The sequence below is a fragment of the Lysobacter silvisoli genome (genome assembly GCF_003382365.1).
In the GTDB taxonomy this organism is placed as follows: Bacteria; Pseudomonadota; Gammaproteobacteria; order Xanthomonadales; family Xanthomonadaceae; genus Lysobacter; species Lysobacter silvisoli.
The window spans coordinates 1588076-1645746 of the sequence record NZ_QTSU01000001.1; the positions used below are offsets into that span (position 1 = coordinate 1588076).

42 protein-coding genes, 3 tRNA genes and 2 pseudogenes (2 of these 47 running past the window's edge) are annotated in these 57671 nt (G+C 67.8%); 22 read left to right on the forward strand and 25 right to left on the reverse strand.

The genetic code is table 11. The features are described 5' to 3' along the window. The 3 genes from apbC to DX914_RS06995 all read right to left on the reverse strand — a co-directional run. Positions 1 to 345: the 5' portion of an iron-sulfur cluster carrier protein ApbC gene (gene apbC, locus DX914_RS06985; RefSeq protein ID WP_269204239.1), read on the reverse strand. The gene continues 723 nt to the left of window position 1, outside the view; 345 of the gene's 1068 nt are visible here — the first part of the coding sequence; the start codon lies at positions 343 to 345; its stop codon lies off the left edge, out of view. 554 nt (positions 346 to 899) lie between these two features. Continuing rightward, entirely contained in the window at positions 900 to 4376 is a 3477-nt protein-coding gene (locus DX914_RS06990) for an Ig-like domain-containing protein (RefSeq protein WP_158549204.1), read from the reverse strand. Next, on the reverse strand, positions 4373 to 7336 hold the full coding sequence (locus tag DX914_RS06995; RefSeq protein ID WP_115858286.1) for an RHS repeat protein: 2964 nt from the start codon (positions 7334 to 7336) through the stop codon (positions 4373 to 4375). The genes DX914_RS06990 and DX914_RS06995 overlap by 4 nt, the downstream gene beginning before the upstream one ends. Before the next feature lie 612 nt (positions 7337 to 7948). On the opposite strand from DX914_RS06995, the gene DX914_RS07000 reads away from it, so the two are divergent. From DX914_RS07000 to rnfB, 5 genes are all read left to right on the forward strand, one after another. Beyond that, positions 7949 to 10786 carry a TonB-dependent receptor plug domain-containing protein gene (locus DX914_RS07000; protein WP_115858287.1) on the forward strand — a complete coding sequence of 946 codons (2838 nt, stop codon included), beginning with the start codon at positions 7949 to 7951 and terminating at the stop codon, positions 10784 to 10786. A 356-nt stretch (positions 10787 to 11142) separates the two neighbouring features. Continuing rightward, positions 11143 to 14061, forward strand: coding sequence for a TonB-dependent receptor plug domain-containing protein (locus DX914_RS07005; RefSeq protein WP_115858288.1), 2919 nt, complete (start codon positions 11143 to 11145; stop codon positions 14059 to 14061). A 175-nt stretch (positions 14062 to 14236) separates the two neighbouring features. Further along, positions 14237 to 14674, forward strand: a complete 438-nt coding sequence (locus tag DX914_RS07010) for a DUF2147 domain-containing protein (protein ID WP_115858289.1) — start codon at positions 14237 to 14239, stop codon at positions 14672 to 14674. Positions 14675 to 14867: 193 nt separating this feature from the next. Beyond that, entirely contained in the window at positions 14868 to 16934 is a 2067-nt protein-coding gene (gene metG, locus DX914_RS07015; RefSeq protein WP_115858290.1) for a methionine--tRNA ligase, read from the forward strand. A gap of 31 nt (positions 16935 to 16965) precedes the next feature. Beyond that, on the forward strand, positions 16966 to 17406 hold the full coding sequence (gene rnfB, locus DX914_RS07020; protein ID WP_115858291.1) for an Rnf electron transport complex subunit RnfB: 441 nt from the start codon (positions 16966 to 16968) through the stop codon (positions 17404 to 17406). 162 nt (positions 17407 to 17568) lie between these two features. Here rnfB and DX914_RS07025 read toward each other — a convergent pair whose 3' ends face one another. The 6 genes from DX914_RS07025 to DX914_RS07050 all read right to left on the reverse strand — a co-directional run bounded on the left by DX914_RS07025 (position 17569) and on the right by DX914_RS07050 (position 25363). Next, complete coding sequence (locus tag DX914_RS07025; RefSeq protein WP_158549205.1) at positions 17569 to 18618, reverse strand: TraB/GumN family protein; 1050 nt, start codon at positions 18616 to 18618, stop codon at positions 17569 to 17571. Between the two features lie 66 nt (positions 18619 to 18684). Further along, the gene (locus tag DX914_RS07030; protein WP_115858293.1) at positions 18685 to 19689 is read right to left on the reverse strand and encodes a DUF1684 domain-containing protein; all 1005 of its coding nucleotides are present in this window, start codon (positions 19687 to 19689) and stop codon (positions 18685 to 18687) included. Positions 19690 to 19691: 2 nt separating this feature from the next. Beyond that, positions 19692 to 21536, reverse strand: coding sequence for a DNA mismatch repair endonuclease MutL (mutL, locus tag DX914_RS07035; protein WP_115858294.1), 1845 nt, complete (start codon positions 21534 to 21536; stop codon positions 19692 to 19694). 138 nt (positions 21537 to 21674) lie between these two features. Next, positions 21675 to 23288 carry an N-acetylmuramoyl-L-alanine amidase gene (locus tag DX914_RS07040; protein WP_115858295.1) on the reverse strand — a complete coding sequence of 538 codons (1614 nt, stop codon included), beginning with the start codon at positions 23286 to 23288 and terminating at the stop codon, positions 21675 to 21677. Positions 23289 to 23375: 87 nt separating this feature from the next. Further along, a complete protein-coding gene (gene tsaE / locus DX914_RS07045) occupies positions 23376 to 23864 on the reverse strand; it encodes a tRNA (adenosine(37)-N6)-threonylcarbamoyltransferase complex ATPase subunit type 1 TsaE (protein ID WP_115858296.1) in 489 nt (162 codons plus the stop codon). Next, on the reverse strand, positions 23861 to 25363 hold the full coding sequence (locus tag DX914_RS07050; protein WP_115858297.1) for an NAD(P)H-hydrate dehydratase: 1503 nt from the start codon (positions 25361 to 25363) through the stop codon (positions 23861 to 23863). Before DX914_RS07050 ends, tsaE begins: the two co-directional genes overlap by 4 nt. A gap of 25 nt (positions 25364 to 25388) precedes the next feature. Here DX914_RS07050 and queG point away from each other — a divergent pair, with 25 nt between their 5' ends. Continuing rightward, positions 25389 to 26477: a tRNA epoxyqueuosine(34) reductase QueG gene (queG, locus tag DX914_RS07055; RefSeq protein WP_425480657.1), complete on the forward strand. Its 1089-nt coding sequence runs from the start codon at positions 25389 to 25391 to the stop codon at positions 26475 to 26477. A 601-nt stretch (positions 26478 to 27078) separates the two neighbouring features. Here the strand turns inward: queG and pgi are convergent. From pgi to pcnB, 6 genes are all read right to left on the reverse strand, one after another. Further along, positions 27079 to 28596, reverse strand: coding sequence for a glucose-6-phosphate isomerase (pgi, locus tag DX914_RS07060; RefSeq protein WP_115858298.1), 1518 nt, complete (start codon positions 28594 to 28596; stop codon positions 27079 to 27081). A gap of 12 nt (positions 28597 to 28608) precedes the next feature. After that, the gene (gene panD / locus DX914_RS07065; protein ID WP_115858299.1) at positions 28609 to 28989 is read right to left on the reverse strand and encodes an aspartate 1-decarboxylase; all 381 of its coding nucleotides are present in this window, start codon (positions 28987 to 28989) and stop codon (positions 28609 to 28611) included. A gap of 165 nt (positions 28990 to 29154) precedes the next feature. Then, positions 29155 to 30003 carry a pantoate--beta-alanine ligase gene (gene panC / locus DX914_RS07070; protein WP_115858300.1) on the reverse strand — a complete coding sequence of 283 codons (849 nt, stop codon included), beginning with the start codon at positions 30001 to 30003 and terminating at the stop codon, positions 29155 to 29157. 72 nt (positions 30004 to 30075) lie between these two features. Further along, positions 30076 to 30909 (reverse strand): 3-methyl-2-oxobutanoate hydroxymethyltransferase, encoded by an 834-nt coding sequence (gene panB, locus DX914_RS07075; RefSeq protein ID WP_115858301.1) that lies wholly within the window; start codon positions 30907 to 30909, stop codon positions 30076 to 30078. 62 nt (positions 30910 to 30971) lie between these two features. After that, complete coding sequence (gene folK / locus DX914_RS07080) at positions 30972 to 31472, reverse strand: 2-amino-4-hydroxy-6-hydroxymethyldihydropteridine diphosphokinase (protein ID WP_115858302.1); 501 nt, start codon at positions 31470 to 31472, stop codon at positions 30972 to 30974. Further along, entirely contained in the window at positions 31469 to 32803 is a 1335-nt protein-coding gene (gene pcnB, locus DX914_RS07085) for a polynucleotide adenylyltransferase PcnB (RefSeq protein WP_331250646.1), read from the reverse strand. Before pcnB ends, folK begins: the two co-directional genes overlap by 4 nt. 245 nt (positions 32804 to 33048) lie before the next feature. On the opposite strand from pcnB, the gene DX914_RS07090 reads away from it, so the two are divergent. Both DX914_RS07090 and fdxA read left to right on the forward strand, forming a co-directional pair. Continuing rightward, a tRNA-Glu gene (locus tag DX914_RS07090) sits at positions 33049 to 33124 on the forward strand. 211 nt (positions 33125 to 33335) lie between these two features. Further along, positions 33336 to 33659, forward strand: a complete 324-nt coding sequence (gene fdxA, locus DX914_RS07095; protein WP_115858304.1) for a ferredoxin FdxA — start codon at positions 33336 to 33338, stop codon at positions 33657 to 33659. 316 nt (positions 33660 to 33975) lie between these two features. Here the strand turns inward: fdxA and DX914_RS07100 are convergent, their stop codons facing one another. Both DX914_RS07100 and dapA read right to left on the reverse strand, forming a co-directional pair. Continuing rightward, on the reverse strand, positions 33976 to 34494 hold the full coding sequence (locus DX914_RS07100) for a hypothetical protein (protein WP_115858305.1): 519 nt from the start codon (positions 34492 to 34494) through the stop codon (positions 33976 to 33978). 20 nt (positions 34495 to 34514) lie between these two features. Further along, positions 34515 to 35420 carry a 4-hydroxy-tetrahydrodipicolinate synthase gene (dapA, locus tag DX914_RS07105; protein WP_115858306.1) on the reverse strand — a complete coding sequence of 302 codons (906 nt, stop codon included), beginning with the start codon at positions 35418 to 35420 and terminating at the stop codon, positions 34515 to 34517. A 184-nt stretch (positions 35421 to 35604) separates the two neighbouring features. Between dapA and DX914_RS07110 the strand changes: the two genes are divergently transcribed. The 3 genes from DX914_RS07110 to DX914_RS07120 all read left to right on the forward strand — a co-directional run bounded on the left by DX914_RS07110 (position 35605) and on the right by DX914_RS07120 (position 38301). Continuing rightward, the gene (locus tag DX914_RS07110; RefSeq protein WP_055899931.1) at positions 35605 to 36165 is read left to right on the forward strand and encodes a glycine cleavage system transcriptional repressor; all 561 of its coding nucleotides are present in this window, start codon (positions 35605 to 35607) and stop codon (positions 36163 to 36165) included. 17 nt (positions 36166 to 36182) lie between these two features. Beyond that, complete coding sequence (locus DX914_RS07115) at positions 36183 to 36665, forward strand: peroxiredoxin (RefSeq protein WP_115858307.1); 483 nt, start codon at positions 36183 to 36185, stop codon at positions 36663 to 36665. Between the two features lie 238 nt (positions 36666 to 36903). Next, positions 36904 to 38301: a PhoH family protein gene (locus DX914_RS07120; RefSeq protein WP_115858308.1), complete on the forward strand. Its 1398-nt coding sequence runs from the start codon at positions 36904 to 36906 to the stop codon at positions 38299 to 38301. A gap of 133 nt (positions 38302 to 38434) precedes the next feature. On the opposite strand, the gene DX914_RS07125 is transcribed toward DX914_RS07120, so the two are convergent. Then, positions 38435 to 39466 (reverse strand): hypothetical protein, encoded by a 1032-nt coding sequence (locus tag DX914_RS07125; RefSeq protein ID WP_115858309.1) that lies wholly within the window; start codon positions 39464 to 39466, stop codon positions 38435 to 38437. 308 nt (positions 39467 to 39774) lie between these two features. On the opposite strand from DX914_RS07125, the gene DX914_RS07130 reads away from it, so the two are divergent. The 11 genes and pseudogenes from DX914_RS07130 to DX914_RS07175 all read left to right on the forward strand — a co-directional run bounded on the left by DX914_RS07130 (position 39775) and on the right by DX914_RS07175 (position 51215). Then, positions 39775 to 40140, forward strand: coding sequence for a helix-turn-helix domain-containing protein (locus tag DX914_RS07130; RefSeq protein ID WP_115858310.1), 366 nt, complete (start codon positions 39775 to 39777; stop codon positions 40138 to 40140). A 196-nt stretch (positions 40141 to 40336) separates the two neighbouring features. Then, entirely contained in the window at positions 40337 to 41158 is an 822-nt protein-coding gene (gene thiD, locus DX914_RS07135) for a bifunctional hydroxymethylpyrimidine kinase/phosphomethylpyrimidine kinase (RefSeq protein WP_115858311.1), read from the forward strand. Then, positions 41151 to 42011 carry an alpha/beta hydrolase family protein gene (locus DX914_RS07140; protein WP_115858312.1) on the forward strand — a complete coding sequence of 287 codons (861 nt, stop codon included), beginning with the start codon at positions 41151 to 41153 and terminating at the stop codon, positions 42009 to 42011. The genes thiD and DX914_RS07140 overlap by 8 nt, the downstream gene beginning before the upstream one ends. A 134-nt stretch (positions 42012 to 42145) precedes the next feature. Continuing rightward, positions 42146 to 42883 (forward strand): TorF family putative porin, encoded by a 738-nt coding sequence (locus DX914_RS07145; protein WP_231118170.1) that lies wholly within the window; start codon positions 42146 to 42148, stop codon positions 42881 to 42883. An 11-nt stretch (positions 42884 to 42894) separates the two neighbouring features. Then, a complete protein-coding gene (locus DX914_RS07150; RefSeq protein WP_115858313.1) occupies positions 42895 to 42987 on the forward strand; it encodes a potassium-transporting ATPase subunit F in 93 nt (30 codons plus the stop codon). 121 nt (positions 42988 to 43108) lie between these two features. Then, on the forward strand, positions 43109 to 44827 hold the full coding sequence (gene kdpA / locus DX914_RS07155; RefSeq protein ID WP_115858314.1) for a potassium-transporting ATPase subunit KdpA: 1719 nt from the start codon (positions 43109 to 43111) through the stop codon (positions 44825 to 44827). Between the two features lie 10 nt (positions 44828 to 44837). Next, a complete protein-coding gene (gene kdpB / locus DX914_RS07160) occupies positions 44838 to 46913 on the forward strand; it encodes a potassium-transporting ATPase subunit KdpB (protein ID WP_115858315.1) in 2076 nt (691 codons plus the stop codon). 80 nt (positions 46914 to 46993) lie between these two features. Beyond that, positions 46994 to 47617, forward strand: coding sequence for a potassium-transporting ATPase subunit KdpC (gene kdpC / locus DX914_RS07165; RefSeq protein ID WP_115858316.1), 624 nt, complete (start codon positions 46994 to 46996; stop codon positions 47615 to 47617). 194 nt (positions 47618 to 47811) lie between these two features. Continuing rightward, positions 47812 to 49432 (forward strand): annotated as a pseudogene (locus DX914_RS20770) (sensor histidine kinase); the annotation flags it as partial. Positions 49433 to 49503: 71 nt separating this feature from the next. Next, positions 49504 to 50490, forward strand: a pseudogene (locus tag DX914_RS20775) (sensor histidine kinase); the annotation flags it as partial. Beyond that, a complete protein-coding gene (locus DX914_RS07175; protein ID WP_115858318.1) occupies positions 50487 to 51215 on the forward strand; it encodes a response regulator in 729 nt (242 codons plus the stop codon). The pseudogene DX914_RS20775 and the gene DX914_RS07175, both read left to right, overlap by 4 nt. 563 nt (positions 51216 to 51778) lie before the next feature. Here DX914_RS07175 and DX914_RS07180 read toward each other — a convergent pair. The 7 genes from DX914_RS07180 to lexA form a co-directional block, all read right to left on the reverse strand. Continuing rightward, a tRNA-Arg gene (locus tag DX914_RS07180) sits at positions 51779 to 51855 on the reverse strand. Positions 51856 to 51991: 136 nt separating this feature from the next. Next, positions 51992 to 52084: transfer RNA gene (locus DX914_RS07185), tRNA-Ser, on the reverse strand. A 71-nt stretch (positions 52085 to 52155) separates the two neighbouring features. After that, complete coding sequence (csrA, locus tag DX914_RS07190; protein ID WP_115858319.1) at positions 52156 to 52359, reverse strand: carbon storage regulator CsrA; 204 nt, start codon at positions 52357 to 52359, stop codon at positions 52156 to 52158. A gap of 156 nt (positions 52360 to 52515) precedes the next feature. Further along, positions 52516 to 55149, reverse strand: a complete 2634-nt coding sequence (gene alaS / locus DX914_RS07195; protein WP_115858320.1) for an alanine--tRNA ligase — start codon at positions 55147 to 55149, stop codon at positions 52516 to 52518. A 168-nt stretch (positions 55150 to 55317) separates the two neighbouring features. Continuing rightward, on the reverse strand, positions 55318 to 55932 hold the full coding sequence (gene recX / locus DX914_RS07200; RefSeq protein ID WP_115858321.1) for a recombination regulator RecX: 615 nt from the start codon (positions 55930 to 55932) through the stop codon (positions 55318 to 55320). 54 nt (positions 55933 to 55986) lie between these two features. Further along, positions 55987 to 57024 (reverse strand): recombinase RecA, encoded by a 1038-nt coding sequence (recA, locus tag DX914_RS07205; RefSeq protein WP_115858322.1) that lies wholly within the window; start codon positions 57022 to 57024, stop codon positions 55987 to 55989. Between the two features lie 181 nt (positions 57025 to 57205). Beyond that, positions 57206 to 57671: the 3' portion of a transcriptional repressor LexA gene (gene lexA, locus DX914_RS07210; RefSeq protein WP_115858323.1), read on the reverse strand. Its footprint extends 179 nt past the window's final position; only the last 466 of its 645 coding nucleotides appear in the window; its start codon lies off the right edge, out of view; the stop codon is at positions 57206 to 57208.

The following is a 57671-nucleotide window of genomic DNA, read 5'->3' on the forward strand; positions in this document are numbered from 1 at the left end:
CAGATTCACCGCCGTGGTCGACTTGCCCACCCCGCCCTTGCCCGAGCCCACCGCGATCAGATTGCGCACGTTCTCCAACGGCGCCAGATTCGGCTGCACCGCATGCGCGGCGATGCGCTGGACCAGTTCCAGCGTGGCCAGGGTCTTGCCCTCGGCGGCCAGGCGCTCGGCGATGGCCGCCTGCAGCCAGGGGCGCAGGCCTTCGACCGGCAAGCCGGCCGAGAGCGAGACCGCCACGGCACCGTTGGCGTCGACGGCGCGGATGCGGGCGCCGGCATCGGCCAGGGTGAAGTCGGTGTCGGGGAGTCGGAGTTGACCCAGGACGGCTTGGAGGTGATCGGACAAAGGGTACCTACGGATTGACGAGTCAGAGCCGCATATTATCCCTGATAGATCACAAGATCGCGCGCCGCCAGAGTGCCAGCCCTAGGCGATGCTCATTATCAATACTCCGCAGACCCAATCTCAGACCCAGCGCTCACTTCAAAATATGGACAAAGCACTACACCAAACTTGCAGCTCATCTTCCATTATCAACAGAGCTTATAAACAACCGCACAAGCTCATCATCAACGAAAAAGGGAGACAACAAATCGCGGCATGCGCTCTGCTTCTCCTCCAAAACCAAACGCTGCCACCATGCCGAGTTCATCGCCCTTCGCAAAGCGACACCCCACTCACGTCTCTTGACATCAATATTTAGCCAAGCCCTCCACTGCGCCACGCTCCCACCCACTGGATGGTCCAATGCCAAAATGGCCCCTATCAATTCACGATGAATTTTCGCCAGGATAGGGCTTCCGGACACATCTAGATCGTTGGGGACCTCGCAGAAGCGAGCCTCCATTAGCCCTCTGTGCAAGGCGAGCAACTCAACCTTATCGCAACCCGAGAACAATTTAGAACTCATTCTTCCTCACTCGCAAATCAGCTTGACGGCCGTCTCTAATTGCACCCTGGTGGATGAGCTCATTTGCCTGCTCACCCGCTCTCAACTCCACACCCTGACGAACATCAACCTCTACCACGTGAGTACCCTTGTTACCGCCGCGCCCCATAAACAAGACATTACTGGCGTCTGCCGGCGCTATCTGATCAGTAGTCAAATAAACTCGACCGTTGGCATCAGGTAGGATTTTTCCAGACTCTAGTATCCCTCTGGCGCCCGCCTCATCTGTGTAATGAAACAAAGTTCCAGCTATCTCACCAATATCATCTGACTTTTTTATTACTTTCCCAAGACCATCGCCTATAGGACCAGCAAGTCCCACAGCCGCTGCAAATATTCTTGGACCGGAAGGATTCCTTATCGCTGCATGGATGGCAATCCGATCCCCCACCCACGGCACAAAATCAACTAGCTCACCAGCAACCCTACCCAGCCACGTTGGCTCACCACGATACCTAGATGCATCTTGTGCCCGAACAACCTCCAACGACTTACCGCAGAGGTCACTCGCCGGAATAGGACAGCCAAACCTTCCGTCAGGATCATAGAAATTATAAGGACTATTATTGGCGTATTGATATCTATTGAAATTCGACCCACTACCGGCACCTACCGCAACTGGATCTACACTTAGGAACCTCCCTAAAGAGGCGTCATAATATCTCTGCTGCATATACGTCAGTGCGGTCGCTCCATCCACCACATGACCGGTATAGCCGATACCGTCGACCGTCTTATTTATCGCGCTACCGTAAGGCTCATAGTTGGTACGCTCGATCAGCGCACCGCTGGTATCCGTCGTAGCCACCGGCGACCCCAGCGCATCGGTGTGCTGATACTTGGTCGCGATGATCGCGTTGCTGGGCCAGTTGTGATCGATCGTCGCGATCACGCTGCCCGCTAGGTACACGTTCTCATGGGTCGTCTGCCCGCCACCAGCCGGCAACTTGGAGCTGAACAGGTACTGGCCGGACTGGCTGTATTGGAAAACTTCCGCGCTGCCGTTGTCGCGAGTGACGTCGGCACGGCGGCCATAGCCGTCGTAGCGGTAGGTCTCCTTGCCCACGACCCGGCGCAGTCGGTTGCCGTAGTCGAAGCGATACTCCTGCCCGTTCTTGTGGTTGATATTTCCCTGGACGTCATAGTCCAGGCCCACCACCGAAGCACCAGCCGGGTTCTGGACGTTGGTCAGCTGATTCCTGGCGTCATACCAATAGGTGTGCTCGCGCACCCCGGGATGGTTGACCGAGCGGATGTTGTCGACGGCGTCGTACGTGTAGTTGATATAATGCGTGGAGCCGCCAAACATCGCCGAACCAGCCGCTTTCAGGCGATCCAAACCGTCGTAGCTCAGGTAGCGCTTGAAATTCTGCCCCTGCACCAGATCGTCGATCAGGGTGGTATTGCCGTTGGCGTCGTAAAGATGGGTAAAGCCTGTGATGCTGCCATCCTGCGTGGTCTGCGGCAGCTGGCGGGCGTTCTGCACCATCGTGTGGACGATGCCGTTGCCGTAGGTGAATTGCTTGATCGCGCCGTTGGGGTAGTAACTGACCCCCGAGGCATAGGTGCCGGTGGTGGTGCTCGACGGCGCCGTGACCACCTGGGTCGCCTGGCCTAGCGCGTTAGGCGCGTAGCGCACCCGCAGCCCCGTGGGATAGGCCTGCTCAGCCAGGCTGCCGTTCTGGTCGTACACGTAGTCCAGCGGCCAGGTATAGGAACCCGGCTGCTCCACGGATTCGTCTTCCAGCAGACGCCGCTTGTTGTAGTAGTAGCGGTTGACGACGGTGGTGGTGCCCTCGTTATTCCAGGTGCGGATCAGGCTGGGTAGGCCGTCCTTGGTGTAGTCGAAATGCTGGTTGCCGTTGCCGTCAGGGAACACCATGTCGACCATGCGGCTGCGCGCATCGTAGGTACGGTCGATGCGGCGCCCTGAGGCATGAGCCGCGGCGAAATCGCAGCTACTGGTGCTGGGCAAATTCAGGCCAGAAGCCGACCACATCAAGTTGCCGGCCGTGTCGTAGCGCATCACCGTCGCGCCCGTTTCGGGCTCGATGACCTTGCACAGGCGCTGATCGGCGCCATAGGCCGACTCGTTGTTGTACACGTAAATACGCGCCACGCCGCCGGTCGCCACCGGAGGAGGCGAACTCACCGAAATAGCGACCGCGCTGGACGTGGCCTGCGCATTGAGCGGGTCGATCGCACGTGCAGTGACGGAATGCGCACCAGCCGTCGAAGTCCAGCTGACCGCATACGGCGCGCTCGCATCTTCGCCCACCTTGGCGCCGTCCACATAAAACTCGACCCGCTGGACGCCGTTGTCGGGATCCGAGGCCGTCGCTTTGAGCACAACCGAACTGGCGGCCGGGAAGACCTGGCCACCCACCGGTGCCGTCAAGCTGACGGAGGGCGGCACATTGGCGGCCAGTTGACCGGACACGTCGATCGTATCCAACGTCAAGGTGCCACTCTTGAGATGGAAGCGAGCACCTCCTGCGGTGATCCAGCCGGCCACTTGCGAGCCGTTCTTGGCGGCGGCGAACAGCTGCGGATTCGAGTTATCCAGCCCGGTGACCCAGACCTGCGCATTGCTGGCACTGGACACCCAACCGACGGAGCTGCTGCAGATCGAAGCGCCGCTGGGGATCGAGCAAGGATTGGGGGTTGCGGACAGCGCGCCGGACGTCACTGCAACCGCCACGTTCTGGGTCGTTTCGCCGAACAGCCCGACGCCATCTTGGACCATGCCCCACTGGAAGTTATAGGAGCCGGCGTTAGACGGGGCCTGCACATTGAAACTGAAGGTCGCGACCTGGCCGGGGGCGATATCGGAAGGCAGCGCGATGCGGTTACTGCCCCAGGTCGTGTTATCGACGGCATTGCGCGATCCCAGCCGATACGAACCCGCCGTCGTCCAGGTGGACGTGCCGGTATTCTTCATCTGCACGCTGATCGCATAGCTCTGCCCTGCCGCCATCGCGGCCGGCACCGATTGCGATATGAACTGCGCGTTGCGCGCCGGCGTGGCCGTGACCACGAACTGCCCGGTGACTTCGATCGGATCCAGTAAGGCTTCGCCCCCTTCGTAGACATACGCATAGGCGTAGATGTCGTACGTGCCTGCCGGCAGGTTCTGCAGGGTGGTTCCGTTTTGAATCAGGTCTTCGCCTACGTTCAAGAACACTTCGCCGATCGTCTGATTCGGATCGGTGCTGCCGGTCTCGATGAGCACCTGGACGCTAGCGGGCGCCGGGAAGCTGGCGTTGGCGGCTGGGGTAGCGATGCGAATCCAAGGGCCGTTGGTCGCATGTGCCGACCCCAGCCCCAACAGCATCACCGCCACCAACAGCAGCGTGCGCACGGAAGACGCAGCGGCCTTCGCCATCCATTGGGGCTGGCTACCAGCCCATTGTGCGAAGCGGCTCACGGCGCCACCTCCGTGCGGCGGGTTTGGATGGGCCGCAACAACGAATCCCGCAATATCTGGGTGAAGGCATCCTCGGGATGGAAGATTTCGATCGGGTAATCGGTGGTCGGCTGATCCCAGGCGGCGTAGCGCGTACGCGTGATCTCGCCGCGGGGGTTGGTCACCTTGATGTCGCCGCCGCTGAGATACTCCGTGTTCGTGATGGACTGACTGCCCAACTCGGTGTCCTGCCGGACTTGAAGCACCCGGCCCAGAGCGTCATAGCTGGTGTGAACGCCCGTCCAGGGACCCCACTGTCCTTCTTGATAAGGATTTCTCGGATAGGCGGCCAAAATCTGCCTGCCTTCCGCGTCGTATCCATTCACAGTGAACCGGAAGGTAGCATCGTTGTTCGAGATGTCGCGCTCGTATTGCATCACCGGCTGCCATAGCGCGTCGAAGAAGGTGATCTTCTCGTGGTTCCCTTGCTGAACTACCTGGCGCCAGTGGCCGGCCGGCAAGCCCATCTCTTCCTGATTCACTTGCACGAACGATCGAACGGTATTGTTCCACTGCACCGTATCGTCGATGGGATAAGCGATCGAAGACACGCGCCCCATGGCGTCGTAGCCATAGGTGGTGGTGTGCCCGTTTTCGTCCGTGGCGGAGGTCACCCAGCCATTATCGTTGACGACCGCGCTCTCGGAACTGCCGCTCGGCGCCTCGGCAGTTGCGGGGTAGCTCACCGTCTGCGGAATTCCGCGCTTCCAGTTGGACATGGCGCTGACGTGATTGTTGCCGTCCTTCACGGTGGCCACCGTGCCGTCGGCGTTGTAGGTCACCGTCTGCACCAGGTTGCCGAAGGCGTAGCTGCGAACCGGCATGGCGGTGGCCGGGTCGTAATCGGTTTGGGATGGCACCAAACCCGCGGTAGTCACCGACGACACCTGACCCAATACCCACTTGGTCAAGTTGTCGTGATAGGCCGTGGTGTCGGTGCGGCTATAGCCATAGCTGATGTTGCTGGCCCGCGTCACCGTAACGGGGCGGGCGAACTGGTCGAAGCTGTCGACCGAACTGGTGTAAGCGACGCCGTCTCTGAGTAGGATGGTCGATGCCAGCGGACGCAGCTTCGATTCCATGCGGTCGTGGAATCCGTAACCGATCTCGTCCGGAAAGGGTTGCTGCGACATTTCGCCGTCTTGAACGTAGTTGTAGTCCGTTCGCTGGGCGACGGTGCCGCTTGAGCTGAGCACTTGCTCGCTGAGCAGTACTCCTTCGTTCTGCTCGAAAATGACGCCATAGCGCTTCTTAATAACAGAACCCGTCGGCAGCGTGATCGTAGTCGTACGGCCTATGCCGTCACATGAGCCATCCGCGCAAGGATCCTGGTTACATGCCAAACCTGCGAGCAAACCGGTCTGGTGGTCATAAATCCCACAGTATGGATACGTGTCAGCATCGTAAGCATAAGTAGTCGTAGCAGTCGCGATACCCGGACCAGACACTGAGATGGATTGCAGCGAATGCACATCAAAGTAATTTTGAGTGCCTATACGCGCGTACCCAGAGACGGTCACGTAGTTCTCCGTCAACATTTGACTGTCATAAGTATCAATGAACGTAAGCTCGTCAGGCCCATTGGGATCGTCACTAAACTCGATCCAGTTATAAAAGGCCGAGAAATTAATGGCGCCGCCAGCGACCTTCACCTCATGGTCAAAGAAATCGATGAAGCAAATGTACGGAACACGGCTACGGTGGAAACGCCGGCCTTCGAACTGGAAGGTCGCGGTCGCTCCACTGGGGTGCTTGACTACAAAGGGAAATACGCCCGCGAACCGTCCGATGTTGGATTCCGTTAAACACATTTGACCGGCATCGAAATACGACAACCCCATCGAATCCGATTGCGGCTCGTTGTAGACCCCACCAAAACCATAAGGCGAGTACTGCCAGGTCGACCCATCCGGATTCGTCACCGTAGTCAGATGACCGTTTTGCAAGGCATAGGTCCAGGTACGTCCGTGGCTGGTCGCGGTGACCGAGTTGGTGCCGTACTGCAGCGATATCTGCCGGCCATCGTTGGCCGTAATGCCGGTCAACTTGCCATTCGTGTACTGATAATCGACGTAGTTGCCGAAGCGGTCCTCAATGCGCGTCGCCAGCATGTAGATGTTCTTGCGCGCCATGTTGTAGCCCGGAATCCCCTTGGGCCCCTTGCGGACGGTCAGCGCGGTGCGCTCTACGGGATAGTCGAAGTAGTACTTCAGCCCATTCGTGGTCAGCAGGTAGAAGCCTTCCCCCGGGTAGCCGTTCTTCACCGTAGGCAGGCAGCCCAGGCGCCCCATGGACTTGAGCACCCAGGGATGACTGGCGCCGTTGGTGGGATCGACGTTGGCGGTGTTGTCCACCAGCATGGACTCGTCGCCCATGCCCGGCACGTGCAGGCGATAGCCGTGCGAGACCTCTTCCGGATTGACCAACAACCCCTCCACGAACGGCAGCCCTGGGTAGGAGCAACGTTTATGGGCCTCGGGCGTCGACGGATTGGCGATCACCCATCCCATGTTGCTGGACACCGTTGTCTGGATATAAGGCACCTCGATATCCCAGTTGCCTATGCCCCCCAACTGCTCCGGCAGATACCACCAGTCGATCGGCAAGCGCCGCCCCAGTTGCACCGGTAGCGCGCTGTTGCCGGGCACGTCGATGTCCACGCTCACGAACTCGGTCTTGCCGGTGGCGTCGGACGTGAGGTTGCCAAACATGCCTTCGGAAGACGCCGTCACCGTCGACGCGGCCTGAATCTTCTTCTGGTACTCGGCTTCCGCGGTGATGGACTGCGCCGTGCCTGGTCCGGCGACGAGCAGCAAAAACGGTAGCGCTATTGCCGCATACCGCGACGACGCGGACAACACAGAACGGACAAGCGCGCCGGACACCGGCCCTGCCAGGGCGACAACGAAATGAGATTGCATGCGATGGATGCTCGAACCCGGCCTAAGGCGCGGACGTGATGTCACAACTTGAGCCGGCAAGGCCGGCTCCCCCAAGACCCAGTGTGCACACTATCCGGGGCTAATCGCAATCGCTGAGACCAGCCATCGGACCCCGCTTGCCCAATCTGAGTCGGCGCACGCTTATCGCAAGTAAAGATGCGTATTTACGGCGCAAGTTATGAGTACTGATTGCGGTTGATATAGAACTCAGCATCGCACTGACCGGAAGATTATCTTTGGAAGCAAGTGATACCAGGCCGCGAATAGAAACCAACTGCCGATCCAAGTGACCCACACCGAGGCATCCGCACGGCGCGCCGTTCGGCGCTTCCTGTTCAACCGTCCATTGGCCAGCCCTCTTCTCCAAATCGGCACTCTTTCTATACGCAGGTCAACACTGGCAACGCAAAAAAATACTCCCCCCCCTACCTTCCTGCGCTGAAACGGTGGACGCCGTGTTTGCCGAATCTGTCTGTTCGACAGGCACATGCAAACCACGTTAAGCGCATGTTACGTTCGGCCTGTCGAGGGGATTTGCGACATATATCGACCACGGACAGGTCACCAACCATAAAAGTTAGGGGATAACTGATGGAAGCTATCGAGAAGCGGCTGCCGCGCAGCCGACTGACCGCTGCCTTGTTGGCAGTATTGATTGCGCCCGCCGCCGGCGGCGCTTTCGCCCAGGACAGCGCTGCAGCGCAGCCCGCTCCGGCCAATGACCAGGCCACGGACGTTGAAGGCGTCACCGTGGTGGGTTCGCGCATCAAGCGCGCCCAGATCGAAGGCCCGGCTCCGGTCACCGTCATCAGCCGCGAAGATATCGACAAGCAAGGCTTTCAGACGGTCTCCGACATGCTGTCGTCGCTGACCCAAAACACCACCAATTCGTTCACCGGCGATCTGGCCGTGAACGGCTTCACCCCCAATGCCCAGGTCGTGAACCTGCGCAACCTGGGCCCGGGCTACACCCTGGTCCTGGTCAACGGCCGCCGCATCTCCGACTACCCGCAGCCCTACAACAGCGACCGTTCCTCGGTGAACGTGGGCGCGATCCCGTCCTCGATCATCGAGCGCGTGGAAGTGCTGTCGGGCGGCGCTTCGGCCATTTACGGTTCGGACGCGGTCGCGGGCGTGGTCAACATCGTCACCCGCACCAACTTCGAAGGTAACCTGCTGCGCGGCACGGTCGGCACGACCTCCGGCGGCGGCGGCGACAGCCTGGACCTGGAATACTCGGGCGGCCGCGTCGGCGACAACTGGAGCCTGACCTACGCCCTGCAGTACAACTACGACGAGCCGATCTTCGCCTCGCAGCGCGACTTCATGGACGACCTGCGCGACGGTCCGCGCGGCAACCAGGTCGGCCCCAGCCTGTCGCTGGTCGCCATCGACCTGCTCAACCGCGGCCGCGCCGCGTACTACCCGGGCCAGGAAGTCTGCGACCGCTTCGGCTTCACGCCCTACCTGTCCGCCACCCGCGGCCAGATCTGCGGTTCGTACGACTCGGTGGCTTCGCAGTCGATCTCGAACAAGCGCGAGAACATGTCGGCGTATGCCTACGGCACGTACGACTTCAGCAACGGCCTGCAGGCCTGGGCCAGCACCACCCTGTACGACTCCAAGGCCGAGTCCAGCAGCGGCACCGAGTTCTGGGGCACTGCCGGCGACCCGTTCCTGCCCGCCAGCTTCTACTTCGATAGCGGCCTGGGCACCTTCGTCCAGCTGCAGCGCGTGCTGACGCCGAAGGAAGTGGGCGGCAACACCGCGGTCACCACCAAGTACGACGAGAAGGCCTACGACTTCTCGACCGGCCTGCGCGGCACCTTCGCCGACCGTTTCGACTGGGACCTGACCGGTACCTACGGCCGTTACGAGTACAAGTCCGACTCGCCGCGCCTGCTGGCCAAGAGCGTGCACGATTACTTCCTGGGCGACCTGGAAGGCATCGACGACTACGGCTACGCCTACTACACCCTGAACCTGGACCGTTGGCACACCCCGCTGACGCCGGCGCAGTACCGCGCCATGTCGACCCGTGTGATCAACAAGGGCCACACCACCAGCGGCCAGGCCAGCTTCACCGTCAGCGGCGACCTGTTCGACATGCCGGCCGGCCCGGTCGGCTTCGCCGGCACGCTGGAATTCGGCCGCCAGACGCTGCAGCTCAACAGCGATCCGCGCACCGATCCTAACCGCACCCCGGACGAGACCACGCCGTACAACCTGGTCAGCTCGGGCGACATCAAGGGCGAGCGCGACCGCTACGCGATCGGCGCCGAGTTCCGCGTGCCGCTGCTGAGCAACTTGAACGCCCAGATCGCCGGCCGTTACGACAAGTACGACGACATCACCGAGGTGGACGGCGCGTTCACCTACGGCCTGGGTCTGGAATACCGTCCGATCGAACGCCTGCTGCTGCGCGCCAACTACTCCACCAGCTTCCGCGCGCCGGACATGCCGCTGGTGTTCGCGCAGGGCGTGGCCTCGTTCGCCGGCGTGCTGGACTACTACGGCTGCCGCGCTGGCGGCGAGACGGTCACCGACTGCAACGCCTCGGGCCACCCGATGCAGTACCAGTCGCAGAACCAGACCGTGGGCAACCCAGGCCTGAAGGAAGAGGAAGGCAAGTCGCTGACCGCCGGCTTCGTCCTGGATCTGATCGAGGGCATGTCCATGTCCATCGATTACTACAAGATCCAGCTGGACGATCAGGCCACCGCGCTGAGCCTGGACTACATCCTGCAGAACGAAGCCAACTGCCGCCTGGGCACGTACGCGAACGGCACGCCGTTCCCGAACGCGCCGACCTCGGCCTTCTGCCAGGACATCACCTCGCGCGTGACCCGTCAGCAGGCTCCGGGCCAGGCCAACGGCCGTGTGGTCAACATCCGCGGCGGTTACATCAATGCCGCCCGTTCGATCAACACCGGCATCGACGCCACCTGGCGCTACCGCTTCGACACCGACCGCTGGGGCAACTTCGACTTCAACCTGGCCTACAGCCTGAGCCTGGGTGAGAAGTACAAGCAGTTCGAGGAAGACGATCTGATCGACTACCGCGACCGCCTGGACAACGACAACCAGCGCAGCCGCGTGCGCGGCAGCGTGACCTGGGAGAAGGGCGACTGGACCACGACCGTGTTCGGTCAGCGTCTGGGTTCGGCGCCGAACGCCGCCGAAGCCGCTGGCCGCGATTCGGTCACCGGCCGCTACTACGGCGCGCGTCTGCAGCCGTACATGCTGTACAACCTGGCGGTGGAGAAGAAGTTCGGCGAGAACTTCGAAGCGGCCTTCATCGTCAACAACGTGCTGGACAATACCCACCGCAAGGATCTGAGCGACACGGGTTATCCGTTCTTCAATCCGTTCATCGGTGCCGACCCGTTCGGCCGCGCGTACCACCTGCGTCTGTCGTACAAGTTCTGATCCAAACCGCTACACCGCAACATCGAAGAGCCCGGCGCAAGCCGGGCTCTTTTTTGTTTCCGCCGCATCGGCACCAAGCTGAATCGGCGTTGGCAAGTCCCGGTTCTCCTGCTTCAGTACGGTCGCCCCCCAAAAGCTCACACTTCAAACCACGCAATGCGCCAACTTACAGTGGTGTTTCTCAATAAATATCTTTAATAACAACCACTTAAATAAAAAATGAACGCAACCCAAAAAATGTGATGCGGTGATGACATCCACGTTAACCGCATGTTAAGTTCGCGACTAAGGGGATAGCAGTTCGCCAAGGTCGGCACAAAAAGCGACACATCAAAGTTCATTTGGGGGACAACCTAATGGCAGTTCGCAACGCAGAAGGCCTGCAGCGCAGCAGGCTGACCGCGGCGCTCATCAGCGCCCTGGTTCTATCCGCCGCCGGTACGGCGAGCGCGCAAGACAGCACCAGCACCCAGAACGACGCCCCGTCCAAGCAGGAAGCGACGGACATCGAAGGCGTTACCGTCGTCGGTTCGCGCATCAAGCGCACCGAGATCGAGGGTCCGGCTCCCGTCACCGTCATCACCCGTGCGGACATCGACCGCGAGGGCTTCCAGACGGTCGGCGACATGCTGCAGACTCTGACCCAGAACACCACGGCGTCGTTCACCGGCGACTTGGGCGTCAGCGGCTTCACCCCGAATGCTCAGGTCGTGAACCTGCGCAACCTGGGCCCCGGCTACACGTTGACCCTGATCAACGGCCGCCGCCCCGCGCAGTACCCGCAGCCGTATAACCGCGACAACAACGTCGTCAACGTCCGCGCCATTCCGTCCGCGATCATCGAGCGCGTGGAAGTGCTGACGGGCGGCGCCTCGGCCATTTATGGTTCCGACGCGGTCGCCGGTGTGGTCAACATCGTCCTGCGCGAAAATTATGAAGGCAATCAGGTCCGCCTAACCGCCGGCACCACCAGCAACGGCGGCGGCGACAGCATCAACGTGGAGTACACCGGCGGCGCCACCGGCGATCGTTGGAGCGCGGTGTGGGCTCTGCAGTACGGCAACATGGAGCCTGTGTTCGCCAATCAGCGCGACTTCCTGGCCGATACCCGCAACGGCCCGCTGGGCCCGGGCTTCACCAATCCGGCGCTGTCGCTGATCGCCATTCGCGGCAACACCACCGTCAATGGCCCGGCGAACCATAACGCCTATTATCCCGGCCAGGCGGTCTGCGACCGCTTCGGCTACACCACCCGCACCACGCCCACTCGCGGCACGTACTGCGGCTCGTTCACCCAGCCGGGCTCGCGTTCCATCTCGAACGCCAACGAGTTCTACTCGGCTTACGGCTACGGCACGTTCAACCTGACCGACACGCTGACCCTGTTCGGTAGCGCCACCTACTACGACTCCGCCGCCAAGGCGAGTTCGGGTACGGAGTTCTGGGGCACCTCGGGCGACCGTTTCAACATCACCAGCACCGGCGGCACCAACGCGTTCTACTACGATCCGCAGTTCGGTTCGCTTATCCAGCTGCAGCGCGTGTTCAACCCGTTCGAGCTGGGTGGCCCGGAAGCGGCCACCACCAAGTTCGACGAAAGCACCTACGACGTGAGTGCCGGCCTGATGGGCACGTTCGGCGAGCGCTTCGACTGGGAAGTGGTCGGTCAGCACGCCAAGTACGAATACACCGCCGATCGTCCGCGTCTGCTGGCGAAGGCTGTGCATGACTACTTCCTGGGTCCGCGCCTGGGCTTCAGCAACCCCACCGGCACCGGCGCGGGCATCTACCCGATCTACCGCCTGAATCTGGATCGCTGGACCACGCCGTTCACGCCCGAGCAGTACCGTGCGGTCTCCACGCGCGTGATCAACGAGGGCGACACCACTTCGTCCACGTTCAACTTCAACGTCAGCGGCGATCTGTTCAACCTGCCGGCCGGCCCGCTGGGCTTCGCCGGTACGCTGGAAGCCTCGCGCCAGACCGTCGACCTGCGTAGCGACCCGCGCACCGATCCGCTGCGCCCCGCCGACAGCCAGACCATCTACAACCTGGTCAGCTCCGGCCGTACCGAAGGCGAGCGCAACCGCTATGCGATCGGCGCCGAGTTCCGCGTGCCGATCTTCAGCATGCTGACCGCTCAGCTGGCTGGCCGTTACGACAAGTACGACGACATCACCGCGGTCGACGGCGCCTTCACCTATAACCTGGGTCTGGAGTTCCGCCCGCTCGACAACCTGCTGTTCCGCGGTTCGATGGCCACCAGCTTCCGCGCTCCGGACATGCAGTTGGTCTACGCCCAGGGCGCGGCTTCGTTCGCCGGCGCGCTGGACGAGTACGCCTGCCGCTCGGGTACCGGTGCCGGCGCCGCGCTCGGCCCGCGTAACCGCGCGCAGTGCAACGTGACCGCCGACCCGACGATCTACACGGTGCAGACCACGATCGCCGGCAACCCGAACCTGGAAGAGGAAAAGGGCAAGTCGTACGGCTACGGTTTCGTCTGGGACATCATGGATAACATGAACGTCTCGGTCGACTACTACCGCATCAAGCTGGAAGACGCCGCTTCCCAGCTGGGTTCGGACTACATCCTGCGCTCCGAAGCGGCTTGCCGCCTGGGCAGCTACAGCGATGGCCGTCCGGCACCGAGCGCCGCGTTCTGCCAGAACATCCTGGGTCTGGTCACTCGTACCGTCGCTCCGGGCACGGCCCTGGACGGCCGTATCGAGCGCATCAACGATGCGTACATCAACACCGCGCTGCAAGACACCAGCGGTATCGATGCCACGTACCGTTACAAGCTGGATACCGACCGCTACGGCGACTTCGACTTCTCGCTGGGTTACTCGCTGGTCCTGACCAACAAGTACAAGCAGTTGGACGACGAACCGCTGATCGACTACCGCGATCTGCCGCCGGAGTACTTCTACAGCGAGCGCAGCCGCGTGCGCGGTTCGATCACCTGGTCGAAGGGTGATTGGTCCACCACGGTGTTCGGCACCCGCTTCGGCTCGGCGTTCAGCAATGCCGAAGTCGACGGCGTCAACGCTGCTGGCAAGCCCTACAGTCGTCGTCTGCAGCCGTACATGCTGTACAACCTGCAGGTGCAGAAGAAGTTCACTGAGAACGTCATGGCTCAGCTGAGCGTGCTGAACGTGCTGGACAACCAGTACCGTCACGACAACAGCGAAACCGGCTATCCGTTCTTCAACTACCCGATCGGTGCGGATCCGCTGGGTCGTCGCGTCTACCTGAGCCTGACCTACAAGTTCTGATCGGTTCCACCGTTGTCCCCTTCGAAGCCCGGCGCAAGCCGGGCTTCTTTTATGCCTAAACGGCGGCCGTGGGAACCCTGAACACCGTCTTCCATACGGCAACGGATGCGGTATAAAGGGACCAACCCGCGGAACGCCGCGCGGCCCAAGCCATGCTTATCCCTGGGAGGGGAACATGCGTACCAAACTGCTCGCATTGCTGCTGCTCGCGCTGCCGTTGTCGGCGTTCGCTCAGAACACGCCGGTCGGCACCTGGACCACGATCGACGACAAGACCCAGAAGCCCAAGTCCATCGTCGAGATCTACGAGGCGAAGGACGGCAGCCTGGCCGGCCGCGTCACCAAGGTGCTGCAGTCCGACCGCGGCCCCAACCCGGTCTGCGACAAGTGCTCGGGCGACCGCAAGAACAAGCCGGTCGAGGGCATGGTGATCCTGTGGGGCGTGCGCAAGAACGGCGGCAGCTGGGAAGACGGCAAGATTCTGGACCCGGCCACCGGCAAGATGTACTCGGTCAAGGTCACGCCGGTGGACGGCGGCAAGAAGCTGGACGTGCGCGGCTTCATGGGCTTCTCGCTGCTGGGGCGTACCCAGACCTGGGTGCGCCAGCAGTAAGCGGCGCGCCATCGCGTGATCGGGCGACCCGGCTTCGGCCGGGTCGTTTCGTTTTTGGGCGCCTGAAATAGCAGCCAATTGTGAGGTAAATCGCGGCTCACGCCGCTCCCACAGAAGGCCAGGGCGGGCGCGGGCCAGGGGGGTGGTGGCCGACGCGTGCCATAATTCCAGGTCTCCCACCGCACCGCCTGCCATGTCCCGCGAGCTCGTCGTTTCCTGCGCCCTGCCCTACGCCAATGGGCACCTGCACCTCGGCCATCTGGTCGGCTATACCCAAGCCGATATCTGGTGCCGCGCGCAGCGCATGTCCGGCCACCGCGCCTGGTACGTATGCGCAGACGACACCCATGGCACGCCGATCATGCTGGCAGCGGAAAAGGCCGGGGTCACGCCGGAGGCCTTCATCGCCGGCATCCAGGCCAGCCACGAGCGCGACTTCGCCGATTTCGGCGTGGCCTTCGACCATTACGATTCGACCAACTCGGCGCGCAACCGCACGCTGACCGAGGCGATCTACACCAAGCTGGACAACAACGGGCATATCGCCCGGCGTTCGGTGGCGCAGTTGTACGACCCGGTCAAGGGCATGTTCCTGCCCGATCGTTACGTCAAGGGCATCTGCCCGAACTGCGGCACCCCGGACCAGTACGGCGACAACTGCGAGAACTGCGGCGCCACCTATGCGCCCACCGAGCTCAAGGAACCGCGTTCGGTGGTCAGCGGCGCCACGCCGGAACTGCGCGAGTCCGAGCACTTCTTCTTCGAGGTCGGCGGCTTCGAGGCCTTCTTGCGCGAGTGGCTGGCCGGCGACGTGGCCATTCCCGGGGTCAAGGCCAAGCTGCAGGAGTGGCTGGACGCCGAGGGCGGCCTGCGCGCCTGGGACATCTCGCGCGACGCGCCCTACTTCGGCTTCCAGATTCCCGGCCATCCCGGCAAATACCTGTACGTGTGGCTGGATGCGCCGATCGGCTACCTGAGCAGCTTCCAGGCGCTGTGCGAGCGCGAGGGCCTGGATTTCTGGTCCTACCTGACCCGCGACAGCCAGGCCGAGCTGCACCACTTCATCGGCAAGGACATCGTGACCTTCCACGGCCTGTTCTGGCCGGCGGTGCTGCAGGGCGCCGGTTTCCGCGCGCCGACCCGGCTGCACGTGAACGGCTATCTGATGGTCAACGGCGAGAAGATGTCCAAGTCGCGCGGCACCTTCATCCAGGCGCGCACCTATCTGGACGTGGGCCTGGATCCGGAGGCGCTGCGCTACTACTACGCCACCAAGACCGGCGGCGGCGTGGACGACGTGGACCTGAACCTGGCCGACTTCGTCGCACGCGTGAACTCGGACCTGGTGGGCAAGTTCGTCAACCTGGCCAGCCGCTGCGCCGGCTTCATCGAAAAGCGCTTCGACGGCGCGCTGGCCGATGCCCTGCCCGATGCCGCCATGTACGCGCGCTTCGTCGAGCAGCTGGCGCCGATCGCCCAGGCTTACGAACGCAACGAGGCCGCGACCGCGCTGCGCCTGACCATGGCGCTGGCCGACGAGGCCAACAAGTACATCGACGAGCACAAGCCCTGGGTGCTGGCCAAGCAGGACGGCGCCGAGGCCACGCTGCAGGCGGTGTGCACGCAGGGCCTCAACCTGTTCCGCGTGCTCGCCGCCGCGCTCAAGCCGGTGCTGCCGCGCGTGGCCGGCCAGGCCGAGGCCTTCCTGGCCGCGCCGGTCGCGCTGTGGAGCGATCTGGACGCGCCGCTGCTGGCGCAGCGCATCCAGGCTTACGCGCCCTTGTTCACCCGTATCGACCCCAAGCACATCGACACCATGATCGAAGCCTCCAAGGAATCGCTGAAGCCCGCCGACACCGCTGCCGCTGCGCCGGTCGCCGCCGCGCCTGCTGCTGCGCCCGCCCCCGCTGCCGCCGCTCCGGCCACAGCCACCATCGGCATCGACGATTTCGCCAAGCTCGACCTGCGCGTGGGCAAGGTGCTGGCCTGCGAATTCGTCGACGGCTCGGACAAGCTGCTGCGCTTCCAGTTGGACGCGGGCGAGCTGGGCCAGCGCCAGATCTTCTCCGGCATCCGCGGCTCCTACGGCGAGCCGGAAACGCTGGTCGGTCGCAGCGTGGTGTTCATCGCCAACCTGGCGCCGCGCAAGATGCGCTTCGGCGTGAGCGAAGGCATGATCCTGTCGGCCGGCTTCGACGGCGCCGGCCTGTTCCTGCTCGACGCCGACAACGGCGCGCAGCCGGGCATGCCGGTCAAGTAAGCGGCCCAGCCACGGCCCCGCGGCCGCAGCCATGTCCACGCCCCTGTCCGCATCCGATACCGCCGCCGACCTGGTCGAGCGGCTGGATCGCCTGCTGCCGCAGACCCAATGCGGCCAGTGCGGTTACGCCGGCTGCCGGCCGTACGCGGAAGCGATGGCGCGCGGCGAAGCAGGCATCGACCATTGCCCGCCCGGCGGCGATGCCGGCGCGCGCGCGTTGGCGCGCCTGCTCGGCGTGCCGGCGCAGCCCTACGATCGCACGCGCGGCGAGCACAAGCCGGCGCAGGTGGCGCTGGTGGTGGAGGCCGATTGCATTGGTTGCACCAAGTGCATCCAGGCCTGCCCGGTGGACGCGATCGTCGGCGCGTCCAAGCACATGCATACGGTGATCGAACCGCTGTGTACCGGCTGCGAGCTGTGCGTGCCGGCGTGTCCGGTGGATTGCATCGTGCTGGTGGCTGCGGCCGGTTGAGAGCGGCGATGGTGTGAGCGACGACTCGAATCGAGACCGGCGCCGGCCGTGGTAGCGGCGCGGTCGCGGCTTGCGCCGCTCCTACCCTGGGCAATGAAGTACCGAGCTTCCCCCTTTGAAAAAGGGGGATTGAGGGGGATTTGCTCTTCGGTTACAGCTGGCTCAGCGCGCCGCGCTGCCGGTGGCGGCCGGCTGCGCCGGTGCAGGTGCGGCAGGCATCACGTCGGCGGTACCCGGCGCGCAGGCCGAGCACAGGCGCTCGATCTTGTAGCCCTTGGCGCGCAGCTTTTCGACCAGGCCGTCGTTGCCGAGCAGGTGCAGCGCGCCCACCACCACCAGGGTGTCGTCGCCGCGCTTGGACTGGTCCAGCATCTTCTGCAGCTGCGGCAACCAGGCGTCGTTGCGCTCGACGTTGACGATGCGATAGGTCTGCGGCGCCTTGGTCCGCATCTCGGCGCCGGTCAGCGCGTCGAGCTTGGCCGTGTCGCCGTCGCGCCAGGCGTTGTGCATGTCGGCGACCATGCCGGGCATCTGCTCCGGACGGCTGAGGAAATCGTCCAGGCCCGCGACCTGCTCGGCCATCGGCGAGCCGTCCAGCACCGCCAGCTGCGCGTCCATGGTTTCCAGGCCGCCGGTGGGCTTGCCGGCTTCGGCGGCGCGCTTCATCAGGTGCAGGTCCAGGCCCTGCTGCGGGCTGAAGCCCATGGCCTGGGCCACGCCCAGGAACAGCGACAGGTTCACGAACCAGGGTTCGTAGTTGTCCAGCGCCGATACCGGCACGCCCTGCTTGCCCATCAGGCGCGAGAGCTTTTCGTGCAGCTCGCCGGGCAGCACCTGGCTCAGCTTGCGGCCGTCGCTGTAGCCGGCCGCGGCCAGGAACTTGGGCGCGGCGCCCGGATCGTTCATCTGCTCCGGCGGCACTTCGAACACCAGCTTGTCGGCGGCGGCGAAGGCCGCGTCGATGTCGGGCGAGAGCGGGTAGTCGTCGCTCTTGAGCAGGTGGAACGACCCCAGCACGTAGATCGCGTTGTCCGCGTCGGACACCTTCCACAGCAGCGGCACCGGCGGCGCCTTCGCCGCGGTCGCGGACGCAGGCGCGGTGACGGGCTTGGCGGCGGGCTTGACGTCCTGAGCCGAAGCGGTGGCCAGCGACAGCGCGCCGGCGAGCAGGACCGGCGGCAGCGCGCGGACGAGGAAGGGTCGGAGCAACATGCGGTCGGTCCTGGCGAATGGAGGCGCGCCCATCGCGGGCGCGCGCGGAATCACGATGCTACAGGCTCAATGCGCAGCGTAGGCCTTTTCGCCCGCGGTGATCGCCAGATCCAGGCGATTTTCCGCCGGCGGCAACGGGCAGGTGGCGAAGGCGGTGAACGCGCACGGCGGGTTGTAGGCCTTGTTGAAGTCCAGCGGCACGCGGCCGCCGATGCCGGGCTTGGGCGCGTCCAGGAAGCGGCCCGCGCCGTAGCTGCCGTGGCCGTTGGTGCGGTCGGCGAACACCAGGAACAGGCTGTCGCCGCCCTCGTCCAGGGCTTCGATGCGATAGCTCTTGCCGTCGCGCTCGAACTCGACGTAGCCCGGGTTGGGCACCTGCTCGGTGGTGCCGACGATGTTGGCGATGGCGATGGTCTTGCCCGGCGGATGGGCGACGAACTTGCTGTCCACCACCCAGCCCGCGTCGGCCTGCCAGTACGGGATGTCCTTGAAGCCGGTGCGGGTGGGCGCGTCGGCGTGGCGCACGCGCAGGGCGTAGCGGTCGCCGCGCTTGATCACGGTCAGGATGCCCTTGCCCTCGTCGAAGCCCAGCTTGCTGGGGCCGGCGGGATCGGCGTCGGTGCGCAGCGTGGCCGCGCCCTTCAGCGGTTGGTCGTCCAGGGTCAGCGCGCTGCCGTTCTCGGGGACGAAACGCACGCTGCCGTTTTTCTTCAGATCGATCATGCCGAAGTGGCCGGGGCCCATGGTCAGGCGGATGCCGTTGTCGCGGTCGCTGCCGAAGTAATGCGGGCCCGGGTCCAGCCAGTGCAGGCCGATCAGGCTGGACCAGCCGTCGGGCTTGGTCAGGTTGGCCTTGCGCTGGTCGCGCCAGACCTGCTGCTCGCCGACGAAGGCGGCGCTGGTCGCGGCCGAGGGCTTGGCTTCGGCCTCGGTGCTGGCGCTGTCGCCGGCATCGGCGGCATCCAGGTCGCTTTCGGAACGCCCGCCGCCGCAGGCCGACAGCGCCAGGACCAGGGCGATGGGAAACAGCAGGTGCGGCGCTTTCGGCAGCCAGGGGTACGGCAGTCGCATGCTCAACGTCCTCGCAGGAACCAGCGGTCGATTTCGGACAGGCTGAAGCGCGCCCAGGTCGGCCGGCCGTGATTGCATTGGCCGGAACGCTCGGTCGCTTCCATTTCGCGCAGCAGCGCGTTCATTTCGGGCAGGGTCAGGCGGCGGTTGGCGCGCACCGCGCCGTGGCAGGCCATGGTCGCCAGCAGTTCGTCGCGCGCAGCGGCCACGCGCCGCGATTCGCCGTGCTCGCGCAGGTCAGCCAGCACGTCGCGCAGCAGCGCTTCCACGTCGCCGTGGGCAAGCAGCGCGGGCACGCTGCGCAGGGTCAGCGACTGCGGGCCGCTGCGGGTCACGTCGAAACCCAGCGCGGCCAGGGTCGGCGCCTCGCGTTCGGCCACGTCGGCCTCGCGCTCGGACACCGCCAGCGCGGCCGGCACCAGCAAGGGCTGGGTGCGCAGGCCCTCGCCGTCGTGGGCGTGCTTGAGCTTTTCGTAGCCGATGCGCTCGTGCGCGGCGTGCATGTCGATCACGATCAGGCCGTCGGCGGTTTCGGCCAGCACGTAGATGCCGTGCAACTGGGCGATGGCGTAGCCCAGCGGCGGCAGGCTGGCGTCGTCGCTGTGTGGCAGCGCCGGGTGCGGCGCCGGGCCGTCCAGGCCCGCCGGCGGCGCGTAGGCCTCGCCCGCGGGCGCGGGTGCACCGTAGGCGAGCTCGGCGCGCGGCGCGCCGTACAGCGCGGCGTAGCCGGCGCGGGTCTCCTCAACCTGCAGGCCCAGCGGACGCGTGGGCACGCGCCAGTTGTAGTCCGGCCGCGCGGCCTGCGCGGGGTCGTAAGCCGGTTGCGCATCGGCCACGCCCACGGCGCTGCCGGCGCGGGTTTCGGCCAGCGCGTCGTGCAAGGTGCGGTAGACGAAGTCGTGGATCAGGCGCGAATCGCGGAAGCGCACCTCGTGCTTGGCCGGATGCACGTTGACGTCGACCCGGCGCGGATCCAGCTCCAGGAACAGCACGTAGGCCGGCTGGCGGCCGTGGAACAGCACGTCGGCATAGGCCTGCTTGACCGCATGGGCGATGCTGCGGTCGCGCACCGCGCGGCCGTTGACGTAGAGGTACTGCTGATCGGCGCTGGCGCGGTTGTAGGCCGGCTGCGCGATCCAGCCGTGCAAACGCAGGCCGGCGCCGCTGTGATCCACGCGCAGCGCGTTGCGCGCGAACTCCTCGCCCAGGGTCTCGTTGATGCGCACGTCCGAGAGCAGATCGCCCTCGCCTTTCCAGCGCCGCGAGGCCTTGCCGTTGTGCGAGACGCGCAGCTCCACATCGGGGCGCGCCAGGGCCAGCTGGCGCAGCCATTCCTCGATGTGGCTGAGCTCCGTGCGCTCGGCCTTGAGGAACTTGCGCCGCGCGGGCACGTTGAAGAACAGGTCGCGCACTTCCACCGTGGTGCCCTGCGGGTGCGGCTTGGGCGCTACCTCGCCGAGGCGTCCGCCGTCGATCTCCAGCGCGGCGCCATGCTCGGCGCCGTTGCGGCGCGAGATCAGGGCGAAGCGGCTGACCGAAGCGATCGAGGGCAAGGCCTCGCCGCGGAAGCCCAGGGTGGCCACGCCCTCCAGATCGTCCAGCGAGGCGATCTTGCTGGTGGCATGACGCGACACCGCCAGCGGCAGCTCCTCGGCGGCGATGCCGGCGCCGTCGTCGCGGATGCGGATCAGCCGCGCGCCGCCCTCTTCCAGGTCGATGTCGACGCGGGTGGCACCGGCGTCGAGCGCGTTCTCCACCAGTTCCTTGACCACCGACGCGGGCCGTTCCACGACCTCGCCTGCGGCGATCTGGTTGATGAGGGTGTCGGGGAGCTGGCGGATGGGCACGGGGGACGGATCGGTCGCGGCGGCGCAGTGGCGCCTGATACCCGACGATCATAGCCGCTGCCCCACGGCCTCCGCGATCCGCAGTTTGCGATTCTGTGTCGCAGTCTCGCATCGCCGCCGCGCGGGGCGGCGGAAGGCTTAGGGACTGCCGCCGCCGGCGCCGACCAGGGCGGCGGTGGGCGGCGCCTGGGCGCGCGCGGCGTACAGGGTGCCCGGCGGCGGCTGGCGGGTGAAGTAGGTGTTGACGCCGTCCAGCACCGCGCGCGCCAGCGCGCGCTGGTGGGCGGGGTCGGTCAGGCGGCGCTCTTCTTCCGGGTTGGAGATGAAGGCGGTCTCGACCAGCATGGCCGGCATGTCCGAGGTGCGCAGCACCGCGAAGTTGGCGCGTTCGATCCGCGGCTTGTGGTTGTAGCCCACGCGCTTGAGGCCATCCAGCACGTGGCTGGCGGCATCTTCGGAGGCCTTCATGTGGCCGCTCTGGGTCAGGTCCAGCAGCACCGAGGTCAGGGTGTTGTCGGCTTCCTGCAGGCGCACGCCGCCGACCAGGTCGGAGGCGTTTTCCTTGTCGGCCAGCCAGCGCGCGCGCTGCGAGGACGCGCCCTTGAGCGAGAGCACGTAGACCGAGGAGCCCTTGGCCGCGCGGTTTTCGGCCGCGTCGGCGTGGATCGACACGAACATGTCGGCCTTGGCCTGGCGCGCCAGCTGGGCGCGGCGCGGCAGCGGAATGAACACGTCGCTGTCGCGGGTCAGGTAGGCCTTGAGACCGGGCGTGGCGTTGATCTGGCGCGCGAGCTCGCGCGCGATCGCCAGGGTCACGTCCTTCTCGCGCTTGCCGGCCTGGCCGATCGCGCCGGGGTCCTGGCCGCCGTGACCGGCGTCGATGGCGATGATCAGCGGACGCATGCCGCGGCCGCGCATCACGTCCTTCATGGTCTTGACCGCGTCGGGCGGCGTGGCCTCGGCCATCGCCGGCGGCGGCGGCACGGTGGCGGCGCCCGGCATCGGCGTGGGTACGCCGGTGGCGATGCGGGTGGGCACGCCGGTGGCGATGGTGGTTTGCACCGGCGGTGCGGTGTTGTTCGTCACCGTGGCCACCGAGGGTGCGGTAGCGCCAGGAGCGGCGGTAGACGGCGTGTTCGCCGGCGCGGCAGCGCTACGCGCTGCCAGTTCCGAAATCAGGCGCGTGGTCGCGGCGGCCGAAGCGGCGGCCTGATCGACGCCGCGCGTTTCCGACACCACGTTCGCGGTGGTCGCGCCGGACGCGGCCGGCGGCGGCACGGCGTTGGCAGCCGGCGTCTGCGCCGCAGGAGCTTGGGGGTTGGCGGCAACGGCCTGCGAGGCCGGCTCGCCGTCGCCCGGCCATTCCAGCACCAGGCGCGCGCCGTCGGCGGCGGTCTCGATGCGCGGCTTCAGCGCGGCCACGGGCTGGGCCAGGTCGAACACCACGCGCACGGTGCCCGGCGCGGGCTGGCCGGTACGCACCGACTTGACGATGCCGGCACCGGCCGGCAGGCGCAGGCCCTTGGCCAGGCTGGACGCAGGCAGGTCCACGGCCAGGCGGTCGGGGCCCTTGAGCGAAATGAGCTTGAATTCGGTGCCGCGATCCAGGGCGATCTCGGCGCGCGTGCCGGTGGCGCCGGTGCCGAGCTGCAAGCCTTTGATTTCGCTGGCATGGGCAAGGTTCCACGCCAGCGCGGCCAACAGGGCCAGGCCGAGCAGGAATTTCTGAACGGTGACGGCCTTGACGCGCATGGTCGGTAATAAAGCACCGGCGCCGAGGAATTGCAAGCACTTTTTCCTTAGGAATCCGGCACCTGCCGACACTTCCTAGGGTTTCGTTCACAAGTCCGCCGCAAGCTCCCGGCCAGCCGCCCGGGCCCAAGCCAAGCCCGCCGCCGAGGCCCCCAGCAGGCGGGCCGAGCGCCCCTCCCCGTCCACGGCCAGTTCCACCCGCAGGTCCGCGGCCGGCAGGGCGCCGCCGCCGCGGTCGGGCCATTCGATCAGCCACAGCACGGCCTCGTCGCCGTCCAGGCCCAGGAATTCCAGCTCGCCGGCATCGCCGATGCGGTACAGGTCCAGGTGCCAGGCCTCGCCGCCGGCGCTCAAGGGATAGCGTTCGACCAGGGTGTAGGTCGGGCTGCGGATCGCGCCTTGCACGCCCAGCGCGCGCAACAGCGCACGCGCGAGGGTGGATTTGCCGGCGCCCAGATCGCCGCTGAGGTGCACCACCGCTTGCGCCGGGCGCGTGCGCGCGAGCGCGGCGCCCAAAGCGTCGGTCGCGTCGGCGTCGCGCAGCGTCAACGCGATCGGTTCGTGCGCGGCAGTCATCGATGGTTCTCCTGCGGATTGGCCAAACGCCGCAACCACGGCATCAGATCGCTGGGCAGCAAGCCGCGCTCGCCGCCTTCTTGCGCTGCGGCGTCGCCGGCGGCGGAGTGCAGCAAGGCGCCGCATGCCGCCGCATCGTAAGCCTCCAGTCCTTGTGCGCGCAGTGCGGCGATCGTACCGCTGAGCACGTCGCCCATGCCGCCCACGGCCATGCCGGGATTGCCGGCGGCGATGACGACGACGGGATCTTGCGGCGACGCCACCAGCGTGCCGGCGCCTTTGAGCACCACCACGCAACCGTAGCGGTCGCACAAGGCCCGCACAGCGGCATAGCGGTCGGCCTGCACTTGCGCGGTGTCGGTGCCCAGCAGGCGCGCGGCTTCGCCGGGGTGCGGCGTGAGCACGCTATCGCCGCGCAGTCGGCGCGGCTGCTGCGCGAGCAGATTCAAGGCATCGGCGTCGAGCAGCAGCGGCCGCGCCGCCTCGATGGCGGCGGCGTACATCGCCCTGCCCCATTCGCCTTGACCCAGTCCGGGGCCGAGCGCGACGGCATCGGCGCGCGCCAGCGCATCCTGCACATCCGCCGCGTTGCCCGCCGCCCGTGGCATCGCTTCGGGCAACCGCGCCAGCAAGGGCGCAACGTGTTCGGCTTGGGTAATCGCCTCGACCAGACCGGCACCGCTGCGCAGCGCCGAGTGCGCGCACAGCACGATCGCTCCGCCACTGCCGTAATCGCCGCCGATGCACAGCACGCGGCCGTTGCGACCCTTGTGGCTGTTGCGCGCGCGCGGCGCCAACCAGCGACCCAGATCGCCGGCGTGGAGCAGGCGCGCGCGCGGCGATCGATCGAACGCATCGCCGTCGAGTTGCAGATCGGCCAGTGCGATTTCGCCTACGTGATCCAAGGCCGCGCCCGTGCGCAAGCCGCTTTTGCGGGCGATGAATTCCAGCGTGGCTGTGGCGACGACCGCAGGCGCATACGCGGCACCGCCATCGGCATCCACGCCGCTGGGCACGTCCAAGGCGAGCACCGGTGCCGACTGCGTGTTGATCGCCTCGATCAGGAGCGCCGCATCGGCGTCGGGTGCGCGCGACAGGCCGATGCCGAACAACGCGTCCACCACCACGTCGGCCTGCCAAGGCGCGCCTGCGTGCTCCGAGATCGGGCCGCCCGCCGCTGCGTATTCCTGCGCTGCGCGGCGCGCCAAGTCGCTACGCGGCGCATGCGCGGGCAGGCGCAACACCTGCGCCGTGCGGCCGGCCAATCGCGCATGCATCGCCAGCACATAGCCATCGCCACCATTGTTGCCGGGCCCGCAGACCACCACGATGCGCTGCGCCTGCGGCCAGCGCCGCAGCAGTTCGCGCCAGGCGGCGGCGCCCGCGCGGCGCATCAATTCGAACGCATCGCCCAGCTGCTGCGCCGCGCGCGCTTCGGCGGCGCGCAGCGCTGCGGCGTCGTAGAGGGCGGAATCGGAGGGGAATGCGGCCGTGGGCATCGCCGGATTCTATACTTGCCGCACCGTGAGCCCGCAGCCTGCCAGCCCCGATACCGCCACCGCGCCCGACTACGCGGCGCTGGGCCTGCGCATCCGCGCGCTGGCGCGCGAGCTGGGTTTCCAGCGCTGCGGCGTCGCCGGCATCGAGCTGGGGCCGGACGAGGACTACCTGCGCGACTGGCTGGCTCAGGGGCTGTACGGCTCGATGGACTGGATGGCCCGCCATGGCGAGCTGCGCGCGCGGCCGCAGGCACTGATCCCCGGCACCCTGCGGGTGATCTCGGTGGGCCTGGACTACGGTCGCAACGACGACGAGGACGCCTGGGCGACTCTGGCCGACGGCGACCGCGCCTATGTCGCCCGCTACGCTCTGGGCCGCGACTACCACAAGCTGATGCGGCAGCGCCTGCAGCGCCTGGCCGACCGCATCGCCGAGGCGGTGGGGCCGTTCGGCCACCGTGTGTTCGTGGACTCCGCGCCGGTGCTGGAGCGCGCGCTGGCGCGCAACGCCGGCCTGGGCTGGATCGGCAAGCACACCTGCCTGATCGACAAGGACGGCGGCTCCTGGTTCTTCCTGGGCGAAATCTACGTCGACCTGCCGCTGCCCATCGACGCGCCCGCCAGCGCGCACTGCGGCACCTGCACGCGCTGCATCGACATCTGCCCGACCCAGGCCATCGTCGCCCCGCACCGCCTGGACGCGCGGCGCTGCATCGCCTACCTCACCATCGAACACGAAGGCGCGATTCCCGAGGAACTGCGCCCGGCCATCGGCAACCGCATCTTCGGTTGCGACGACTGCCAGCTGGTCTGCCCCTGGAACAAGTTCGCCAAGCGCAGCGACGAGCCCGACTTCCGCGCACGCAACGATCTGGACCGGGCGACGCTGGCGCAGCTGTTCGCCTGGAGCGAGGACGAATTCCTGCAGCGCACCGAAGGCTCGGCGATCCGCCGCAGCGGCCATGAACGCTGGCTGCGCAATATCGCGGTGGCGCTGGGCAATGCGCCTGGCAGCGAGGAAACGCTGGCCGCGCTGCGCTCGCGGAGGGACCACCCGAGCGCGGTGGTGCGCGAGCATGTGGAGTGGGCGTTGGCGCGGCATGGTGTGAGGTGAAAGCGGTGGCGAGGCGAACGTGTCGCTGCGCGTGCCCTCACCCCAACCCCTCTCCCGCAAGCGGGAGAGGGGCTAAATCAGAAGCAGCGTCGAATGCATCCCCTCTCCCGCTTGCGGGAGAGGGCTAGGGTGAGGGGATGAGCGCAAAGCGCGAATGCTCTTGATCCTCGCTCGGGCACCGAACTCGCCGTCTCAACAGAAGACCCGTAGGGCGGCGCACAGGACGTGCGCCGTTTTCCGCTCGGGCAGGAGGCCCGATCGGAAAATCCCGGCGCCCGCTCCGCTCTCGCACGGGAGCTCTGGGGCAGCGTTTTTCTTTGGTGACTTTCTTTTGACGCTTATCAAAAGAAAGTGACCCGGCCGCTTGCGGACGGAAGCTGTTGCTGTTGCTTGAAGGCAAGAGCAAATCCCCCTCAATCCCCCTCAACAAAGGGGGAAGATAAGCAAGGGCGGAAGAAGAGGTAACAGGGGTTACGGCGCTGGTGCGGGTTCGCGGTCGCAGCTTGCGCAGCTCCTACAGGGACGATCGTGAGGTGTGTCGCAGGCGGGATTCGCGGTCGCGGCTGACGCCGCTCCTACCCACGAGCGGGAGCGGACCGGCTCAGCCGCGCAACTGCGCGATCAACTCCCGCGTCACCGGATCGTCCGCCTCCACCTCGCCGGCCAGCGCCGGCAGCAGCTTGCTGGCGACCTGCTTGCCCAGCTCCACGCCGAACTGATCGAAGGCGTTGATGCCCCAGTACACCGACTGCAGATACACGCTGTGTTCGTACAAGGCCAGCAGCGCGCCCAACGAGCGCGGGGTCAGCGCGTCGAGCAGGATCGTCGTGCTCGGCCGGCCGCCGGCGTAAGCGCGGTGCGGGTCGTCGCTGGCCTGGCCGTTGGCGAAGGCTTCGGTCTGCGCCAGCAGGTTGGCGTGCAGCGCGCGGTGGTTGTCGGCATAGGGCGCGTCGCGGCGGACCACGCCGATGAAATCGCCTGGCACGATCGAGGTGCCCTGATGCAGGGCCTGGAAAAAGCTGTGCTGGGTATCGGTGCCCACCCCGCCCCACCACACCGGCACGGTGTCGGCTTCGACCGCGCTACCGTCCAGTCGCGCGGACTTGCCCAGGCTTTCCATCACCAACTGCTGCAGATAGTTCGACAGCAGCTTGAGGCGGTCGTCGTAGGCGAGCACGGCTTGGGTGGCGTAGCCGAGCACGTTGCGGTTCCACACCGCCGTGGCGGCGTGCCAGGCGGCCAGGTTCTGCCGCAGCGGCGTGCGCAGCACGTGCGCGTCGATCTCGGCCGCGCCGGCCAGGAATTCCTCGAAGCGGTCCATGCCGATCGCCAGCGCGATCGGCAGGCCCACCGCCGACCACAGCGAGTAGCGGCCGCCGACCCAGTCCCACATCGGCAGGATGCGCTCGGGCGGAATGCCGAACGCGGCCGCGGGCCGCTCGAGATTGGCGCTGATCGCGTACAGGCGGTCGGCGGCGTGCGCGCCCAGCCAGTCGCGCACCACGGCGCCGTTGAGCAGGGTTTCCTGGGTGCCGAAGGTCTTGGAGATCAGCAGCGCCGCGGTGCGCGCCGGGTCCAGGCCGGCCAGGATGCGCAGGGCGGCGTGGCCGTCGACGTTGGACAGGAAGTGCACGCGGAAACGGCCCGGCGCGGCGCCGCTGAGCGCGTCGGCGGCCAGGCGCGGGCCCAGGTCCGAGCCGCCGATGCCGACGCTGACGATGTCGGTGACGTCGCTGGCTTCCAGCGCGGCCACGATCTCGCGCATGCGCGCACGCGCCTGCAGCGCCTGGGCATGGGCCTGGTGCGCCACGGAACTGGATGAGTAATCGCCGCGCAGCGCGGTATGCAGCGCCGGGCGGCCTTCGGTGACGTTGACGATCTCGCCGTCGAACAGCGCCTGCAGGCGGGCGACGGCGCCGGCCGATTCGGCGGCGGCGAACAGCCCCTCCAGCGCCGCGCGGTCGTAGCGCTGGCGGGCGAAGTTGGCGTAGAGCGGGCCGACCCGCAGGGCGAAATCCTGAGCGCGGGCCGGATCGGCGGCGACCAGTTCGGCCAGCGGTGAGGGGAGGACGCGCCCGACTTCAGCGCGTGGCGGACTCGGTCGGGCGTCTTCGCTCATTCGGCAGGATTCTCAGGCGGCCTGGGCCGGCATCGAGGTGTTGGTGTGGGTCAGCTGGTTGTGGCGGTCCACGTAGACCAGGGTCGGCTTGAACTTGACCGCCTCGGCCTCGTCGCAGATGCCGTAGGCGCAGATGATGACCAGGTCGCCGGGCTGCGCGCGGTGCGCGGCGGCGCCGTTGACCGAGATCACGCCGCTGCCCTCTTCGCCGCGGATGGCGTAGGTGACGAAGCGCTGGCCGTTGTTGACGTTGTAGATGTGGACCTGTTCGTACTCGCGGATGCCCGAGATGTCGAGCAGGCGGCCGTCGATGGCGCAGGAGCCTTCGTAGTGCAGCTCGGCGTGGGTGACCGTGGCGCGGTGGATCTTGGCCTTGAGCAGGTTCAGTTGCATGTTCTGTACTCCGTCCGCGGACGCGCGGGCGCGAAAGGCCGAAGTCTAGCAGCGCATGGCGCGCTGCAACATGGGCGCCCCACCCCGCCGCCGGGACGGTGCATTCCGGCTTCAGCGAGGCGTGTTCAGCGAGGCGTGTTCAGCGCGGCGCCCGCCGGCGCCGGTTCAGGCGCCGAATTCGAGGTTGTCGATCAGGCGCGTGCGGCCCAGGCGGGCGGCGATGAGAGCCACGCGGCCCCCGTCGGCGGGGCCTGTCTCGGGCAGGCCCAGGTCGGGGCGGCGGATCGCGGCGTAGTCGACGACGAAGCCGGCCGTTTCCAGCCGCTGCGCGGCTTCGGCCTCGACCGCCTCGCGCGGATGGCCGGCCTGCAGCGCCTGGCGCATCCACTGCAGGCAGCGGTGGATCTCGGCCGCGCGCGGGCGCTCCTCGGAGGACAGGTATTGGTTGCGCGAGCTCATCGCCAGGCCGTCGGCCTCGCGCAGGGTGTCGCCGGCCACGATCTCCAGCGGGAAGGCCAGGTCGCGCACCAGGTAGCGGATCACCGCCAGCTGCTGGTAGTCCTTGCGGCCGAACACCGCCACGTCGGGGCCGACCTGATTGAACAGGCGCGCGACCACCGTGGCCACGCCGTCGAAATGGCCGGGGCGGTGCGCGCCCTCCAAGCCTTCGGTCACCTGCGGCACGCTGACCTTGACCGTGGCCTCAGCGCCGTGGGGATACATGGTCTCCACCGAGGGCAGCCACATCAGATCGGCGCCGGCCGTGGCCAGGCCGGCGGCGTCGGCCTCGGGCGTGCGCGGGTAGCGGCCGTAGTCCTCGTTGGGACCGAACTGGGTCGGGTTGACGAACACGCTGACCACCACGCGGTCGGCGCGCTCGCGCGCCAGCCGCACCAGCGAATGGTGGCCGGCGTGCAGGTTGCCCATGGTCGGCACGAAGGCGATGCGCAGGCCCTGGCGGCGCCAGCCGTCCAGGGTGGCGCGCAGCTGGGACAGGTCGTCGACGGTCAGCATGCGTAACTCGGAATTCGGGAAAGGGGATCGAAGGCGCGCCACGATAGCCCAGCCGCGCCGCGGGCGCGGCGCTCAGCTGGCGTAGGAATGCGCCTCGTCGGGGAAGCGGCCTTCGCGCACGGCGGCGGCATAGGCCTGGAACGCGCCGTCGATGGAACCGCCTTCGGCCAGGAAGTCCTTGACGAACTTGGGCCGGCGGTGGCCGGAGTTCACGCCCAGCAGGTCGTGCAGCACCAGCACCTGGCCGTCGCACTGCGGGCCGGCGCCGATGCCGATGGTGGGAATGCGCAGGTCGGCGGTGATCGCGGCGGCCACCGGGGTGGGCACGCACTCCAGCACCAGCAGCGCGGCGCCGGCGTCCTGCACCGCGCGCGCGTCCTCGCGCAGGCGCGCGGCGGCGGCCTCGTCGCGGCCCTGCACCTTGTAGCCGCCCAGGCGCAGCACCGACTGCGGGGTCAGGCCCAGGTGCGCGCAGACCGGGATCTCGCGTTCCACCAGGAAGCGGATCACCTCAAGCTTGTGCCCCGCGCCTTCCAGCTTGACCATCGCCGCGCCCGCCTGCAGCAGCGCGGTGGACGCTTCCAGCGCGCGCTCGGGCGTCGCGTCGGACTGGAACGGCAGGTCGGCCACCAGCAGCGCCTGCGACAGGCCGCGGGCGACGCAGGCGGTGTGGTAGGCCACGTCGCTCACGCTCACCGGCAAGGTGCTGTTGTGGCCCTGCACCACCATGCCCAATGAGTCGCCGATCAGCACCAGGTCGATGCCGGCGGCGTCCATGGTGCGGGCAAAGCCGGCGTCGTAGCAGGTCAGCATGACCAGGCGGCGGCCGTCGCGCTTGGCATCGGCCAGCATGGGCACGGTCCAGGCCTTGGGGCGTGAGGCTTGCGTGGGCGCCGAGGTGTACATGGTCGGGAATCTCGCCCGGCGCGGTGCCGGACGTTCGCGGGGGTAGCCCTATAACTTACCGCTTAAGCCAGCGTTTGTATGTCGCCGCTGTCGAGCGCGGCCAGCGCCCGCCGCGCCGGACCGATGCCGGGGATGTCGGCCTCGGGGTCGATCTCCAGCAGCGGCAGCAGCGCGAACGCGCGCTCGTGCAGGTGCGGATGCGGCACGTGCAGGCCCGGCAGGTCGATGCGCCGGCGGCCGTACAGCAGCAGGTCCAGGTCCAGAGTGCGCGGGCCCCAGCGGTCGCGGCCGTCCTGTCGGCGCTCGCGCCCGGCGGCGCGCTCGATCGCCAGCAGCGCCTGCAGCAGCGCCAGCGGTTCCAGTTCGGTGTGCAGCAGCGCGGCGGCGTTGACGAAGTCCGGCTGCGCGGTCACGCCCCAGGCCGGGGTGCGGTACAGCGAGGACGCGCGCAGCAGGCGCGTGCGCGGCAGTTGCGCCAGCGCGACGAAGGCGGCGCGGATCGCTGCCGCGCTGTCGCCCAGGTTGCTGCCCAGGCCGACGCAGGCGGTGTCGCCGCGGCTCATTCGCCGTCGTGCGCGGCCGGAGCCTCGTGGCCGCCGTGGCGACGGCGGCGGCGGCGCTTGCGCGGACCGGCGCCCTCCTCGCCCGTGGCCTGCGCCGGCTGCGATTCCAGCTGCGCGGCCAGCTCGTCGCCGGACTTGGCCTGGGCGTCGCGCCAGAACGCGACGTCGGCGGCGTGCTCGTCGGACGCGGCCAGGCGCAGGTTGAGGAAGTCGTAGGCGGCGCGGAAGCGCGGGTGCGAGAGCAGGCGGAACACGCGCTTGCGCTGGCGCTGCGAGAAGCGCGTCTGCAGCAGCCAGATCTCCTGCATCGGCAGCGAGAAGCGCCGCGGCAGGGCGATGGTTTCGAGCTGGTGCACGGTGACCCGGTCGGCGGCGCGGCGCTGCGCTTCCACCGCGTGCACGCCCTGCGCCTGCAGCGCCATCAGCGCGCGGCAGTAGGCCGGCCACAGCAGCATGGCGAACAGGAACGCCGGCGAGACCGGCTCGTCGTTGGCCACGCGGGTATCGGTGCCCTTCAGGCCTTCCAGCAGCATGCGCCGCAGCGCGCCGCTGCGGTTGGACGCGAGCGCGGCGGCGGTTTCGGGCAGCAGCGCCGGCAGCAGGCCGTAGCGCTCCAGGCCCAGGAAGCTCTGCACGGCATGGCCGGACAGGAACAGCTTCAGGCATTCCTCGAACAAACGCGCCGGCGCGGCTTCGCGCAGCAGCGGCGCCAGCGCCGGAATCGGCGCGGCGGTGCCGCTTTCGATCTCGAAGCCCAGCTTGGCCGCCAGGCGCACCGCGCGCAGCATGCGCACCGGGTCTTCGCGGTAACGCGTTTCCGGATCGCCGATCAGGCGCATCAACCGGTTCTGCACGTCCTCGAAGCCGCCGACGTAGTCGCGCACCGAGAAGTCTTCGACCGCGTAGTACAGCGCGTTGGCGGTGAAGTCGCGACGCACCGCGTCGTCCTCGATGCTGCCGTAGACGTTATCGCGCACCAGCCGGCCGCCGTTGTCGGTTTCGCGGTCGCCGCTGCCGTCGTCGCTGTTGGCGCGGAAGGTGGCGACCTCGATGATCTCGCGGCCGTAGACCACGTGGGCCAGGCGGAAGCGGCGGCCGATCAGGCGGCAGTTGCGGAACAGGCTCTTGACCTGCTCCGGGGTCGCGTCGGTGGCGACGTCGAAATCCTTGGGATGGCCGCCGACCAGGATGTCGCGCACCGCGCCGCCGACCAGATAGCCGCCGAAGCCCGCATCGCGCAGCCGGTACAGCACGCGCAGGGCGTTGGGGCTGATTTCCTTGCGCGAGACGTTGTGCTGCTCGCGCGGGATCGTCCGCAGCGTGGGCTGCACGCCGCCGGCATGGCCGGCATGGCCGGCATGGGAGGAGTCGGTGGAACCGTGGCCGTTGTGCACGTTTTCGGGCATCTGGCGGTCGCTGCCGCAATGTAAGGATCGCTGCCGCGGGGCGGCGGGATCGCGTGGTTTGGATGAACGGCGGCCGGTCTGAAGCCGGTTGCCGAGCGCTATTCAGCCCCCTATACTAGCAGGCCACATCCGGTTGAGAGTCGGATGCGGGGTTTTACCCGGTTTTACCCGCTCCCTTCGTCTAGAGGCCTAGGACGTGGCCCTCTCAAGGCTAAAACACGAGTTCGAATCTCGTAGGGAGCGCCAAACACGATGAAAACCGCGGTTCTGCCGCGGTTTTCGCCACGAACGACCCGTGCAGCGATGCGCGGGTTTTTCGTTTGCGGCGCCGGACGCGGCGCGGCGATGAGAGTCGCTCGCAACTGCGCCGCGGCGCCCGCGCCGCGCTAGGTTCGCCCCGCCGCTATGGCTACACTAGCGCCGCCACACCCAACTGCCACGCCAGGACGCCGCCTCCATGCCCTTCGTCGTCACCGAGAACTGCATCAAGTGCAAGTACACCGACTGCGTCGAGGTGTGCCCGGTCGACTGTTTCCACGAAGGCCCGAATTTCCTGGTGATCGATCCGGACGAGTGCATCGACTGCACCCTGTGCGAGCCGGAGTGCCCGATCAACGCGATCTACCCCGAGGACGACGTGCCCGCCGGCCAGGAGGCCTTCGTCGCCCTCAACGCCGAGTTGGCCAAGGCCTGGCCGGTGATCACCACGCGCAAGGACGGCCTGCCCGACTCCAAGGAGTGGGAAGGCAAGACCGGCAAGATCGATTTGCTGGAGCGCTGAGCGGTTTCGGGGCGCGCAGCAGCGCGCGCGGCCGACAGCGCGGCCGTGATCGCCATTGCCGCTTAGGCCGCGATCCAAAGACCTCAAAGTCACACCTGGATGCAGCCCTGGGTTCCCGCCTTCGCGGGAACGACGGCTAAAGGCTTTTGCCCGTCATCCCCACAGAGCGGGGATCCAGAGACTTCAGCGTCATGCCCCGATAAAGCCCTGGGCTCCCGCGTTCGCAGGAACGACGACTGCGGCTTCGCCAAAGCAGGCCGGCAAACAAAACGGGCGCCTCGCGGCGCCCGTTTCGCTATCCGGCGATCGCCGCGGCTTACTTGCCGCCCAGCGCTTCCTTCAGCGCGCCGATCAGCTTGACCGGCGGCGCGCCGGTGGCCGGCAGACCGCGCGGGTCCACCGCCGAAACGTAGGCGCCGGCATCGACCGCGCTGACGCGGACCAGGAAGTTGGCGCCTTCGTAGTTCACGTCGTAGGCGCCCAGCAGCTGCGCGCGGCTGGCGACGGTCAGACCCTCGACCTTGGCCAGGGCCTCGCCGACCTTGGCGAAGACCTCATCGCGCGAGCCGGCGGCGGAGAAGCCGATCGCCGAAGCGGTGGCGGCGGCCGCCACCGGAGTGCGCTCGGAGGCGGTGACCGAGCCGCTGGGAATGGCCATGGCGCCGTCGGTGCGCGGACGGTCCAGGTCCGGCGGCACTTCCAGCGGGCGCTTCTCGGCGCTTTCGGCGTACAAGGGGTTGGTGCCCTTGCGGAACCAGCTGCAGCCGGCGGTGGCGACCAGGCCGATCAACAGCGCGCCGACGGCGACGCGGGAAACGGAAACAGTACGACGCATGGGTGGCTCTCCTGCGGGGTTCAGGCCGCGCGCGCGGCGCGGCAATCGTGTTCGAGTTGGCGCGACAGCGCGTGGGCGCTGGCGGCTGCGTTGCGGTGTTGCGCCGACAAGGGCGTCAGCGGCAGGCGCAGGCCGTGGCCGACGCCTTGCAGCGCCAGCACCGCCTTCACCGGTATCGGGTTGGACTCCACGCCCAGGAAGTCGTACAGCGGCGCCAGCTGCGCGTCCCAGGCCTGGGCCTCGTCGCGGCGGCCGCCGCGGGCCAGCTCGGCCAGGCGCGCGAACGCGGCCGGCACCACATTGGACGCCACCGACACCACGCCGTCGGCGCCGGCCAGCATGGCGCGGCAGGCGGTGGGATCGTCGCCGCTGAGCACGGCGAAGCCGTCGTCGCGCAGCGCCAGCAGCGCGGTCATGCGCTCGGCCTCGCTGCGCGCTTCCTTGATGCCGACGATGCGCGGATGCCCGGCCAGTTGCGCCACGGTCTCCGGCAGCAGGTCGCAGCCGGTGCGGCCGGGCACGTTGTAGAGCACGATCGGCAGCGCGCCATCGTCGGCCAGCGCGCGGTAATGCGCGACCAGGCCGGCCTGGGTGGGCCGCACGTAGGGCGGCGTGACCACCAGCGCGGCGTCGGCGCCGAGGGCGGCCACGCGGCGGTTGAGTTCCAGGTTCTTGGCGGTGTTGGACAGGCCGGTGCCGGCCAGCACCGGCACGCGCCCGGCCACCCGCTCCACCGCGGTGCGCAGCAGGGTTTCGTATTCGGGTTCGTGCAAGGCCGCGGCCTCGCCGGTGGAACCGGCGACGACCACGGCCTGGGTGCCGCCCGCGAGCTGGGCGTCCAGCAGGGCATGCCAGGCGTCCAGATCGAGTTCGCCGGCCGCGTCGAACGGCGTGGCCAGCGCGGTGATGCTGCCGGAAAGTCGCAAGTTGGGCCTTCGCGCGTAGCGCTGTGTGAGCGGCGGCACGGTGCGCCGCCAACGGTCGATAATACCGCCGGCGATGTTACTTGCGGGCCGAAAGCGCGGGCAAGTATGCTGGCTGCCAGCCGCAGCCCGTGCGCGGGCCGCCGTTCAGTATCGTAAGCCACACGCTCCCCTTGCAGGCGCCGCCTTGACCGATTCCGCTGCCCGGCCGTCGCCGAACGAAAACCACCTCCTGATCAACGCCTATACGACGCATCCGGAGTCGCCGCTGCTGTCGGTGACGCGCCGGATCGCCGATTCGGGCTGCAATCTGGTCGACGCGCGCCTGTCCACGGTGGGCCGCGACGTGTCGGTGACCGCGCTGGCGGTGGGTTCCTGGGACGCGGTGGCCAAGCTGGAAGCCATGCTGACCCGCCTGGAACGCGAGGAAGGCCTGAAGCTGGTGTGGTACCGCACCGGCCCCAAGCAGGTGCAGTCCAACCTGCTGCCCTACATCGTCGAAGTGGTCGCCGCGGACAAGCCCGGCATCCTGTTCCAGCTGGCCGACTTCTTCGACCGCCAAGGCATCACCATCGAGAGCCTGCATTGCTCGCGCTACCGCGCCATGCAGACCGGCGCCGACATGTTCTCGGCCCAGGTCACCATCGGCGTGCCCTCGAGCATGCACATCGCCGCGCTGCGGGACGATTTCCTGGAGTTCTGCGATCACCTGAATCTCGACGCCATCATGGACCCGATGAAGTTCTGAGGATTACGCTTAAGCGCATGCTCGACACCGGCGACCGCCTAGACAAGACCGTTTCCATCCTGCCCCTGGCGCTGTCCAGCGGCGTCAGCGCGCGATTGAAGGACTACGCCGGCGGCTGGCTGGTGCTGTACTTCTACCCCAAGGACAGCACCCCGGGCTGCACCACCGAAGGCCTGGACTTCAACGCCTTGCTGCCCAAGTTCAAGAAGCTCGGCGCCACCGTGCTGGGCGTGTCGCGCGACTCGCTCAAGTCGCACCAGAACTTCTGCGCCAAGCAGGGCTTCAAGTTCGACCTGGTCAGCGACGGCGACGAGGCCTTGTGCAACGCCTTCGGCGTGATCAAGGAAAAGAGCCTGTACGGCCGCAAGTACATCGGCATCGAACGCAGCACCTTCCTGATCGATCCCAAGGGCGTCATCGCCCAGTCATGGCGGCCGGTGAAAGTGCCCGGCCATGCCCAGGCCGTGCTAGACGCACTGAAGGCTGCACAGACCCAGTGACCGCCCCCATGCCCACCGCCGCACGCCGTCCCGCTCCGCGGGCCACGGCGGCGCTGCGGTGCACGGGGGCGTCTTGCGTGGGGCGGCCGCCAGCCCGCACCCAGCGCAAGTCCCAGCCAATCCCCAGCCCTCTTGCGTTGAGGGGGCGGATGTCCGCGCAGCGGACATCGGGGTGGTGGAGGCATGCCCTCCTGCCACAACGAAGCGACGCCCCTCACTCATCCGACGAGCTACCGGAATGACCCGAAGCAAGCGCATTTACGTACTCGACACCAACGTGCTGATGCACGACCCGACCGCGCTGTTCAAGTTCGAGGAGCACGATGTCTACCTGCCCATGCAGGTGATCGAGGAGCTCGACAACGGCAAGAAAGGCACGTCCGAAGCCAGCCGCAACGCGCGCCAGGTCAGCCGTTTCCTCAACGAACTGATCGAGGCCGAGGGCACCGACAAGATCGCCACCGGCATCTCGCTGGTCCGCCCGCAGGGGCTGCAGCTGCGCGGCGCGCAGAGCATCGGCAAGCTGCGCTTCCAGACCGGCTCCTTCGACGCCGGCAAGCGCTTCGGCGCGGTGATCCCGGACAACCACATCCTGGGCTCGATCCTGGCGCTGAAGGAAAGCGAGCCCGGCGTGCCGGTGGTGCTGGTGTCCAAGGACATCAACCTGCGCATCAAGGCCTCGATCGCGGGGATCGTGTCGGAGGACTACGAGAACGACCGCGCGCTGGACGATTTCAGCCTGCTCTACACCGGCTCCACCGCCCTGCCCGAGGACTTCTGGCAGCGCCACGGCAAGGACCTCAAGTCCTGGACCGAGAAGGGCCGCACCTATTACGAGATCGATCGCGTCGGCGACGAGGAGTGGTACCCGAACCAGTTCCTGTACCTGCCCGGCGACGAGGAGTCCGAGCTGCGCGTGGTCAAGGCCGGCGAGGAACGCATCACCCTGCAGATCGTCGACGACTACCGCCACAACCAGCATGCGGTGTGGGGCATCATCGCGCGCAACCGCGAGCAGAACTTCGCGCTCAACGCGCTGATGGACCCGGAGATCGACTTCGTCACCCTGCTCGGTACCGCCGGCACCGGCAAGACCCTGCTGGCGCTGGCCGCGGGCCTGGCCCAGACCATGGACCAGCAGCGCTACCGCGAGATCATCATGACCCGCGCCACGGTCAGCGTGGGCGAGGACATCGGCTTCCTGCCCGGCACCGAGGAAGAGAAGATGACGCCGTGGATGGGCGCGCTCACCGACAACCTGGAAGTGCTGACCCACAACCAGGACGGCGGCGCCTGGGGCCGCGCGGCCACCAACGACCTGCTGGCCTCGCGCATCAAGATCCGCTCGATGAACTTCATGCGCGGACGCACCTTCCTCAGCCGCTGGCTGATCCTGGACGAAGCGCAGAACCTGACGCCCAAGCAGATGAAAACTTTGATCACGCGCGCCGGTCCCGGCACCAAGATCGTCTGCCTGGGCAATGTCGAGCAGATCGACACGCCCTACCTGACCGAGACCACCTCGGGCCTCACCTACGCGGTCGACCGCTTCAAGGGTTGGGCGCACAGCGCCCACATCACCCTGCGCCGCGGCGAGCGCTCGCGCCTGGCCGACTACGCGTCGGAAGTGCTGTAACGCCGGGTCCGTGCGCGTCCGTCGGGCGCGCACGGGCTAGGCTGCCTTCGACTCGAGAATGCATCGCGCAAAAGGAAGCCGGCCTGCCGGCCGGCTTCCAGGTACCCTCGCGTCCTTGCGCTCGCTCGTTCCGTCAGCGTCCGGGCACGCGACAGCAGGTCGCGTTGACTTGGTAACCGAGCACGCTCAATAGCGAACCGACCAGATCGCACTGCCAGCCCACCGGCTGACCGCTGACCACCATCGGTTGCGAGTTGCTGATGCCGATGCCGAGCACGCCGCCGCAGCCGCCGCCGGTGGCGGTGTAGCCGGTCGGGCACTGCACGTCCTTGGTCTGCAGGCCGCTGAGCAGCGCCAGGCTGCCGCTTTCCTGGGCGATGGTGCAGTCGATCGCGGTGGCTTCGGGCTCGATGAAGTAGCCGGTGACGTCGATCACCACCTCGGACTGGGCGAAGCTGTAGACGTTGAACTCGCTCGGGCAGGCCGGACGGCACAAACGGATGTGCGATTCGTCGGACAAGATCATGCCCGTGGTGTAGTTCAGCGAGGACGCCAGCGGCTTGGCTTCGTCGAACGGATAGGCGGTGAAGTAGCCGTTGCCGGTCGGGAACACCGAGGTGATCTTCACGGTCAGCGCCGAGACGTTCTGCGGCAGGTTGCAGTTGGACGCGTCGCCGCCCTGTGCCGTGAAGTCGGTGGCGGTGAAAGCGCGGAAGCTGCGCGTGCCGTTGGCGGCGATCGGCCCGCCGACCACACGTGTATCGACGATGCGGCAGGGGTTGAGCGGCGTGTACACCAGATCCTCGCCAGGCGCCCCCAGGCTCATCGGCTGCACGCTGGGTTGGCTGTTCGCCACGCCCATGCCTGCGCCGAGCAACGCTGCGTTCATCTGCTCGAAGCTGGGCGCGCTGGCCGCGGCTTCCAGGTTGGCGATGTCGGTGCTCTGCATGGTCGCTTCCATGCGATCGCCCCAGCCGGCCGCTGCCGCGCCGTACTGACGTTGCACGTACGGAGACCAGCGTTCGACGATGTCCTGCGCCATTTCCCCGCGCATGCTTTCGGGGGCCAGGCCGGTGGTGTTGCTTCCGAAGAAGCCGACGCCTACGGCTGCCGCCGGCAGGGCCACCGCCAAGAGCGCGATCAGAATCTTGCTTTTCCTGCGCATATAACCCCCGTGAGCTGTTTTTTTGAGGGCCTGAAAGTACCGATTGCCGTCGCCGATAATCGATGGCGACACCGTAACGCGGCCCCTAACATTCGGTAGGGATAATGCTTATCCGTGGCCTGATAATGCTGCAACGTCCGTTTCCACTAACGTAAACAGGCGGAGGGACACTGGAAACGCGGCATGTAACGCACTGAAAGGGTGTCTCTTGTGACGCGTTACTCAATCCGCACCAATCGTTGGACATTCCACTATCGCGTTAGCGAAACGCTAAGGCATGATCCCTACAGTCTGAGGGGAGACCATACATGGCGGCTTTACCCGAGCGTATACGGCGCGCTCGTACCTTGTCCCGGATTTCACAACTCGCCCTGGCCAACTCGGTTGGCGTGCAACGCAGTGCGGTGGCGCAGTGGGAGCGCAAGGACGGCAGCCATCCTTCGATGCATCATTTGATCGCGATTGCAGTAGCCACGGGCGTTTGCCTGGAATGGCTGGGCACCGGGCGCGGGCCGGTCAAGCCCGGAGAGGACGCCTGGACCCCGGCCATGCGCACCGACGATTACGCCCAAGACGATGTGGAATCGGAGTGCCTGGACTCGCTGCGGAAAATCCCATTTCAGATCAGAAAACAATTGGTCGGGATTATTACCCTGGTTTCGCGCAATTTCTGAGCCAGGCATGGGCATAAACCCCTACGCCACTGCGAGGTAATAATACCCAACCCCGTTCGGACATTATCTCCGGGCGTGCGGGATTATTTTCTTCACGCCATCGTGACGACATGCGGCGGCGCAGCGGACGCCACCGCGACGGGGCGATGCGATATCGTCTGCGCTCCGCTCCGTTTAAGCCCCCCCGCTGCGCCCGATGACCGCCGTTCCGCTTTCCGCCCCCCCGGCGGCCGCCCTCACCATCGCCGGGTCCGATTCCGGTGGCGGTGCCGGCATCCAGGCCGACCTCAAGACCTTCGCGGCCCACCGCGTGCACGGCCTCAGCGCCATCGCCGCCCTCACCGCCCAGCACACCCGAGGCGTGACCGCGGTGCACGTGCCCGACCCGGGCTTCCTGCGCGCGCAGATCGATGCCTGCTTCGACGATTTCGCGGTCGCCGCGGTCAAGCTGGGGATGCTGGCCACGGCCGACGTGATCCACACCGTGGCCGACGCGCTGGAGCGTTACCGGCCCGCGCACGTGGTGCTGGACCCGGTGATGGTGGCGACCTCCGGCGCGCGCCTGCTGGAAACCGATGCCTTGCACGCGCTGCGCACGCGCCTGCTGCCGTTGGCCGACGTGCTGACCCCCAACCTGCCCGAAGCCGAACTGCTGCTGGGCCAGCCCCTACCCGACGCCGCCGCCATGCGCGAGGCGATCGCCGCGTTGCGCGCGCAAGGCGCGCGCGCGGTGCTGCTCAAGGGCGGGCATCTGCCCGGCGAGGGCGACGTGATCGACACCCTCGGCGACGACGAAGGTCTGCTGACCTGGGCCCATCCACGCCTGCGCCTGGAAGCGCATGGCACCGGCTGCACCCTGGCTTCGGCCGTGGCCGCCAACCTCGCCCGTGGCCGCGGCCTGCGCGACAGCGTCGCCGCCGCGACCGACTACGTGCACGCCGCGCTGCGCGGCGGCTACCGCCCCGGGCGCGGCGACGTCGTCGTGCTGGACCACTTCGGCGCCGCAGCGCATGACTGACGCGATCGAAGCCCTGGACCTGGCGCTGTCGGCCGACGACGGCCATCAGTGGCGCCTGCTCGCGCGCGTGCCGGCCGCAGCGACCGCGTCGCTGCTGTGGCTGCCCGCGCTAGGCGTGGCCGCCAAGCACTACCTGCCCTATGCCGAAGCGCTGGCCGCACGCAGCGTGGCGGTATTCGTGCACGAGTGGCGCGGCAACGGCAGCAGCAACCTGCGGCCGGGCCGCCGGCAGAACTGGGGCTATCGCGAACTGCTGCTGCGCGATCTGCCGGTCAGCGCGGCGGCGGCGGCCGAGCGTTTGCCGCACACCGAACGCATCCTGGGCGGGCATAGCCTGGGCGGCCAGCTCGCCTGCTGCCGCTTGGGCTTGCTGGCGCAGGCCGGCGCCACCGACGCGCCGACGCAGCTGTGGCTGGTGGCCAGCGGCGCGCCTTACTGGCGTGCGTTTCCGCCGCGCTCGCGCTGGTGGCTGCCGTTCGCCTATCGGCTGCTGCCGTGGCTGGCCGAACGCCGGGGCGCCCTGCCCGGCCGCCGCATCGGTTTCGGCGGCGACGAGGCGCGCGGCCTGATCCGCGACTGGTCGCGCAGCGCGCTCAGCGGCCGCTACGCCGCCGTTGGGCTGGACGCCGACTTGGAAGCGGCGATGGCCCAGGTCCAGGTGCAAGCGCACAGCGTGGTGCTGGACGACGACTGGCTGGCGCCGGAATCGTCGCTGCGCTATCTGTTGTCGAAACTGCCGCAGGCACAGGCCCGCATCGACACCTTGGGCGCGCGCGACCTGGGCGTGCGCGCCGACCACTTCGCCTGGCTCAAGCAGCCGCAGGCGGTAGTCGCGGCCCTGCTCGCGCGCTGAGCGCAGGCGCCGCCCGCCAGGTTTTACGGCGAATTTACGCCGCCGGCCCGGCGGCGAAATAGAGGCTTTACGGCCGGTGTTTCGAGAATGGCGATGTGGCCGATCCGGCCTCGCTCGCCTTCCCGGATACCGATATGCCGATGCAACCGCCGCGCCCGCGCCAGGCGCGCCTTCCCCTGATCTTCGCCGTGGGCGGCGCCCTGGCGCTGCTGACGCTGGGCGCGCGCGCCGACGCCGCCACGCTCACGGGCAACGCCGCGCTGACCAGCGACTACGTCTGGCGCGGCAGCAGCCAAAGCCGGGGCGACCCGGCCGTGCAAGCCGGCTTCAAGCTCGCCGGCGACTCCGGGGTGTATGCCTCGGTCTGGGGCTCGAGCGTGGAGTTCGCGCCCAGCACCCATGCCAGCAGCGAACTGGACTTCACCCTAGGCTGGGCCGGTCAGCTCGCGCCGGACTGGACGCTGGACGCGAACCTGCTGCATTACCGCTACCCCGGCACCACGGCCGATCTCAACTGGACCGAGCTCAACGGCACACTCACCTATGCCGACCGCTATTGGCTGGCGCTGGGCTATTCCAACCGCGCGCTGGGCGGCCGCGATGCGGGCCTCTACACACAGTTGGGCGCGCGCCTGCCCGTCAATGAGCGCCTGCGTTTCGAAGCCGCGGCCGGCTACTACCGATTCGACCGCGACGCCCGCAGCACGCTCCAGGACGGCTACGCGCACGGCCAGCTCAGCGCGATCTGGGCGGTGAAGGCGCCGCTGGAACTGCGTCTGAGCGCGCACGCCACCGACCGCGACGCCGAGCGCCTGTTCGGCGACGACTACGCCGGCGACCGCATCGAAGCGGCGCTGCAAGCGTCTTTCTGAGGAGCACGACGATGCCCGGCTGGCTGGCTTTGGTATGCGCGGTATCGGCGGTCGTGGCCGCTGCCTATCTGCTGTACGTGGTGTTGCGTCCGGAAGACTTCTGACGCAGCGCCTGCGCGGACCGCGGGCGGTCCGCGACGACGACGACGCGCGTGGCGGGCAGTCCGCGCGTCCCATGCCGCGCCCAGCAAGGCGCGGCTCCCCTTCAGTCTTGGCTTGAAGACGATGATCGAGATCTTGTTGGTATTCGCGCTCGCCATCGCGCTGGGCTGGCCGCTGGGCCGGTACCTGGCGCAGGTGATGCGCGGCGCGCCCTCGCGGCTGGACCGGGTGTTCGCACCGCTGGAGCGCGCCCTGTACCGCGCCCTGGGCATCGACCCCGCGCGCGGCATGAGCTGGCGCGGTTACGCCTGGGCGTTCGGCTGGAGCAACCTGGTGCTGGCCGGGCTGGTGTGGCTGCAGTTCATGACCCAGGCCTGGCTGCCGTGGAACCCCGACGGCGTGCCCAACCTGCGCTGGGACACCGCGCTGCACACCACGGTCTCGTTCCTGACCAACACCAATCAGCAGCATTACTCCGGCCAGGCGCAGCTGAGCTATCTGTCGCAGATGGTCGGCATCGTCGGCTTGCAGGTGGCGACGCCGATGATGGGGTTGGCGATCGTGACCGCAACCTTACGCGGACTATTTGGCGGCCGGGAGCACGCTCGCTCCGATGCGGGTGCGGCATCCGCCTCCAATGACCGCGACCTCGGCAACTACTGGGTCGACGTCACCCGCGCCAGCCTGCGCGTCATGCTGCCGCTGTGCCTGCTGTGGGCGCTGCTGCTGACCTGGCAGGGCGTGCCGTCCACGCTGCAGGCCGGTCCCACGGCGACGCCGGTGGACGCCAGCGCGCAGATGGCCGAGCAGAAGATTCCGCTGGGCCCGGTCGCGGCCATGGTCGCGGCCAAGCAACTGGGCACCAACGGCGGCGGCTGGTACGGCCCCAACAGCGCGGTGCCGCTGGAGAACCCGACGCCGCTGTCGAACCTGCTGGAAACCCTGGCGCTGATCCTGATCCCGGTGGCCGTGACCTTCATGGTCGGGCCGTTCACCGGCCGGCGCAAACTGACCGCGTTGGTGTTCGGCAGCATGCTGCTGATGTCGGTGCTGTCCACCGGCGCCTCGGTGTGGTCGGAAGCGCACTCGGCCAGCAGCGCCGACGCCGCGCTGATAGAAGGCAAGGAGACCCGTTTCGGCGCCAGCGACTCGGCGCTGTGGTCGGCGCTGACCACGCAGAGCAGCAACGGGTCGGTCAACGCCATGCACGACTCGCTGGCGCCGCTGACCGGCGGCGTGGCCATGGTCAACATGCTGGTCAATGCGATCTGGGGCGGCATCGGCTGCGGCCTGCAGCAATTCCTGGTCTATCTGCTGCTGTCGGTGTTCCTGGCCGGGCTGATGACCGGACGCACGCCGGAGCTGTTCGGCCGCAAGATCGAAGCGCCGGAAGTGCGATTGCTGGCCCTGCTGATCCTGCTGCAGCCGCTGGTGGTGCTGGGCTTCAGCGCGGTCGCGCTGGCGGTTCCGTCGATCGCCGGCAACTCCAATCCGGGCTTCCACGGCATCGGCCAGGTGTTCTACGAGTACACCTCGGCCTTCGCCAACAACGGTTCGGGCTTCGAAGGCCTGGGCGACGCCAGCTATTGGTGGAACCTGAGTTGCGCCGTGGTCCTGGCGCTGGGCCGCTACCCGGCGCTGATCGTGCCGCTGGCCGTGGCCGGCCTGCTGGCGCGCAAGCGCGTGGCGCCGGAGGGCAGCGGCACCCTGCACGTGGAGACGCCGACCTTCGCCCTGACCCTGATCGCGGTGATCGCGATCCTGACCGTCCTGCAATTCCTGCCCGCGCTGGTGCTCGGCCCGATCGCCGACCACCTGACGCTGAGCGCCGCGGCGCTTTGAGGTGAGCCCTATGAACGAAACCATCCATCCCGCAACACCGCGCCGCGCTAGCGCCGCGAGCAACCGCGCCGCCGCCGGTCTCGATGCGCCTGCATTGCGCGCCGCAGCCATCGCCTCCTTCGTCAAACTCGCGCCGCAGCACGCGGTGCGCAGCCCGATCATGGCCGTGGTGCTGCTGGGCACCGTGCTGTCGCTGCTGATCGCGCTGTCCGTGCCGGGCAGCGGCGGCTTCGGCGCCGCGGTCGCGGCGATCCTGTTCGTGACCGTGCTGTTCGCCAACTTCGCCGAGGCCGTGGCCGAAGCGCGCGGCCGCGGCCAGGCCGCCTCGCTCCGTGCGGCGCGGCGCGACCTGGTCGCGCGCAAGCTCGACACCATGGGCCGCAACGAAACCCGCGTCGCCGCGTCCACCCTGCGCCCGGGCGACCGGGTGATCGTCTCCGCCGGCGAACTGGTGCCGGCCGACGGCGAGATCGTCAAAGGTCTGACCACGATCAACGAATCGGCGGTCACCGGCGAATCCGCGCCGGTGCTGCGCGAGGCCGGCACCGACCGCTCCGGCGTGATCGGCGGCACCAAGGTGCTGTCGGACGAAATCGTGGTCGAGGTCAGCGCCGAACCGGGCCAGAGCTTCCTGGACCGCATGATCGCGCTGGTCGAAGGCGCCCACCGGCAGAAGACGCCCAACGAGATCGCCCTGACCATGCTGCTGGCGGCGATGACCCTGACCTTCCTGATCGTGGTCGCCACGCTGCCGTTCTTCGCCGGCTTCGTCGGCGCCCGCCTGGATCCGCTGCTGCTGATCGCGCTGCTGGTGTGCCTGATCCCGACCACCATCGGCGGCCTGCTGCCGGCCATCGGCATCGCCGGCATGAACCGCGCGCTGTCGGCCAACGTGCTGGCCAAGTCGGGCAAGGCGGTGGAAGTGGCCGGCGACGTCGATGTGCTGCTGCTGGACAAGACCGGTACCATCACCCACGGCGACCGCCAGGCCACCGCCTTCCATCCGCTGGCCGGCGTCGACCGCTCGCAGCTGCGCGATGCCGCCCTGCTCGCCTCGCTCGCCGACCCCACCCCGGAAGGCAAGTCCATCGTGCGCCTGGCGCGCGAGCAGCACAGCGGCGTGGCCGAGCCGGAACATGCGACCTATCTGCAGTTCAGCGCGCAGACGCGCATGTCCGGTGTCGACCTGCCCACGGATGCGGAGGGCGGCGCGCGCGCGATCCGCAAGGGCGCCGCCGATGCCATCGGCCAATACGTGCGCTCGCTGGGCGGCCAAGTGACTGCGGAACTGGCCGCGCGGGTCGAGCAGGTCGCGCGCGGCGGCGCCACGCCGCTGGTGGTGGCCGAGGGCCGTTATGTGCTCGGCGTGGTCGAGCTGTCGGACGTGGTCAAGCACGGCGTCAAGGAACGTTTCGCGCGGCTGCGGGCGATGGGCGTGCGCACGGTGATGATCACCGGCGACAACCCGCTCACCGCCGCCGCCATCGCCGCCGAAGCCGGCGTGGACGACTACATCGCCGAGGCCAGGCCCGAGGACAAGCTTGCCCGCATCCGTGCCGAGCAGGCCGGCGGCCGCCTGGTGGCGATGGTCGGCGACGGCACCAACGACGCGCCGGCGCTGGCCCAGGCCGACGTGGGCCTGGCGATGAACTCCGGCACCCAGGCGGCGAAGGAGGCCGGCAACATGGTCGACCTGGACTCCGACCCGGCCAAGCTGCTGGCGGTGGTGGAAGTGGGCAAGCAGCAGCTGATCACCCGCGGCGCGCTGACCACGTTCTCGCTGGCCAACGACGTGTCCAAATACTTCGCGATCCTGCCGGCGCTGTTCGCCGCGGCCGTACCGCAGATGGCCGCGCTCAACGTCATGCGGTTGTCCAGCCCGACCCACGCGGTGCTGGCGGCGCTGATCTTCAACGCCCTGATCATTCCTGCGCTGATCCCGCTGGCCCTGGCCGGCGTGCGCTTCAAGCCGGCCAGCGCGGTGGTGCTGCTGCGCCGGAACATGCTGCTCTACGGCCTGGGCGGCGTGCTGCTGCCGTTCCTGGGCATCAAGCTCATCGACCTGGCTTTGTCCACTCTCTTCTGACCGCCAAGCCCCCTCTCCCGCTTGCGGGAGAGGGGTTGGGTGAGGGCAGCCGTCCCTCGCCGCCACAAACCGGAAACCGTATGAACACCGCAACCGTCCCCTCCCTTGACGACCGCATCGGCCTGCGCGCTCCGCTGCTGTTCGCCTGCGTCTCTCTGCTGGGCTTCGGCCTGGCCTACTCGCTGATCGGCACGGTGCTGTCCGGCATCGCCTTTCCGCATCAGGCCACCGGCTCCATCGTCGAACGCGATGGCCGCGCCGTGGGCTCGTCGCTGATCGCTCAGCCTTTCGTCGATGCGCGTTACTTCCAGCCGCGACCGTCCGCGGCCAAGTACGACCCGATGGCCGCGGCCGGCAGCAATCAGGCGCGCAGCAACCCGGATCTGCGCAAGCGCCTGGCCGAAGAAACCGCCGCGATCGCCGCTCGCGAAGGCATTGCCTTGAGCGAGGTGCCGCCGGAACTGGCCACCCAGTCCGGCGGCGGCCTGGATCCGCAGATCTCGCCGCGCTCGGCGCAGGTGCAGGCCGCGCGCGTGGCGCGGGCGCGCGGGATCGACCCGGCCCAGGTCGATGCGCTGATCGCGCAGCACACGCAGCCGCCGCAGTACGGCGTGCTGGGCGAGCCGCGGGTGAACGTGCTCGCGCTCAATCTGGCCCTGGATGCACAACAGCGACAGCACCTGGATACGCGGACGAGGCGGTGAAGCCCTGGCGGCCAACCCATTCCCCAGTCCCTACTCCCTAATCCATTCCTAATCCGTCATTCCGGCGAAAGCCGGAATGACGGGTAGTTGGTCCTTGTCGGCCCCAGGTCGCCATGACCCATCGTCGCGCAGCCGCATCGCTCACCCAAATACCGCACTACGCGCCCCTCACCCCGCAAGCGCACAATTCCCGCATGAACGACCCCCGCAGCGCCCAAGCCGACGCCCTGATGGGCGAACTGCAACGCCAGGGCGCCGGGCGCCTGACCGTGTTCCTGGGCGCCGCGCCGGGCGTGGGCAAGACCTACACCATGCTCGGGCGGGCGCGCGAGCTGCAGCGGCGCGGCATCGACGTGGTCGTGGGCATCGTCGAAACCCACGGCCGCGCCGAAACCGGCGCCCTGGTCGAAGGCCTGGAGCTGCTGCCGCGCAAGCGCCTGGACTACCAGGGCCGCGCGCTGGAAGAAATGGACCTGGACGCCCTGCTCGCGCGCAAGCCGCAGCTGGCCCTGGTCGACGAACTCGCGCACCGCAACGCGCCCGGCAGCCGTCATGAGCGGCGCTGGCAGGACGTGTCGGAACTGCTGGACGCCGGCATCGACGTCTACACCGCGGTCAACATCCAGCACCTGGAAAGCCTCAACGACGTGGTCCACCGCATCACCGGCGTGCGCGTCGGCGAGACCGTGCCCGATGCGCTGTTCGACCGCCTGCGCGACATCGTGCTGGTCGACCTGCCGCCGCGCGAGTTGATCGAACGCCTGCAGCAGGGCAAGGTCTACGTGCCCGAGCAGGCCGCGCACGCCCTGCAGGCCTTCTTCTCGCCGTCCAACCTCACCGCCCTGCGCGAACTGGCGATGCAGACCGCCGCCGACCGCGTCGACAGCGACCTGCGCGAAGCGCAGACCGCGCGCGGCCTACCCGGCGTGCCGCTGCGGCGCGCGGTGATGGTGGCGATCGACGGCCTGGGCGCGTCCGAATACCTGGTGCGCGTGGCCCGGCGCCTGGCCGAGCGCCGCGACGCGCCCTGGCTGGTGGCGACCGTGCAGACCGGCGGCGCGCCCGACCCGCAGCGCCAGGGCGAACTGGACCGTGCCTTCGCCCTGGCCCGGCGCCTGGGCGGCGAGGCCGTGGTCCTGCACGGACACAGCATCGTCGACGCCCTGCTCGACCACGCCGAACGCGCGGGCGTGTCGACCATCGTGCTCGGCCGCACCCGCGAACGGCCGCTGGCGCGCATGGTCAACCGCACCCTGACCCAGCAACTGATCCAGCGCGGCGCGCATTACGAACTGACCATCGTCAGCACGCCCGAAGCGCGCGCACGCGCGCGCCGCTCGTTGCGCGACGGCGGCCAGCGCCTGCGCGGCCTACTCAGCCGCAGCGACGCGGCGCTGGCCGTGGCCGCGGTGGCCGTGGCCACGCTGCTGGCTTGGTTCGCCGAACGCTGGATCGGGCTGGACGACCTGTCGCTGGTGTTCATCGTCGCGGTGGTGGTGGTGGCCGCGCGCACCCGCATGACCGCGGCGGTGCTGGCCTCGGCGCTGTGCTTTCTGGCCTACAACTTCTTCTTCATCGAACCGCGTTACACCCTGCTGATCGGCGCCAGCCAGGGCGTGACCACGGTGACGCTGTTCCTGGTGGCGGCGCTGGTCGCCGGCCGGCTCGCGTCCAAACTGCGCATGCAGGTGCTGGCGCTGCGCGCGGCCAACGCCCATGCCACCGAACTGCAGGCGCTGGGCCGCGAACTGGCCACCGCCGCCGACGCCGGCCAGGTCGCGCGCGCTGGCAAACGCGCATTGAAACGTTCGCTGGGCGCCGACGCCTTCGTCCACGTCGGCGCCGCGCCGCTGGCGGGCCCGTCGCTGCCCGAACTCAGCGACAAGGACCGCGCCGCCGCCGACTGGGCGCTCAAGCACCGCCAGGCCGCCGGTCGCTACACCGACACGCTCGCCGGCTCGGACTGGTGGCTGCTACCGTTGACCGGCGACGCCGGCGCGGACAAGCCGGCCGCCGGTCTGGTGGGCCTGCGTTTCGATGCCGCGCTGACGCGGCTGGGTCCGGAGCAGCGGCGCCTGGCCGAGGCCATGACCGACGACATCGCCCAGGCGGTGCTGCGCACGCGCCTGGTCGCCGACCTGGAGGACGCGCGCGTGGGCGGCGAAACCGAGCGCCTGCGCTCTGCCCTGCTGTCCTCGGTCTCGCACGACCTGCGCTCGCCGCTGGCCTCGATCATCGGCGCGGCCAGCAGCCTGGACAGCTACGGCGAGGCGATGAGCCGCGAAGACCGCCACACCCTGCTGGATACCGTGCGGGTCGAAGGCGAGCGCCTGGACCGCTACATCCAGAACCTGCTCGACATGACCCGCCTGGGCCACGGCGGGCTCACCCTCAACCGCGACTGGATCGGCGTGGACGAGCTGATCGGCTCGGCGGTGACGCGCCTGCAGCGCTACGAACCGGCCGCGCGTTTCGACGTGGCCACCGCGCCGGAGCTGCGGCCGATCTGGGTGCACCCGGCGCTGATCGAGCAGGCGCTGTTCAACGTGCTGGAGAACGCGGCCAAGTTCTCGCCCGCGGGCGCGGCCGTGAGCGTGGACGCGCGCCTGAGCGAGGGCGCGCTGCGCATCGACGTGAGCGACCGCGGCCCCGGCATTCCCGAGGACGAGCGCCGGCGCATCTTCGACATGTTCTACAGCGTCGAGCGCGGCGACCGCGGCCGCCAGGGCACCGGTCTGGGCCTGGCGATCTGCCAGGGCATGATCGGCGCCCACGGCGGCGGCGTGGAGGCGCTGCCCGGCCGCGATGGCTTGGGCACCACGATACGCATTACCCTGCCGCTCATCGAACCCGCCGCGCCCGCCACCGCATGACCGAGGACCGCTCCGCCGCCAACGCCACCGCCGTGCCGGCCGCGCGCGTGCTGGTGATCGACGACGAGCCGCAGATTCGCAAGTTCCTCGACATCAGCCTGCGCGCGCAGGGTTACGCCGTGGACAGCGCCGACACCGGCGAAGCTGGCCTGGCCGCGCTGGCGACCCACGGCGCCGACCTGGTGATCCTGGACCTGGGCCTGCCCGACCGCGACGGCCATGAAGTGTTGCACGAGCTGCGGCAATGGTCGTCGGTGCCGGTGATCCTGCTCACCGTGCGCTCCAGCGAGGCCGAGAAGGTCGCCGCGCTGGACGCCGGCGGCAACGACTATGTGACCAAGCCCTTCGGCGTGCAGGAGCTGATGGCGCGCGTGCGCGCGCTGCTGCGCGCGCACGCGGCGCAGGACGACGGCGCGCCGGCGGGCTTCGACGACGGTCGTCTGCAGGTGGACCTGGCCCGGCGAGAGGTGCGCCTGGACGGCGAACCGCTCGCGCTCACGCGCAAGGAATACGCCCTGCTCGCCCTGCTGCTGCGCCACGCCGGCCGCGTGGTGACCCAGCCGCAGCTGCTGCGCGAGCTGTGGGGGCCCACGCATCAGCACGACACCCATTACCTGCGCATCCTGGTCGGCAAGCTGCGGCATAAGCTGGGCGACGACGCAGCCGCGCCGCGCTACATCGCGACGGAGCCGGGCGTGGGCTTGCGGTTTATCGACCGGCACTGAGGCCCGCTCGCGGCGCAAGCGCTTTGGGGTAGGAGCGGCGTAAGCCACGACCGCGGAGCCCCGGGCGCGTCGGAATTGCGAAGGGCGGCGGCGCAGGATGCGCGCATTCGCTGGCTGGTGGGGCTCAATCGCGGCTTACGCCGCTCCCACAGAATGCAGCAGAACGTCGTCGCATCGACGATGCATAGGTCGATGCGGTTATCGCCGTATGTGCCGTTTCGCGGTCGCGGCTCGCGCCGCTCCTACCGGAAGCCGCTGTAGGAGCTGCGCGAGCCGCGACCGCGAGGTCTCAGGCGCGTCGGAATTGCGAAGGGCGTAGGTGCGCGGTGCGCGCATTCGCTGGTCGGCGGGGCTCAATCGCGGCTCACGCCACTCCCACAGAAGGCATGAGGGCGGCGTCGGCGAAGGACGTGGGCGATGCGGTTATCGCAGTGTGTGCCGTTGCGCGGCCGCGGCTTGCGCCGCGCCTACCCCAAGGCGCGGCGTGGATTTCGCGAAGCGCGAAACGAAAAGCGCGCAAAACAAAAGGCCGACAATCGCTTGTCGGCCTTTTGAGGAATAAGTGGCGCGCCCGGAGAGATTCGAACTCCCGACCACCAAGTTCGTAGCCTGGTGCTCTATCCAGCTGAGCTACGGGCGCCCAGTCGAAAAAGTATGACGTACAAGTTTCGGTTCGTCAAACCCTTTCGATTTAGTTTCTGCTTCAACCGATCGTGCGATGTAGGCGCGGTCGGCGTGGCAGACAAAAGCCGCCCAAGGGCGGCTCTCGTTGCAACTGGCGGAGACTGAGGGATTCGAACCCTCGATGGAGCTTTTGACCCCATACTCCCTTAGCAGGGGAGCCCCTTCGGCCTCTCGGGCAAGTCTCCGCGGAAACACGTGCAGCGTTTGCGGGCGGGAAGCATAACGGCTCATCCCGCGCGCGGCAAACTTTTTCGTGTCAGCCCGCCGCGTTCTTGCCCGAATCGTCGGCCGGATCCTCGCCGCGCTGGATGCGCTGGTAGATCTCTTCGCGATGCACAGCGACATCTTTCGGTGCGGTAATACCGATACGCACCTGGTTGCCCTTGACGCCGAGCACGGTGACGGTCACCGAGTCGCCGATCATCAGGGTCTCACCGACGCGACGCGTCAGGATCAGCATTGGAAAACCTCCTCGTGCCGGCAATTCGTTTGCCGGCGTTGGCGTCTAACCGCACCCTAAAATCGCGGAAAGCGCTTACAGTTTTGTACACAAACGTGAACCATCTTAGCCAGCGGCCAAAACCGGCCGCAAGCGATAGAAGTCACCGTTCGCCGTTCAGATTAACCTACTCTCAACCCAGCCCGCGACCCCGGCCAGGGCCTGGGACAGGGCCGGGCCGTCGTCGCCGCCGCCCTGCGCCATGTCGGCGCGGCCGCCGCCCTTGCCGTTGATCTGACTGGCAACGTGGGCGAGCAGTTCCCCCGCCTTGACCTTGCCAGCCGCGCTTCCATTCACTCCGGCGACCAGGGCCGCCTTACCCTCGCTGGCACCAGCCAGCAGGATTACCGCATCGCCCAGCTGCTGCTTGAGGCGGTCGACCGCCTCGCGCAACGCCTTGGCGTCGAAACCTTCCAAACGGGTGGCCACTACCTTGACCCCACGCACCTCGGCGGCCTGGCCGGCCAGGTCCGAGGTGGCGCCGGAGGCGGCCTTGGCCTTGAGCGCGTCGAGCTCGCGCTCGAGCTTCTTCTGCCGGTCCAGCAGCGAACGCAGCTTGTCGGCCACGTCGGCGGCGTTGCCGCCCAGCAGGCGCGCGGCCTCGTCCAGGCGCTGCTCCTCCTGGGCCACGTAGTCCAGCGCGCCCTGCCCGGTCAGCGCCTCGATCCGGCGCACGCCGGCCTGGACGCCGCCCTCGGCGACGATCTTGAACAAGCCGATGTCGCCGGTACGGCCGACATGGGTGCCGCCGCACAGCTCGGTCGAGGCCTCGCCCATGCGCAGCACGCGCACCTGGTCGCCGTACTTCTCGCCGAACAGCGCCATGGCGCCGAAATCCAGGGCTTCCTGCATGCCCATCTGGTGGACTTCGGCCGGGTAGTTGCGGCGCACGTCGGCGTTGACCTGGCGCTCCAGCTCGGCCAGCTCGGCGTCGCTGAGCGGGTTGAAATGGGAGAAGTCGAAACGCAGGCGGTCGGGCGCGACCAGCGAGCCCTTCTGGGTCACGTGCTCGCCCAGCAGGCGGCGCAGGGCCGCGTGCAGCAAGTGGGTGGCCGAGTGGTTGAGCACGGTCGCGGCGCGGCGCGCCTCGTTCACGGCGCCCAGCACGCGGTCGCCGACCTTGAGGGTGCCTGCGGTGAGCTTGCCGACGTGGCCGTGGAACTGGCCGCCGAACTTCTGCGTGTCCTCGACCAGGAAGCGGGTGCCTGCTTCGTCCAGCTCGCCGGTGTCGCCGACCTGGCCGCCGCTTTCGGCGTAGAACGGCGTGCGGTCCAGGATCACCACGCCCTCGTCGCCGACCCGCAGCTGGTCCACGGCCACGCCCTCGCGCAGCAGGGCCACCACTTGCAGGCCGCCTTCGGTCAGGCGGTCGTAGCCCAGGAATTCGGTCGGCGCCAGGCGCGCGGCGACTTCGGCCGGCATGCTGGCCTTGTTGCCGAAGCTGCCGGCCTCGCGCGCCTTGCGGCGCTGCTCTTCCATTTCGGTTTCGAAGCCGGCCATGTCCACGCCCAGGCCGCGTTCGCGCGCGATGTCGGCGGTCAGGTCGGCCGGGAAGCCATAGGTGTCGTAGAGCTTGAACGCGTCGCTGCCGGCGATGTTGCCCTGCGAGCGCGCGGCGATTTCGTCGAAGATGCGCATGCCCGCGTCCAGGGTCGCGGCGAAGCGCTCCTCTTCGGCGGCCAGCGCGCCCTCCACCAGCTCGCGCTTGGCGACCAGCTCGGGATAGGCCTCGCCCATCACCTCGACCAGCACCGGCACCAGCTTGTGGAAGAACGGGCCCTTCTGACCCAGCATCCAGCCGTGGCGCAGGGCGCGGCGGATGATCCGGCGCAGCACGTAGCCGCGGCCTTCGTTGGACGGCAGCACGCCGTCGACGATCAGGAACGAACAGGCGCGGATGTGATCGGCGATCACGCGCAGCGACTTGTTGTCCAGGTCGGCGGTGTGGGTGGCCTGCGCCGCGGCCTGGATCAGGCGCTGGAACAGGTCGATCTCGTAATTGCTGTGCGCGTGCTGCAGCACCGCGGCCAGGCGCTCCAGGCCCATGCCGGTGTCCACGCACGGCGCCGGCAGCTTGACCAGGCTGCCGTCGGGCTGGCGGTCGAACTGCATGAACACCAGGTTCCAGATTTCGATGTAACGGTCGCCGTCCTCATCGGGCGAACCCGGCGGGCCGCCGGCGATGTGCTCGCCGTGGTCGTAGAAGATCTCGGTGCAGGGACCGCAGGGGCCGGTGTCGGCCATCTGCCAGAAGTTGTCGGAGGCGTAAGGCGCACCCTTGTTGTCGCCGATGCGCACGATGCGCTCCACCGGCACGCCGATCTTCTTGTGCCAGATGTCGAAGGCTTCGTCGTCGGTCTGGTAGACCGTGACCAGCAGGCGCTCGGCCGGCAGCTTCCAGACCTTGGTCAGCAGCTCCCAGGCCCAGGCGATGGCGTCTTCCTTGAAGTAATCGCCGAACGACCAGTTGCCCAGCATTTCGAAGAAGGTGTGATGACGCGCGGTGTAGCCGACCTGGTCCAGGTCGTTGTGCTTGCCGCCGGCACGCAGGCAGCGCTGCACGTCGGCCGCGCGCACGTAGCCGAGCTTCTCGCTGCCCAGGAAGACGTTCTTGAACTGGACCATGCCCGAGTTGGTGAACAGCAAGGTCGGGTCGTTGGCCGGCACCAAAGGCGCCGACGGCACGATGGTGTGACCCTTGCCGCGGAAGAACTCGAGGAAATCGCTGCGGATTTCGTTGGTGGTTTTCATGCCTGACGCGCGAACTCGATGGGACCGGGCCGGACTGGCGGTCTCCAAGCCCGTGCCCTCACGATGGGGGCGTCGACTGGAACAGGCAACCCAAAACCCGAAAGCCGCGTAGCCTAACAGGCTCCGGCCCCGGTTGCGCGGGTTTGAGCAAGCGGTTTCAGCCGCGCGTCAGTCGTCGGGGTCGAAACGGGTCGCGTTTCGGATGCTGTCGCCGTCGTAGCCCCGGCGCAGCAGGAAATCGGCGGCCTTGCGGCGCAGGGCCGGGTCCTGGGTGGCGGCCTCGCCGAAACGCCGGCGGACCAGGTCGCGGGCATTGGACAGCCAGTCGCCGTCGTAGGCGGCCATGGCCTGGGCCACGGCCTCGCTGCCCAGGCCGTGGGTGCCCAGTTCGGCGCGGATACGGATGGGGCCATAGCCATTGTTGGCGCGGCTGCGGACCAGGCTGTCGGCGAATCGGGCATCGTCCTGCCAGCCCAGCCCGGACAGCTTGTCGATCGCGGTCTCGACCTCGCCGGCGTCCATGCCGCGCGAGGTGAGCTTGCGTTGCAGCTCCTTCCTGGAGTGCTCGCGCCGGGTCAGCAGACCGATGGCGCGTTGGGTGGCGTCGAGCCCGCGCGGGCCGCCGCGGCCGCGCCGGCCGGAGGCCGGTTCCGTACCCCGCTCGCTACCCGGCGCCGACGAGGAGGCGGCGTTGGGTTCGGGGGACGGACGGCCTTCGGACTGGCTGTCTTCGAACAGGCTGCCAGGCGGCAGCGGGTCGTCGTACGGCGGACGGTCGCGCATGGCTTAGAGACGCCGGTCTAGGGCACCGGCCGCCCAGAGGCCGGCGCGCCGGACTCAGTCGTCCAGACCTTCGGAATCGTCCTCGTCGCGCTTGGCCTCGGCCGGCACGAACTTCTCGCGCAGGGCGGCCTCGAGCTTGGCGGCGACGTCGGGGTTCTCCTTCAGGTACTGGCGGGCGTTTTCCTTGCCCTGACCGATGCGTTCGTCGCCATGGCTGTACCAGGCGCCGGACTTCTCGACCAGCTTGGCCTCCACGCCCATGTCGATCAGCTCACCCTCGCGCGAGATGCCTTCGCCGTAGAGGATTTCGGTGACGATCTGCTTGAACGGAGGCGCCATCTTGTTCTTGACGACCTTGATCTTGGTCTGGTTGCCGATGATCTCGTCGCCCTTCTTGATCGCGCCGATGCGGCGGATATCCAGGCGCACCGAGGCGTAGAACTTGAGCGCGTTGCCGCCGGTGGTGGTTTCCGGGCTCTGGCCGGGCATCATCACGCCGATCTTCATGCGCAGCTGGTTGATGAAGATCACCAGCACGTTGGAGCGCTTGATGTTGCCGGTGAGCTTGCGCAGCGCCTGCGACATCAGCCGGGCCTGCAGGCCCGGCAGCTGGTCGCCCATCTCGCCTTCGATTTCGGCCTTGGGCGTGAGCGCGGCGACCGAGTCGACCACGACCATGTCCACCGCGGCCGAGCGCACCAGCATGTCGGCGATTTCCAGCGCCTGCTCGCCGGTGTCGGGCTGCGAAACCAGCAGGTCGTCGATGTTGACGCCCAGCTTGGCCGCGTAGATCGGGTCCAGCGCATGCTCGGCGTCGATGAAGGCGGCGGTGCCGCCGTTCTTCTGGCACTGGGCGATGGCCTGCAGGGTCAGGGTGGTCTTGCCCGAGGACTCGGGACCATAGATCTCGACCACGCGGCCCTTGGGCAGGCCGCCGATGCCCAGGGCGATGTCGAGCATCAGCGAACCGGTGCCGATGACCTCGGCCGCTTCGACCGCGCGGTCGCCCATGCGCATCACCGAGCCCTTACCGAACTGCTTTTCGATCTGGCCCAGGGCGGCCTGGAGCGCGCGCTTCTTGTTCTCGTCCATCGTGGTGTCCTTGAAGGGGGTTTCGTGTTGGAAGGCAATGTAGGGGACGCGGATCGCAGAGGCTGAGACCGCAGCGCCCGGCAACAAAATTATTTCGGCGGACCCTGCCCGCGCTGCCGGCGCGATGCCCGCGCGGGGGTAGGAATTCGCCCCGCCGCGGCCGCGGACTTGTCCGTAGCGCTCACCGGTTCGGCCGCACCAGGCCGCAGTACAGGCCTTCGATGGCGAAGTCCTGATCCGGCCGCACCTCGATGGCCGCGTAGTCGGGATTGCGCGGCAGCAGGCGGATGCGGTCCTTGCCGACCTTGAGCAGCTTGACCGTGATCTCGTCGTCGATGCGCGCGACCACGATCTGACCCGAGCGCGCGTCGCCGGTGCGGTGCACGCCGATCAGGTCGCCGTCGAAAATGCCCTCGTCGCGCATCGAGTCGCCCTTGACCTTGAGCAGGTAATCGGGCGACGGGAAGAACATGTTGCGGTCCAGCAGCACGTAGTCCTCGGTGTCGTATTGGGCGCCGGAGCCGATCGGCAGGCCGGCCGCGACCCGGCCCAGCACCGGCAGGCGCAGGGCGTCGTCGTTGGCGGCCAGCGGCAGGCGGCCCTGCTGCGCGGGCGGCGGCTGCAGTACGCGGATGCCGCGCGCGCGC

Coding starts and splice junctions, on each gene's coding strand:
- DX914_RS06995 (WP_115858286.1), bottom strand. CDS start 7,336: ATGCAATCTCATTTCGTTGTCGCCCTGGCAGGGCCGGTGTCCGGCGCG.
- DX914_RS07000 (WP_115858287.1), top strand. CDS start 7,949: ATGGAAGCTATCGAGAAGCGGCTGCCGCGCAGCCGACTGACCGCTGCC.
- DX914_RS07005 (WP_115858288.1), top strand. CDS start 11,143: ATGGCAGTTCGCAACGCAGAAGGCCTGCAGCGCAGCAGGCTGACCGCG.
- DX914_RS07010 (WP_115858289.1), top strand. CDS start 14,237: ATGCGTACCAAACTGCTCGCATTGCTGCTGCTCGCGCTGCCGTTGTCG.
- metG (WP_115858290.1), top strand. CDS start 14,868: ATGTCCCGCGAGCTCGTCGTTTCCTGCGCCCTGCCCTACGCCAATGGG.
- rnfB (WP_115858291.1), top strand. CDS start 16,966: ATGTCCACGCCCCTGTCCGCATCCGATACCGCCGCCGACCTGGTCGAG.
- DX914_RS07025 (WP_158549205.1), bottom strand. CDS start 18,618: ATGTTGCTCCGACCCTTCCTCGTCCGCGCGCTGCCGCCGGTCCTGCTC.
- DX914_RS07030 (WP_115858293.1), bottom strand. CDS start 19,689: ATGCGACTGCCGTACCCCTGGCTGCCGAAAGCGCCGCACCTGCTGTTT.
- DX914_RS07040 (WP_115858295.1), bottom strand. CDS start 23,288: ATGCGCGTCAAGGCCGTCACCGTTCAGAAATTCCTGCTCGGCCTGGCC.
- tsaE (WP_115858296.1), bottom strand. CDS start 23,864: ATGACTGCCGCGCACGAACCGATCGCGTTGACGCTGCGCGACGCCGAC.
- DX914_RS07050 (WP_115858297.1), bottom strand. CDS start 25,363: ATGCCCACGGCCGCATTCCCCTCCGATTCCGCCCTCTACGACGCCGCA.
- pgi (WP_115858298.1), bottom strand. CDS start 28,596: ATGAGCGAAGACGCCCGACCGAGTCCGCCACGCGCTGAAGTCGGGCGC.
- panD (WP_115858299.1), bottom strand. CDS start 28,989: ATGCAACTGAACCTGCTCAAGGCCAAGATCCACCGCGCCACGGTCACC.
- panC (WP_115858300.1), bottom strand. CDS start 30,003: ATGCTGACCGTCGACGACCTGTCCCAGCTGCGCGCCACCCTGGACGGC.
- panB (WP_115858301.1), bottom strand. CDS start 30,909: ATGTACACCTCGGCGCCCACGCAAGCCTCACGCCCCAAGGCCTGGACC.
- folK (WP_115858302.1), bottom strand. CDS start 31,472: ATGAGCCGCGGCGACACCGCCTGCGTCGGCCTGGGCAGCAACCTGGGC.
- fdxA (WP_115858304.1), top strand. CDS start 33,336: ATGCCCTTCGTCGTCACCGAGAACTGCATCAAGTGCAAGTACACCGAC.
- DX914_RS07100 (WP_115858305.1), bottom strand. CDS start 34,494: ATGCGTCGTACTGTTTCCGTTTCCCGCGTCGCCGTCGGCGCGCTGTTG.
- DX914_RS07115 (WP_115858307.1), top strand. CDS start 36,183: ATGCTCGACACCGGCGACCGCCTAGACAAGACCGTTTCCATCCTGCCC.
- DX914_RS07120 (WP_115858308.1), top strand. CDS start 36,904: ATGACCCGAAGCAAGCGCATTTACGTACTCGACACCAACGTGCTGATG.
- DX914_RS07125 (WP_115858309.1), bottom strand. CDS start 39,466: ATGCGCAGGAAAAGCAAGATTCTGATCGCGCTCTTGGCGGTGGCCCTG.
- DX914_RS07130 (WP_115858310.1), top strand. CDS start 39,775: ATGGCGGCTTTACCCGAGCGTATACGGCGCGCTCGTACCTTGTCCCGG.
- thiD (WP_115858311.1), top strand. CDS start 40,337: ATGACCGCCGTTCCGCTTTCCGCCCCCCCGGCGGCCGCCCTCACCATC.
- DX914_RS07140 (WP_115858312.1), top strand. CDS start 41,151: ATGACTGACGCGATCGAAGCCCTGGACCTGGCGCTGTCGGCCGACGAC.
- DX914_RS07145 (WP_231118170.1), top strand. CDS start 42,146: ATGCCGATGCAACCGCCGCGCCCGCGCCAGGCGCGCCTTCCCCTGATC.
- DX914_RS07150 (WP_115858313.1), top strand. CDS start 42,895: ATGCCCGGCTGGCTGGCTTTGGTATGCGCGGTATCGGCGGTCGTGGCC.
- kdpA (WP_115858314.1), top strand. CDS start 43,109: ATGATCGAGATCTTGTTGGTATTCGCGCTCGCCATCGCGCTGGGCTGG.
- kdpB (WP_115858315.1), top strand. CDS start 44,838: ATGAACGAAACCATCCATCCCGCAACACCGCGCCGCGCTAGCGCCGCG.
- kdpC (WP_115858316.1), top strand. CDS start 46,994: ATGAACACCGCAACCGTCCCCTCCCTTGACGACCGCATCGGCCTGCGC.
- DX914_RS07175 (WP_115858318.1), top strand. CDS start 50,487: ATGACCGAGGACCGCTCCGCCGCCAACGCCACCGCCGTGCCGGCCGCG.
- csrA (WP_115858319.1), bottom strand. CDS start 52,359: ATGCTGATCCTGACGCGTCGCGTCGGTGAGACCCTGATGATCGGCGAC.
- alaS (WP_115858320.1), bottom strand. CDS start 55,149: ATGAAAACCACCAACGAAATCCGCAGCGATTTCCTCGAGTTCTTCCGC.
- recX (WP_115858321.1), bottom strand. CDS start 55,932: ATGCGCGACCGTCCGCCGTACGACGACCCGCTGCCGCCTGGCAGCCTG.
- recA (WP_115858322.1), bottom strand. CDS start 57,024: ATGGACGAGAACAAGAAGCGCGCGCTCCAGGCCGCCCTGGGCCAGATC.